The sequence below is a fragment of the Caulobacter sp. RHG1 genome (genome assembly GCF_013181195.1).
Classification (GTDB): Bacteria; Pseudomonadota; Alphaproteobacteria; order Caulobacterales; family Caulobacteraceae; genus Caulobacter.
The window spans coordinates 54,855-109,357 of sequence record NZ_SMZP01000001.1 but is presented as its reverse complement, the minus strand read 5'-3'; the positions used below and the strand labels follow the sequence as shown (position 1 = coordinate 109,357).

Sequence of the window (54,503 nt, the reverse complement as noted above, 5' to 3'; positions counted from 1 at the left end):
CTCCAGCGTCATCGCCTATAGCCGCAAGCGCGTGGTCGACTTCCGCATGGGCGGCGTCCTGGCCACAGGCGGGGCGATCGGTTCGTTCATCGGGGTCGAGGTGTTCCGCTGGCTACGCCTGATCGGCCAGGCGGACATGGCGGTGTCGGTCTCATACCTGCTGTTCCTGGGCGTGATTGGCGGGCTGATGCTGATGGAGTCGGTCGGCGCCATCCTGCGTCGCCGCAAGGGCCAGCCGCCCAAGCCCCGCCGCGAGCGCCGGCCCATGCTGCTGTACGCCCTGCCGTTCAAGGTCCGCTTCCCGCGCTCGCGTCTCTACATCAGCGTCATCCCGCCGGTGCTGCTGGGTGTGTTCGTCGGCATCCTGTCGGCGGTGATGGGCGTGGGCGGCGGCTTCATCCTGGTGCCGGCCATGATCTACCTGCTGCGCATGCCAGCCCCGGTGGTGGTGGGCACCAGCCTGTTCCAGATCGTCATCACCACCTCGCTGACCAGCGTGCTGCAGGCTGGCCGCAACCAGACCGTGGACATCGTGCTGGCCACCTTATTGCTGATCGGCGGGGTGATCGGCGCGCAGCTGGGCGCGCGGGCTTCGGGCCGCTTCCGCGCCGAGGAGCTGCGGGCGCTGCTGGCCTTGCTGGTTCTGGCCGTGGGCCTGCGCATGGGCGCGGACCTCTTCATCCATCCCGACGAGGCGTTCGTGCTGATGACGGGGACGGCGCGATGATCCCGCTGGTCGACGCGCCTCCCGCGCCCGCGGTGTCCGCGGCCCTGACCGACACCGAGATCCGGGTCAGCTCGGGCTTTCGCGGCGCGCGCATCGTGCTCTACGGGGCGGTGTTCGATCCCAAGGATCGGCCCAGCGACATCGTCGTCATCGTGCGCGGTCCCGACCAGCCGATCCGCATCGCGCGCAAGACCCAGGTCGCCGGCCTGTGGCTGAACAGTCGCCCCGTGGTGTTCGAGGGCGCGCCGGGCTTCTACCGCGTGGCCTCGACCCGTAAGCTGCAGGACATCGCCGGCTTCGCGCCGCTGCGCCATCTGGGCGCGGGGCTGGAGCACCTGACCATCGCCGCGCCGCTGGAGCGTCGGGTCGAGACCCGCTACGGCGTCCGCGACGTGGTCGTCAGCCGGCTGGGCGCCGACTATCTCGATTGGCGTCGCGCCGTGCTGCGCCTGAAGGAGAAGGCCGGCCTTTATGCCGCCGATCCGGGTGGGGTGCGCTTTGTCGACAAGGGCCTGTTCCGCGCTCAGCTGGACCTGCCCGCGGAGGCCCCGATCGGCCGCTACAGCGCCCGTATCGTGCTGTTCCAGGACGGCAAGCCCGTCTCGATCCGCGACCGGGAATTGATCGTGGAGAAGGCTGGGGTCGAGCGGGCCCTGTATGTCTTCTCCAAAGATCGTCCGTGGACCTATGGCGTGCTGTCGGTAATAGTCGCCCTGGGCGCAGGGTGGGTGGCTTCGGTCGCCTTCCGAAGGAGCTGAAGCATGAACGAGTCCGTGGACGAGCGGACGCCGGTGCCCCCGGCGGTCTGGGTGTTCGGCCTCTCGACCCTGGTGCCCTTCTTCATCGCGTCGTTCCTGTTCTGCTATGGCCCGATGGCGCTGCGGCACACGGCGCTGGTCGGCCTCCTGGCCTATTCGGCGGCCATGGTCTCGTACTTTGGCGGCGTGCGCTCAGGCCTCGAGATCGACAGCGTCAGTCCGCGCTGGTCGGTGCTGGGCCTGTCCCTGCTGTTTCCGCTGGCCGGTTTCGGCCTGCTGCTGGGCGAGCTGAAGTTCGAGCCCGCCTGGCAGTTGTCAGGCTTCCTCCTCGTGCTGCTGCTGCAATGGGTCTGGGACGTCACCGCCCACGAGGGCCCCGCCTGGCGCCCCCGTATGCGCACCCTCCTGACCGCCGGGGCGGCCATGTCCCTGGCGTTCTCGTTGGAACAGGCGCTGCACATGTAGCGCCTCGCGCGGCCGCTCAGTCTGGCCGCAGCGACTTCATCCCCACCGCATGAACTCGGCTTTGACCCAAGGCGCCCGCCAGCAGCGGACCTGCGAACAGATTCGAGAAGGCCTCGTCCAGGATGTTCAGGCCGCCCGTGAACGCCCCGAACGCTGGCAAGACCAGGCGCTGGCCGTCGGTGACGAAGCAGCGGCGGCGGGTGGTGGCCCGGCCGCTGGCGACCTTGGCGGCGGGATGCAGGTGCCCGGCGACCTCGCCCAGCTGAACGCCGGGCTCGGGCTCGTGACGCAAGGTCAGGCCCGCGATAGAGGCCTCGTCGATCACTTCGCCGGGCAGGACCTTGGGGCCGTCGGCGTCGTGGTTGCCCACCGCCCAGATCAACTCGCGGCCCCGGGCCAGGCCTTCCAGGCGTCGATGGTCGTCGGCGGCCAGCCGCGACTCGCCGGCCCCGTCGTGGAAGCTGTCGCCCAAGAAGATCAGCCGCTCGGGCTTCAGCAGATCCAGCTCGCGGTCCAGACGGTCCAGCGTCTCGCGGGTGTCGTAGGGCGGCAGCATCTGGCCAAAGCGCGCGGCGTAGCTGCTGCCCTTCTCGAAGTGCAGGTCGGCGACCACCAGGGTGCGCTCGCGTTCCAGCCACATCGCGCCCGACCAGCGCAGCATGACCTCGACATTGGCCAGGGCGATACGCAGGCCGCCGCAGGCGGAGGGGGTGAAGCGGGTCACGACATGGCCTCGGCGATCAGGTCTTCCTCGGCCTCGGCCAGGATCATCTCGCCGGCTGCGTCGCCCGGCGCGCGCTCGCGGCCGATCTCCAGCATGATCGGCACGGCGAAGGGGGATACGCGCTCCAGCGGCACATGACGGATACGCCCCTGCACGCGGGTCAGCATGTCGCCCAGGCGCGCGATGTCGAGCAGGCCGGTGGCCGCGTCGTGGCGAGCGCAGCGCAGCATCAGGTGGTCGGGTTGGTGTTTGCGCAGCACGTCGTAGATCAGGTCTGTCGAGAAGGTCACCTGCCGTCCGGACTTCTCGGCGCCAGGATGGCGACGCTCGATCAGGCCGGCGATCAAGGCGCAGTGCTTGAAAGCCCGCTTCATCATGAAGCTCTCGTCCAGCCAGACCTCCAGGTCGTCGCCCAGCATGTCCTGGGCGAACAGCTCGTCCAGATCGAGGCCGTCCATCGGTCGCAGCGACCAGACGTTCAGGGCGTAGTCGTTGCAGACGAAGCCCAGCGGTCCGACGCCCAGTCGATCCAGCCGTCGGGTCAGCAGCATGGCCAGGGTGGTGTGGGCTAGGCGCCCATCGAACGGATAGCAGACCAGGTGGAAGCGCTTGCCGCGCTGGAAGGTCTCCAGCAGCATCTCGCCCTCGTCCGGGATGGCCGAGCGCAGCTTCTGCCAGGCCAGCCATTCCTGCACGTCCGGGGGCAGGGCGGCCCACTCGCGCTCGTCGTGCATCATCTGGCGAACGCGACTGGCCAGATAGGTCGAGAGCGGGAACTTGGACCCGCCCCAACTGGGCATCTTCGGGTCGTCATTCGGCGCGGGGCTGACGAAGGCGTCGGCGCCCACCAGGCTGTTGTAGCGCCAGACCTGGCCGGCGAAGACGAAGGTGTCGCCCGGGGTCAGCTGTTCGAAATAGCCTTCCTCGGCCTCGCCGATCTTGCGGCCGCCCATTGGCCGCTTCCCGCCGCCGATCCGGATGTTGATCATGCCGGGCGTGACGATGACGCCGACGTTCATGCGGTGCTGCTGGCGGGCCTGGGCGTTTCGGGCGGTCCACAGGCCGTCCTGCGTTTGCACGATGCGGCGAAACTTGTCGTAGGTGCGCAAGGCGTAGCCGCCGGTCGAGACGAAATCGACGACGGTCTCGAAGTCTTCCCAGGACAGGTCCGAATAGGGCCCAGCCGAGCGGATCTCGTCATAGAGGTCGGTCAGCTTGAAGGGCTCGGAGCACGCGCAGCCCATGATGTGCTGAGCCAGGGTGTCCAGCGTGCCGACCCGAGCCGGCTCGCCGTCCAGATGGTTCTCCAGGATGGCGTCGGCGGCGGCGCGGCACTCCAGCATCTCGAAGCGGCTGGCGGGCACGAACAGGGCGCGGCTGGGCTCGTCCAGGCGGTGGTTGGCGCGGCCGATCCGCTGGACCATGCGCGAGGCCCCCTTGGGCGCGGCAAGCTGGATCACGAGGTCCACGTCCCCCCAGTCGATGCCCATGTCGAGGGTCGAGGTGCAGACGACCGCTCGCAGCTCGCCGCGGGCCATGGCCGCCTCGACCTTGCGCCGCTGTTCGGCAGACAGACTGCCGTGGTGCAGGGCGATCGGCAGGTCCGCCTCGTTCAGCTCCCACAGGCGCTGAAAGGCGAACTCGGCCTGGAAGCGGGTGTTGACGAAGATCAGCGCCGTCTGGGCCGACTTGATGATCTCGTAGACCTCGGCCATGGCGTGCTCGGCCGTGTGGCCGGCCCAGGGCACGCGGCCGCCGGACACCAGAACCTCGACGACCGGCTGCGCGCCGCCCGAGCCGAGGACGAGGTCGACGTCCTGCCCCGCGCCCAGCCAACGCCGCACGAGGTCTGGGTCATTGACCGTCGCGGACAGGCCTACGCGCCGCATCTCGGGTGCGAACTGCTGCAGTCGCGCCAAGCCGAGCGCCAGCAGATCGCCGCGCTTGCCCGGCCAGATGGCGTGGGCTTCGTCGATGATCACGCAGCGCAGATCGCTGAAATACTCGCGCGCGCCCTCCCAGGCGCAGAACAGGGCCAGCTGCTCGGGCGTGGTCAGCAGGATGTCCGGCGGTTTGATCCGTTGACGCGCCTTGCGGCTCTCGCCGGTGTCGCCGGTGCGGCTCTCGGCCACGATCGGCAGGCCCATCTCACGGATCGGCGTCAGCAGGTTGCGCTCGACGTCGACAGCCAGGGCCTTCAGCGGCGAGATGTAAAGGGTGTGGATCCCAGCCGGCGTGTTGCGCGGCGGGCGCTCGGCCAGCTCGATCAGGCTGGGCAGGAAGCCTGCCAGGGTCTTGCCGCCGCCGGTCGGGGCGATCAGCAGCGCGCCGCGTCCGGCCCGGGCCTTGTCCAGCATGGCCAGCTGATGCTCGCGCGGGCTCCAGCCACGGGCGGCGAACCACTCTTGGAACTTGGGAGGAAGGGCGTCAGCCGCGAACATTGACCGCGATATAGCATGTTCCCCTTCTGTTTCATCCGTCTTTTGAACCCGTAACGGGCGAGTCTGGTTGCGCGCAGCGAAGCTTGCGGTTGTCTGGCTTGACGAGGCGGCCAGCGACGTGACGATCGGGGCTCGATGGGGACCTGATGCGTATCGGTGCGCTGCTTGCCTTCTTGATCATGATGCTGTCGCCCGCCGACATGGCTCGGGCGCAGGACTTCCAGACCGAAACCGATTGCCAGGCCGTCCAGCACCGAGCCGAGCGGGGCGACGCCAAGGCCTATGTCGATCTGGCCTATTGCTACGTGCGCGCCGCGGGACGTGAACCGGATCAGGTCAAGGCTCTGATCTGGCTGCGCAAGGGCGTGGCCGCCGGCGAAACCGAGGCCATGGTCGAGTTGGGCAACGCCTATTTCCACGGCGCGGACGGCGTACCGGTCGACCGGCGTCAGGCGATGCGGCTGTATGCTCGCGCTGCGCAGGCGGGAGATCCGAACGGCATGCACAATCTGGCGGTCGTCTACGAAGGCGGTGGCGGAGTGCGCGAGAACGCCGCCCTGGTTCGCGCCTGGTACGCCCGCGCGGCCATGGCGGGGTCATCTCAGGGCGCCTTCGCCGCCGGCCGGGCCTATCTCAACGGTTATGGTGGGCGGATCGACACGGCGCGCGGCGTCCTGATGCTGCAGAGAGCGATCGAGATGGGCTCGGCCGAGGCGATGAACGCGATGGGGCGGCTCCACACCGCGGGCCGTGGCGTGCGTAAAGATCCTGACGCAGCCTTGCGGTTGTATGCGGGCGCGGCCGTGAACGATCTGCCGGAAGGCATGTCCAGTCTGGGCGCGGCCCACTATCGGGGCGCGGGCGTACCGATCGACTATGTCGAGGCGATCCGCTGGTTCCAGATGGCGGCCGAGCGCGGCGATCTGCGCGCGTGGCTGATGCTGGGCTTCATGTGCGAGATGGGGCGCGGCATGCGGGCCGACGCCGAGCTGGCCCTCGTCATGTATCGACGCGCGGTCGAAAGTCCGGATCCGGACATCCGCGGTCCGGCCCAGGCCGGGATCGACCGGCTGGACGGTCTGGATGACGACGAGTACGGCCCGATCGGCTGAAAAGCACCCGTTCCCATTCTGTTTCGCGGCCGTTTTTGCTAACAGACTCGTGTGACTGCATTCCCGCCGACTCTGGATCTGGCTCCGGCCCTGGTCGTCCTGCCCGGGCCGCGCGCCGGCGTGGCCGACGGCTCGGGCGAGGGGCGGCTGCTGCGCGCGCCGGACGCCCGCGACCTGTTCGAGCACCGCCCGGTGCTGGTGGCCCATGCGGCCATGACCGCCCGCCGTCTGAACCTTTCGCCGCCGGGGCGCGGGCCACGCCTGTTCGACGTGCTGGAGCTCTACGCTTTCGTCCGCCCGGCGACCTTCTGCGCGCCGTCGGCCGTGGGTCTCGCCATGGCGCTGGGCTTGGCCGAGCCGCGCGGCGCGGGCGAACAGGCCCAGAGCCTGCGCGAGAGCGCCGACGCCCTGCTGCGCGAGCTGGCTCTGACGCCCGTGCCGTCGCGCGAGGAGGCGCTGGCCGTCGCCGAGACCCTGGCCAAGGCCGGCTGGTCGTGGGGGCCTGCGGTGATCGGCGCGCTGCGCTCAGTCCCGGTCGGCAACCAGTTCCGAGGCTCTGGCCTGGACGTCTGGGCTCGCCTGGTCGAATGGGAGGATCAGGCCCCGCCGGGCGAAGCCGGCTCGCGGCCCATCGACCCCGAACGCGTCGAGCTGCGGCTGAACGAGCTGCTGCAGCGCTCAGGCCTGGAAGAGGTGCGCGAGGCCCAGGCGACCTTCGCCAGGGAGGCGTCCTTCGCCTTCCAGCCGCGCGAGCGCGAGGGCGAGCCGCGGATGATGCTGGCCGAGGCCGGCACCGGCGTCGGCAAGACCCTGGGCTATCTGGCCCCGGCTTCGCTGTGGGCAGAGGCCAACGGACCGTCGGTCTGGGTCAGCACCTATACCCGCGCCCTGCAGCGCCAGATCGAGCGCGAGAGCCGGTCGATCTATCCCGATCCCAAGGAACGCGCCAAGAAGGCCGTCGTCCGCAAGGGGCGTGAGAACTATCTGTGCCTGCTGAACTTTCAGGAACAGATCAACAGCGCCCAGCTGGGCAATGGCGACCTGATCGGCCTGGCCCTGACGGCGCGCTGGACCCGCGCGACGCGCGACGGCGACATGACCGGCGGAGACTTCCCGGCCTGGCTGCCGACCTTGTCCGCCGTCCCGCCCTCGGCCCAGGCCAGTCCGTCGAACCTGGTCGATCGGCGCGGCGAGTGCATCCATGCCGGCTGCCAGCACTATCGCATCTGCTACATCGAAAAGGCCGTGCGGGCGTCCAAGCGCGCCGACCTGGTCATCGCCAACCATGCCCTTGTCCTCACTCAAGCCGCCTTCGACGGCGCGCGCACGGCGCGGGGGCTGAAGGGCGACAACGAGACCACCAGTCTCAAGCGCATCGTCTTCGACGAGGGCCACCACCTGTTCGAGGCCGCCGACAGCGCCTTTTCCGCCGCCCTGTCGGGCGCGGAGGCCGCGGAGCTGCGCCGCTGGATCCGGGGTCCCGAGGGCCGTGGCCGCCGGGGCAGGGGGCTGGAGGCCCGTCTGCTGGACATCCTGGGCGACAAGGAAGGCGCGCGGCTGGCGATGACCCAGGCGATCCACGCCGCCGCCGCTCTGCCAGGCGAGGGCTGGTCGGGCCGGGTCGCGCCGCCGGACGGCCAGATCAATCCGATCGGCCCGATCGAAAACTTCCTGGTCGCGGTGATCGAGCAACTGCGCGCCCGCTCCAGCGAGCGGGGCGGCGCCGATCTGGGCCTGCAATGCGATGCGCGGCCAGCCATCGACCTGGTCCGCGAGCGCGCGCCCGAGGCCGCCCGCGCCCTGGCCTCACTGGAAGCGCCGCTGCTGGCCCTGGTCCGCGCCCTGGAAGACGTGCTGGACGAGGACGCCGAGCATCTGGGGACGTCCGAGCGCGCGCGGATCGAAGGCGCGCTGCGGGGCCTGGATCGCCGCGCCCGCATGACCCTGCCGGCCTGGCGCTCGATCCTGAAGGCGCTCGAGGAGGACGATGTCGATCCGAGCCAGGCCGATCCCGACTTCGTCGACTGGTTCGAGGCCACGTTCCTGTACGGCCGCGTCGTCGACGCCGCCTGTCGCCGCCACTGGGTGGACCCGACCGAGCCGCTGCGTGCGGCGGTGCTCTCGCCGGCTCACGGGGTCTTGGTGACCAGCGCCACCCTCGTTGATCCGGCCCTGGAGGATCCGTTCGCCCTAGCCGAGATGCGCACCGGCGCCGCGCGCCTGCCGACTGCGCCCAAGGTGCTGCGCCTGGCCTCGCCGTTCGACTACCAGAACAACGCCAAGGCCTATGTGGTCACGGACGTGAACAAGGAAGACCCGCGCCAGGTCTCGGCCGCGATGCGCGAGCTGTTTCTGGCCGCTGGGGGCGGGGGCCTTGGCCTGTTCACCGCCATCCGCCGCCTGAAGGCCGTGCATGAACGTATCGCCGCGCCGCTCGCTGACAACGGCCTGGCCCTCTACGCCCAGCATGTCGATCCGCTGGAGGTGGGTGCGCTGGTCGACATCTTCCGGGCCGAGGAGGACGCGTGCCTGCTGGGCACCGACGCCATCCGGGACGGCGTCGACGTGCCCGGGCGCAGCTTGCGCCTGCTGGTTTTCGACCGCGTGCCGTGGCCGCGTCCGGATGTGCTGCACAAGGCCCGGCGGTTGCGCTTTGGCGGCAAGGGCTATGACGACGCCGTGGCCCGCGCCCGCATCAGCCAGGCCTTCGGCCGGCTGATCCGCCGCGCCGACGACCGCGGCGTGTTCGTGATGCTGGACGCCGCCGCGCCGACGCGATTGTTCTCAAGCTTGCCCGAAGGCGTGCAGATCGAGCGGGTCAGCCTGGTTGAGGCCATCGAGGCGACGGCGGGTTTCCTGACCAAGAGCCAAGCTTCCGACACGGACTGACTCAAAGCCGTCGAAATTCTGCAATCGAGCGGTCCTATTAGTCGTCCAAAGGGAGGACGCTAGAGCGTGGCAGCCGAAAGTGTTTGCGGTTTCGGCGCCTGCCACGCTCCAGCTTAGAAGCAGAACGAGCCTGCTTATCCATTTCTGATGGCTTCCATCAGAAATGGGCAGGCTCTTCGCCCAGGAGCGTTCGAATGACCAAGCATGCCGACCTCGCGATCGACGAGGGCGCCACCCCGGCGCGCGCGCGTTCCGCCCGCGCCCTGGTCCAGGCCGTCCGCTGGCGCACCGGGCTGTCCCAGGCCGCCTTCGCCCGCACCTTCAATATCGACCTGACCTTGCTGGAAGACCTGGAGCAGGGCGAGGCGCGGCCGGACTCGGCCCTGAGCGCCTATCTGCGGGTGATCGACCATGCGCCGGAGGTGGTGCGGGCCGCTTTGGGCCGCGGGATGGTCTGACCGCAAAAGCGTCCGCAACCGCTTACCCGTCGTACCTGTTCCGATATCAGAGAATTCGGAGCCGACGACGATGCGAGCACTATTGGCCGGTCTCGGCCTGCTGCTGACGGCGACGAGCGCCAGCGCCTTCGACCTCAACGCCAAGGCCCAGGCGGCCCTGGCCAAGCGCGAGGCCTATACCGAGGTCTCGCCCGATCCAGACGGGATCTCCGGACATGTGCGGGCGGTGATCGACATCGCCGCGCCGCCGCAAAAGGTCTGGACGATGATCACCGACTGCGCGGTGGCCGGCCTGATGCTGACCAACCTGACCAGCTGCCGCGTGCTGTCGGGTGACCAGCGCAAGGGCTGGGACATCCGCGAGCACCTGACGCGCCGCAACCTGGTCTTCCCCGGCATGCGCATCGTCTTCCGCTCGGACTACGAGCCGATCAGCCGCATCAAGTTCAAGCTGGTGGAGGGCGACCTCAAGGTCGAGCAGGGCGAGTGGCGGCTGGAGCCCTTGAACGGCGGGCGCGGCACGCGGGTGTTCTACGAGAACCGTCTGGCGGTCGACTGGCCCGTCCCCAAGGCCCTGCTCCGCGAGGCGCTGCGCAAGGACACGCCGAAGGTCCTGATGAACCTCCGGCGCGCCAGCGAGTAGGGTAGTTTAAGCCGCGTCCACGAACTTGATCAGCGTGGCCATGTTGGCGATGAACGACGCCGTCGAGATGCCGATCGCCGGCTTCGGGTCGGGATAGGGCGAGGTGTCGTACTTGTCGCCGACCTTGGTCTCGGAGAAGTCGCCCGGCGTCGGCACAGCCGGGCCGTCGCCGATATAGGGCTGGCTGGTCGAGGTCAGGGGCGTGGGCCACCAGCCCTCGGCGTTCAGCTCGCTGGTCAGCTTGGCGACCTTGGCCAGGTCGGCGTCGACCGGCTTGGGGGCCGAGCTGGACAGATCGCCGCCGACCTTCAGGTCTTCAACCGACAGATCCTTGACCATGAAATACTTCGGCAGGGTGCGGCGTCCCTTCAGCGGCGAGTTCTTGCTGGCCTCTTCGGGCGGGGTCGCCTTCAGCTTCTCGTAGCGGGCGCGCAGGCCCTTCACGTCGACGCTGCGGAACGACGAGTAGTGGGTGACGGTCTTTTCGGGGTTCTCGTCGGTGTAGTAGCGGCCGTTGACGACGTTCGAGCCGGTGCGGTGCACGTACAGCGGCTTGCCGGTGCCGACCTGGATGAAGGTCGGGTAGCGCGCCTTGCCGGGGGCGACGTTGTCGGGCAGACGCACGCTGTCCAGCCAGTCCAGGGCCTCGGGAATGCGCGCCAGGTACTTCGCGTCGCCGGTCAGCTGATAGAAGGTCATCATCTGGGCCAGGTTGCTGGCCGTGGCGTGGGTGGCGAAGGCCTTGGGCTCGTAGGTGCGGGCCGCGGCGGGCTTCAGGTCATTGACCGTGTGCTGCAGGCCCCAGGCCGGCTGCGGCTGGGGCTGCTGGCAGGCGATGTAGCAGTCCATGGCGCGCCGGATCGGCTCCAGCACGCTCTCGTCGCCCAGCGCCTGGTAGACCATGATCAGGAACTCGATGTTCTCGCCGATCACGTCGTCGTTGAAGGTGATGTAGCCGGTGTAGTCGGCGTTACCGTGGTGGTGGAACTCGTCCTTCAGCGGGAAGCGCTGCGGCCAGCCTCCGACCGGATACTGGGCTTCCAGGACGAACTTCAGGGCCTTGTCGAGGGCGGCCTTGTACTTCGGATTCTTCTTCTCGACGTACATGCGCAGCATGAACTTGCAGACTTCGGCGGTGCCTTCGTCATCGAAGGTGCAGTTGCCGTAGTAGTGCTGGAATTCCTCCAGGCGCCAGCCGTTCTTGCCGATGGTGTCGTACCACTTCTTCAGCGAAGCCTCGCCGGCCATGTCGCCCAGATAGTTCCAGCCGCCGGCCGGGTTCTGGATGGCGATCAGGGCGTCGGCGGCCTTGCAGGCGGCGTCGTAGTAATATTCGTCCTGGGTGGCGTGATAGGCGTCCAGGAACAGGTGGCCGACCGTGCCGGTGCCGGGCGGCTGCACCCAGATCATGGTCGGGAAGGCTTCCATCTCGCCCCAGCGGCGCGAGAAGTCGGGCAGGTAGCTCCACACGTAGCCGCCCTTGTAGGCGGCCTTGTCGACCATGAAGCGCGAGGCCTTCTTCATCGTCTCGATGGCGCCAGCCTTGGTCGGCGCGGCCAGGGCCTTGAACGGCAGGCCGGCGGCGGCGAAGGCGGCGGCCGAGGACGCCATCAGGCGGCGGCGGGAAATCGGGCTGAGCGGCATGTGGAACTCCGTTGACGGGTCACAGCGCCGGCCGAAGGGAAGCCTCCATCGCGTGGATGGACTGGGTCGGTTTCCCCCTGGGGCCGGCGAGGGCCCCGTCGTCTTGTGGCGACGAACTGAGGCGCAGCTTGCTACCGGTGTCACCCTTTTGGCCACCCCTAATTTTGCTACCGGTAACATTTGAAGGGTGATCTGCGACGGCTGGTCGCGGGTCCAAGCTCAAGCTTTCGTTCAGCTTATTGAATTAAAAGGGTTTCGTATGAGGAGGCGCAGTGCGCGCCAGCCTGCGACAGGCCGCCGCGTTGTTTCCGGATCCCTGTTCGGCGAAACCCTCGTCATCGCTTTTGAGGCGACGCCGCCGCGCCGGTTCTGGCGCAGCCGACGCCGTCCTGTTGGGGAACAGGACGACGCCCCCGGATCCTAAGGATCCGGGGGCGTTTTCATTTCCGGATCAAACACATCGCTCGATGAACCGCGTGCGTCCAGCTGTCGCATGGCGGCTTCGTTCATCTCCTGTAAATGTTCGGCCCATGGTTAATCGCAACGATCATCTCAGCGAGGCCGAGCGCCTCGAACGTCAGGCCGAGATCGCCGACAGCGTCCATGCGCGCGCCGCTCTGCTGCGCATGGCCCAGGCCTCGCGAGGGACGGCGGCGCTGGTCGGGATGTTCGAAGCCTGCAGCGAAGAGACCGGGACCAGCCTGAGCTTCTAGGCCAGGCAGACCTCGACGCAGCGGCGGGCCAGTTCTTCCGTCGCGTCCAGCAGCGGGACCGACAGCGCGTCCTGCGACAGCACCAGCGGCACTTCGGTGCAGCCCGCCACCACGCTTTGTGCGCCCTTGCCGACCAGCCTGTGGGCGAGAGCGGCCATGGTCTCGCGTGAGGCGTTGCTGAGGTCGCCCTGCTTGATGCGATAGAGCAGGGCCATGAACTCGACCTGCTCGTGGTCGTCCAGCATCACCACCTCCAGACCCATGTGCGAGAAGCGGTCGCGGTAGAGGCCCAGCGCCAGGCCGGTGCCTAGCACGCCGACGATGCTCGCGCCCCCGGCCTTGGCCGCCAGACCCGCCGTCTCCAGCATGTCGACCAGGGGCAAGCCCGAGGCCTCGACGTCCCTGGCGTAGGCGTGAGCGGTGTTGCAGGCGATGGCCAGGACCTCCGCCCCGCCATTCCGCAGTCCCGCCGCCATCGCCGCCAGCACAGGGCCGGGGTCAGAGTCGCTGACGTTGCGGTCCGGGACCTTGGGATTGATGTCGACCAGCACTCGCAGGTGATCCTGCTCGCGCTTGACCGGCGTGGCCGCCTGCAGCTTGGCCAGGAAATCCAGCGTGGCGGCCGGGCCCATGCCGCCAAGGACGCCCAAGACCTTGCTCATTAGAGCGCGGGCTCCAGGACCGACTGGTAGCCGAACAGGCCCTGCGCGCCGCCGGTGTGCAGGAACACGACCCGCTCGCCCTTGAACGCACCCTTCCTGGCCTGGTCGATCAGGCCCTTCAGCGCCTTGCCCGAATAGACCGGGTCGAACAGCAGGCCCTCGGTCTGGGCGGCCAGGGTCAGGGCGTCGATCACGCCCTGGTCCACCAGGCCATAGCCCTCGCCGACATAGTCGCAGTCGGCCACGACCATCTCGCGCTTGACGCGGCCGGCCGCGCCGATGGTCTCGGCGGTGGCCACGGCCAGATTGAAGACGTTCTCTTCCTGCTTGGCCTTGGGCGCCCGGACGCCAAAGCCCAGGATCGGGATATCGACCGATAGGGCGGCGAAGCCCGCGACCAGGCCTGCATGGGTGCCGGCGCTGCCGGTGGCGGTGACGAAGCGGTCGATCTTCAGATCCATCTGGTCGGCCTGGACCACCAACTCGCGGGCGCAGTCGACATAGCCCAGGGCGCCGATGGTGTTGGAGCCGCCGCCGGGGATGACATAGGGCTTGCCGCCGCGCTGGCGCACGCTCTCGGCGGTGCTCTCGAGCTCGGCGACCATGTCCGTGCCGCCGGGCACGTAGCGGATGGCCGCGCCCATCAGCTTGTCGAGCAGGACGTTGCCGTTGCCCATGTAGTCGCTGGCCTTGGAGCCGGTGCGCTCTTCCAGGATCACCTCGGTCTTCAGGCCGAACCGCGCGCCGGCGGCGATGGTCTGGCGCACGTGGTTGGACTGCACCGCGCCTTGCGTCACCAGGGTGTCGGCGCCTTGGGCCAGGGCGTCGCCGAGCAGGAACTCTAGTTTGCGGGTCTTGTTGCCGCCGCCGGCCAGGCCCGTGCAGTCGTCGCGCTTGACCCACAGGTCGACGCCCAGCTCGGCGCCCAGGCGGGGCAGGGGCTCCAGCGGCGTCGGCAGGTGGGCGAAGCGGGCGCGGGGAAAGCGGGCGAGGTGCATGGCGGCGTGGCGTCCCTGATGGAGTCGACGCCTGTGTTAGCACGATGGGCGAAGTCCCAAAGGGGGAGTATGATCGCCCCAGAGGACCGGCGCCAAAAGACCGGCCTCACGGAGGAAGACATGACCAGAGCCCTATCGCTCGCCGCGATCTGCGCGGCGGCGCTTCTGACCCACGCCGGAGCCGCCGGCGCGACCAGCCAGATCATCGGAAACGGATCGACCCGCGAGTGCTCGGACGCCGCCACTGGCGGGCGATCCGACAGCCGCGCGGTCTTGGCCTGCACGGTGGCCCTGGAGCTGGAAACCCTGACCTTCCGCGATCGCGCCCGCACGCTTGTGAACCGCGGCGTGCTGCAGATGCGCCAGGGGCAATACGTCGCCGCCCGGGCCGACTTCGACCAGGCCTCGCGGATCGATCCGCAGATGGGCGAAGCCTATGTGAACCGCGGAGCGACCTATGTCGGCGAGGAGCGCTGGCGCGAGGGCGTCAGCGAGATCGACAAGGGCCTGTCGATGGGCGTCAAGGATCCCGAGCGCGCCTGGTACAACCGCGCCCTGGCGCACGAAGGGCTGGGCGATCTGACGGCGGCCTATCGCGACTATAGCCGTGCGGCCGAGCTGAAGCCGGACTGGGCGGCGCCGAAGACCGAACTCGCGCGTTTCACGGTCAAGCGGCCCTGAGGTAAGCTGGGCCGCGCGTGACCAGGAGTATCCGATGCGTGCGGCCCTTTTGCTTTCTGCCTGTTTTCTAGGTCTCGGCGCGGTCGCCCAGGCGCAGGATCTTCGCGATTCACGTGATCCGCTGGTCGCTCATGCGCTGCAGGACGCACAGCGCGCGCAGTCAGCGCGCGAGATCGAGGCCTCGAACGCCCAGGACCGGGCCCGGACGGCGGTTGTGCTGCGCGAACTCGACGCTCAGCGCGCCGGGGCGCCGACCCTGCGGCCGCTGACCGATCCGTCGACCGCCCGGATGAACCAGGATCTGGCCCAGCATTACGCCGAACGCGCACGGTCGGTAGACCAACTGGAGCGCCTGACGCAGGATGCGCTGGACGAAAGCAATGCGCGAATCCGGGCGATCAAGCCCGCCAGTGAACCGAACTAGAGGGCCAGGACACTCATGGAATGGGAAGGCGGTCGCCGGTCCGGCAACATCGAGGATCGGCGTGGTCTGGGGGCTGGCGGCATCGTCGGCGGCGGCGTCGGCGCGGTGGTGTTGGCGGCCATCGGCTATTTCGTGTTCGGCATCGATCCGCGCACGACGCTGGAAGCGACGCAAGGCCTGCAGCGGCCTGCTCAGCAGGAGGGCGCGCGGGGCCAGGTCAGTGACCGTGACGGCCAGTTCGTCGATGTGATCGAGACGTCCAACAAGGAGGTCTGGTCGCCGATCTTCGCCCGCGAAGGCGTCCAGTACCGCCAGCCCGCGGCTATCGTGCTCTACCAGCAGGCCACCGGCACCGGTTGCGGCACAGGCCAGTCGGCCATGGGGCCGTTCTATTGTCCGGCCGATCAGAAGGTCTATCTGGACCTGTCGTTCTGGCAGGAGCTTGAGACCCGCTTCGGCGCCCAGGGCGAGTTCGCCCGCGCCTATGTCATCAGCCACGAGATCGGCCACCACGTGCAGCACCTGCTGGGCGCCGACCAGCAGGCTCGCCGACTGGGCGCCAAGGGCGAGGAGAGCGGTTCGGTCCGCCTGGAGTTGCAGGCCGACTGCTATGCCGGCGTCTGGGCCGCCCATGCGGGCGAGACCTCGGGCGGCCAGATCGTCATCAACCGCGCCGACATCCAGGACGGCCTGGGCGCGGCGGCCGCCGTCGGCGACGACACGATCCAGAAGCGCAGCCAGGGCCAAGTCGTCCCCGACAGCTTCACCCACGGTTCCAGCGCCCAGCGGATGCGGTGGTTCACGCGGGGATATGAGCAGGGCGATCCCAGTGCGTGCGACACGTTCTCGGCGGCGCGGCTCTAGGCGCGGTTACTGCGCCGGCTAGCCGGCGGGCGTGGTGCGCTTGTTGACCATGTCACTGGCCGCCCGCCAGATCTGTTCCGCGAAGACGGCCCCTACAAAGCAGGCGAGGAGCAGGCCGGTGGGGCTGGTCCGCCCGCCCTCCGTGAAGATCTGAACCCCGGCCTTGCCGGCGAGAAACACGGTAAAGGCCGCGCCCAATCCCGAGACGAGCACCTTGGCGGGCGCGCCGGACACCACGTACTCGCGTTTGCCGTTTTCGATGCGCTCGACGACGAAATTGGTGCGGGCTTCAGAAGCGCGCCGTTCGAGCGCCGCCAAGGCGTTATCGGCGTCTATGGCGACCTTCTTGGCTTCCGCTTCCTCGGCCTGAATTTGCTCGAAGGCCACCCGCATAGCGTTCAGGGCGGTCACCGCGGTGGGGTTCGTCTGATCAACGGCCTTGTTGGCGTCGGTATAGACCTTTTCGGCGCTGAGCCTTTGCTCGCCTTTTTCGAGGAGGCGCGCGTGGGCGATTTCGCGGTTCAGTCGCGCCAGGACGAAATCGGCTTCGGCGACGGGCGTCTCGTCGGGCCGCCCCAACATCCTGATCGCCGCCCCGAACAGGCCAAAGCCGATCAGGCCCACGATCAGTACGGCGGAGTCGGAAAGGTCCGCCATCCAGCCATAGAGGACGTCGCTGATCTCGCCGCCCTGGCAGCTCAGGCAACCCGGGTCGTCCTTGGCGGCGGCCTTAGGAGCGTTGGCGCAAGTCTCGCTGCATACGACGGGCAGCGGCAGCGTCGGCAGGGCTTGGAGGGTGTTCACCGCCTTGTTGCATCGGATCTCGACGCTGGCCGCCAAGCTGGCCTGGATCACGCCTGTCGTCTTGTCGCCAAGACTGTTGTTGAGATCCATCGCACCGATGAAGCAGGCGCGGATGTGCGAGCGGGCTTTCAGGATTTCCGCGCGGTACTGTGCGGAAAGGGCGCTGACTTGGTCGGAGAACTGATCGGCGGTAGCGATCCGTTTGAAGCTGCCGGCCTGACGTACGGCCGCCGCCTCGTAACCCGCGCGCCAGGTCTCAAGCGCCAGGGCTGCGGCTCGGGCGCTGGTGAGCGCGTTCTCGGCGCTGGTCAGCGTCGTGGCGTAATCCGACGGGAAACTCGGGCGCGAGCCGGCCTCGCCGGAAGGCGGAGCGGTCAGGCTTAGACGCACCGTCTGAAGCTTCTTGGCGACATCGTCGAGACTGACCTGCGATCCGGGCGTCGCCTCCATCGCTTCGTTGCCGGCCTGACGAAGAAGGGCCTGTACGGCCGAGATCTCGGTCCCCTTCGAATCCAGGCCGAGCTTGAGCAGGGCGCCCAGCGAGAAGTAGGTCGCAGGCACCAAGATGGCCACGTACAGGCATAGGGCCAGCCACTTCGGATAGTTCATCAAGGATTGCCGGCGCGGCGTGGGCGATGCCTGGTCTCCCAGGACCTCGGCGCCGTCGTCCAGCATCGCGTCGTAGGACTGGACGAGGGCCCGGGCCAGGAGCAGGACCGTCGAAAATACGAAGAAGAACCAGATCCAGGCCGCACTGTCGGCCTTGGTGTTCAAGGTCGCCTTGTAGATCTGGGCCGAGAGCTCGTCGAAGAGTCGGGCGTTTGCCTTGTTGCCCTCGATGTTCACCAACGAACGCCGCTCAGCCGCATTCCTGGGGACTGTGTCGACGGCGTTGCTGGCTGCGGCGCCGATCTGGGGTGTTATGACCGTCGCTGTATAGACGGACGCCGCCATGGTCTTGGCCGTCGCCGAGATCGCTTCCGGAGAGGCCAGGGCCGCCAGCAGCAAAGCGAGAGCGACCGAGGCCGATCGTGCGCCCGGTTTCTGGGCCTCGGGCTGACCGATCAGGTCCTTGCAGAAATCGAAGACGACCATGACCACCAGCAGGATGCTGGTGGTCAGGAGAATCCACACGCCCAGCAGCCTCGCGCCGACGTCCCAGCCAAAGAAGGCCAGGATCGCGCCGATCGCCAGCAGCAGCGAGAGGAGCACGAAGCGCCATCGTTCGACGAGGCCATTCGCCAAGGCGTCGCCGATACGGCTGCTGACGGCTATGAAGCCATTGTCGCTCATTGCTGCCCCCCGGCGCATTCGCAGATCAATGTTCTCTAATTAACCTATTCCTGCATGCTTGGAAAGTTCTCGTTTGGGTTGCTTGTCGCGCCGCGCCCTTGACCTCTCCGCCAACCCGCCTAGTGTCCGGCCATTGTTCACCGGGGGGTCGCTTGCGCGGCTGAGATTGGGCTTTCGCCCTGACCCGTCGAACCTGATCCGGGTCATGCCGGCGAAGGGAGGGAACGCGGGTAGGGGCCGAAACTCCGTCCGTAAACCGACTTAGCGCGACACGTCCGGGTCTCCTTGAAGCTTGAGGAGCGCCCGAAATGAATATCCAGACCACCATCAAATCCGTGGCCGAAACCCTGTCGACCGGCCCTGTGCCCGGCTCGCGCAAGGTCTATCAGGCCGGCGAGCTGTTCCCCGACCTGCGCGTGCCGTTCCGCGAGGTCGCCGTCCACCCGTCGGCCAACGAGCCGCCGGTGACCATCTACGACCCGTCGGGCCCCTATACCGACCCCAGCGTGGCCATCGACATCGAGAAGGGCCTGCCGCGCTCGCGCGAAGCCTTCGTCGTGGCGCGCGGCGACGTCGAGATCGTCACCGATCCCCGCCAGGTGAAGCCCGAGGACAACGGCTTCGCCCAGGGCAAGCACCTGGCCCCCGAATTCCCCGACGCCAGCCGCAAGATCTATCGCAGCAAGCCCGGCAAGCTGGTCACCCAGCTGGAATACGCCCGCGCCGGGATCATCACGGCCGAGATGGAATATGTCGCCATCCGCGAGAACCTGCGCCGCGAGCAGAACGCCCCGTGCGTGCGCGATGGCGAGGACTTCGGCGCCTCGATCCCCGACTTCGTGACGCCCGAGTTCGTGCGCCAGGAAATCGCCCGCGGCCGCGCCATCATCCCGGCCAACATCAACCACGGCGAGCTGGAGCCGATGGCGATCGGCCGCAACTTCCTGGTCAAGATCAACGCCAACATCGGCAATTCGGCCGTGCTGGGCACCGTCGCCGACGAGGTCGACAAGCTGGTCTGGGCCACGCGCTGGGGCGCCGACACGGTCATGGACCTGTCGACCGGCCGCAACATCCACAACATCCGCGACTGGATCATCCGCAATTCCAGCGTCCCGATCGGCACGGTGCCGATCTACCAGGCGCTGGAGAAGGTCAACGGCGTGGCCGAGGACCTGAACTGGGAGGTCTTCCGCGACACCCTGATCGAGCAGTGCGAACAGGGCGTCGACTACTTCACCATCCATGCCGGCGTGCGCCTGCCGTTCGTGCCGATGACCGCCAAGCGCGTCACCGGCATCGTCTCGCGTGGCGGCTCGATCATGGCCAAGTGGTGCCTGGCGCACCACAAGGAGAACTTCCTCTACGAGCGCTTCGAGGACATCTGCGAGATCATGCGCGCGTATGACGTCTCGTTCTCGCTGGGCGACGGCCTGCGTCCGGGCTCGACCGCCGACGCCAATGACGAGGCCCAGTTCTCGGAACTGCGCACCCTGGGCGAGCTGACCAAGGTGGCTTGGAACCACGGCGTCCAGGTGATGATCGAGGGGCCGGGCCACGTGGCCATGCACAAGATCAAGGCCAACATGGACGAGCAGCTGAAGCACTGCCACGAGGCCCCCTTCTACACCCTCGGCCCGTTGACCACCGACATCGCGCCTGGCTACGACCACATCACCTCGGCGATCGGCGCGGCGATGATCGGCTGGTTCGGCACGGCGATGCTCTGCTATGTCACGCCCAAGGAGCACCTGGGCCTGCCGGACCGCGACGACGTGAAGACGGGCGTCATCACCTACAAGCTGGCCGCCCACGCCGCCGACCTCGCCAAGGGCCACCCGGGCGCGGCGATGTGGGACGACGCCATCAGCCGCGCGCGCTTCGAGTTCCGCTGGGAGGACCAGTTCAACCTGGGCCTGGACCCCGAGACCGCCCGCAAGTTCCACGATGAGACCCTGCCGAAGGAGGCGCACAAGACCGCTCACTTCTGCTCGATGTGCGGCCCCAAGTTCTGCTCGATGAAGATCAGCCACGAAGTCCGCGACTTCGCGGCGGGCCTGGCGCCCAACAGCGCCGAGTTGGGCATGGCCGAGATGAGCGAGAAGTTTAAGGAACAGGGCTCGGAGATCTATCTGAAGGCCGACTGACGGCTTTTTCACTGGCGCGGCGGGGGAGAGGGCTTCACCGTCGCGCCCATGAAACGCTTGAGTCTCCTGGCGGCCGTCGCCGTCCTCGCTATCGCCACGCCGGTGCTGGCCGAAAGCCCGTTCTGGCCAGTGCAGCCTAAGGGCGGTTTCGTGGCCGCCGAGCTGCGGGGGGCGTGGAAGGCGCGGGGCTATGGCTGGATCGTGCAGTTTGGGCCCGAGGGCGCGCAACTGTTCCAGACCGCCGGCGAGGCCTGCTATCCTGATCCGCGTCGCGAGCCGGACCCGGACGGCGTGCTGAGCCAGTGGCGCGCCGAAGGACAGGGCGTCGTGACTCTGACCGGCGATCCCGACGGCACGCGCTACCTGTTCGACAAGCTGCCGAACCTGCCCAACGCCTGCATCAGCGCCGCGGGCTGGACGCCCGACCGGATCGTGACCTTCGTCGCCGACACCTTCGCCGACTACTATCCGCGCTCGGCCGAGCGAAAGCTGGACTGGACGGCGCGCAAGACGGCCGCCCTGGCCGAGGTGAGCCCTGCCGCAACCGACGCCCAACTGTGGACGGCTCTGTCGGGCCTGCTGGCCGGCATCGACGATCCGCATGTCGAGCTGCACGGCGTGGTCGCCGGCTCCCAGCGTGACCTGGAACCGGGCGGTCCGGCGACCCTGGCCCGCGTGCTGGCGGCCGACCCGACCGGCGGCGAGAAGGCCTGGCTGGCCGCCTATCGCGAGGGGATCCTGTCCCAGGTGCTGGAAGGCCGTGGCCGCCAGACCGCCAATAACCGCGTGTTCTGGGGCCTGGCCGGCGACATCGGCTACATCAACATCGTCACCATGGGCGCCTTCGCCCGCAACGCCGCGCCGGATGATCCCCGGCCGCTGGATGTCGTACTGGACGAGGCCTTGGGCGCCTTTGCCGGCTCGAAGGCGGTGATCGTCGACATCAGCAACAACCGCGGCGGTTACGACACTATCAGCCAGCGGATCGCGGCCCGCTTCACCGATCAGCCGCGCGTGGCCTATTCCAAGGTCCCGGTCGGGGCCAAGGCGCCGCCGCAGCCGATCCGCATCGAGCCGGCCACCGGCGCGCGCTTCACTGGGCCGGTCTATCTGGTCACCAGCGACGTCACGGTCAGCGCCGGCGAGACCTTCACTCTGATGATGAAGGCCCTGCCTAACGTCACCCAGGTAGGCGGGACGACGCGCGGAGCGTTCTCGGATCAGCTGCCCAAGCCTCTGCCGAACGGCTGGGCGCTGGCCCTTCCGGCCGAGCTGTACAAGGGGCCCAAGGGCGAAGACCTGGAGGGCAGGGGGCTGGTCCCCAATGTCCCCTTGGCCGTGTTCCCGGACAACGACCTGTCGAACGGTCACGCCAAGGCCATCACCGGCCTGATCGCGAAAATTCGCGAGGGCAGTGTCGGAACGGCCGCTCCCTGAACGTCCTTGTCTTCGACAACGCCAACTCAAAGCGGAGGAAACGTCATGGCCTATGTCGATGGTTTCGTACTCGCGGTGCCGAAGGACAAACTGGACGCCTACAAGGCGATGGCCCGATTGGGGGCCGAGGTCTGGATGGAGCATGGCGCTCTGTCGTACGTCGAATGTATCGGCGACGATGTGCCCTATGGCGAGCTGACCTCGTTCCCGCGCGCCGTCCAGGCCAAGGACGACGAGGTCGTGGTGTTCTCGTGGATCACCTACAAGGACCGCGAGACCCGCGACGCGGTGAACGCCAAGGTGATGGCTGACGAGCGCCTGAAGGGCTCCATGCAGAACGCCCCGTTCGACGGCAAGCGCATGATCTACGGCGGCTTCCAGGCCTTCGAAGAGCGCTGACAGCTCCAGATTGTACCGGCCTCGCCCACGGTGAGGCTCCACTCTCGAACCGCGCGCCTGGCATCGGGCGCGCGGTTTTTGTTTCCGGGTCGCAACATCGTTTCCGCAGCAGCCGCGAAAAGCCGGCAATGTGGCCGGATTTCGTGAGCGTCGCCGTGATCTTGGCGAGAAGAGACACACCCGTGTGCGCTTTATGCCGCAAAAGCTTGGCCTTAATGCTCGGGGGCGTTGCAGCGCAGCTGCGAGGCTCTTAGTGAGCGTACTCGCGCAACCTCCGATTTTGTGGGCCGACATGACCCCTTCGACCATCCTGCTCTATGGAATGGCCGCCGCCGCTCTTGACCCTTCCGTCGCGCCTCCGGCGCTCGCGCCTGTGGCGGTCGTGGAAGGACAGGCCAAGGCCCGCGAGCAGGACGAGGCGCCCAATGAGGTCGACAGCCTGACCGTCGAGGCCGAGCGACGCGGCAAGGTCGATACGCCGATCGAACCGGACTTCGTCATGGACGAGGAGGCGATCCAGAGCCTGGGAGCCAGCAACCTTCTGGATGCCATCAACATCCTGGTGCCGCAGCTGCAGGGCACCCGGGGCCGCGACAGCGGTCCGCCGGTCATGCTGGTCAACGGCCGCCGCATCTCGGGCATGCAGGAGATGCAGGGCATCCCGCCCGAGGCCATCCAGCGGTTCGAGATCTATCCCGAGGAAGTCGCGCTCAGCCAGGGCTACAAGGCCGACCAGCGGGTGCTGAACATCATCCTCAAGAAGAACTTCAATTCGAAGATGGTGGAGGGGTTGGCCCGGATCGCCACCGACGGCGGGCGCACGATCTCGACGCTGCAGGGCAACCGCCTGAACATCAACGGCGACAAGCGCTGGAACGTCGACGTCTCGTTCCAGCACCAACCCAAGCTGCTGGAGACCGACCGCGACATCGTCCGCTCGCCGGGCGGCCAGCCCTTCGATCTGACCGGCAATATCGGTGGCGGGGCCGAGATCGATCCGGCTCTGTCGGCCCTGGCCGGCTCGACGGTGACCTTCGCCGGCGTACCGACTTCCGCCGCGGCGGGTCGTGCGGCCCTGGCCGACTTCGCGGGCTTGGCCGGCCGCTACAACACCGGCGACCTGACCGCCGCCCGCGGGCTGCTGCCGCAGTCGGAGAAGCTGACCCTGCGCGGGGCGCGTACCGGCAGCCTGGGCAAGCAGACCTTGCTGACGCTGAGCGGCAATCTCGAGGACACCCATACCGAGATGCTGCTGGGCTTGCCTGGCGTGACCTTCAGCCTGCCGGCGGGCAGCCCGTTCTCGCCGTTCTCCAATGCGGTGACCGGTTATCGCTTCATCAACGCCCCCAGCGCCCTGGCGCGGGAAAGCGACACCCTGCGGACCCAGCTGGCGATGGCCGCCAACGGCCGGCTGGGCTCCTGGCGCTGGGCCGCCAATGGCGACTTTGACCGTATCGTCAGCGACACCACCACGGGACGCGGCTTTGACGCCTCGGCCTTCCAGGCGGCGGTGGCGGCCGGCGATCCGACGGTCAACCCGTTCGGGGTGATCTCGCCCTCGCTCTACAAGGCCATGGCGCCCGACACCGCCCACTCGGTCTCGACCTCGGCCAGCGCCGACCTGCTGTTGAACGGGACCCTGTTCGAGGCCCCGGCCGGTCCCATCCAGTCGTCGTTCAAGCTGGGCGTGGACACCCGCGAACTGGACTCCAAGACCGTGCGCTCCGGCGTGACCACAACGCGCGGCGTCAGTCGCGACCGCCAGAGCGTGCAGGGCAATGTCACGGTGCCCCTGACCAGCGCCCGACGGAGCTTCCTGGCCAAGGCCGGCGATCTCTCGGCCAGCGCCAATTTCGAGTACGAGGAACTGTCGGACCTGGGTGGGCTGACCACGCTGGGCGGCAGCCTCAACTGGACCACCCCAGTCAAAGGCGTCAGCTTCCTGGCCAGCTACACCGATGAGCAGGGCGCGCCCAGCACCAACCAGATCAACGATCCGATCCTGGTGACGCCCAACATCGTGGTCTTCGATTTCAGCACCGGACAGAGCGCCCTGATCTCGCGCACGACCGGCGGCAACGCCAATCTGCGCAATGACAACCGCACGGTCTCCACGTTCAGCGCGACCTACAAGCCGTTCGAGCAGATCGACCTGTCCCTGCGCGCGACCTACACGCGGGCGCAGACCAAGAACATGATCGCGTCCTTCCCGGAGATCACGCCGGACCTGGAAAGGGCCTTCCCAGAGCGGTTCACGCGGGATGCGGCTGGCCGGCTGCTGGCGATCGACGCCCGGCCGGTCAATTTCGCCAGCGCCGAGAACGAGAACATCCGCTGGGGCCTGAACCTGTTCAAAGTGGTCGGCAAGCCGACCGCCGCGGCCCCCGGGCGTCCGGGCGGCCCTCCGGGCGGCCCTCCGGGTGGACCGGGTGGTCCTCCCGGCGGTGGTGGCGTGATGCGCTTCGGACCGCCTCCCGGCGCGCAAGGCGGTGGTGGCCCAGGTGGTCCCGGCGGTCCAGGGCCCAGCGTCATGCCCAAGCCCGGTCAGGGCATGATCCAGCTTTCGATCTATCACACCTGGCGACTCAGCGATGAGATCACCATCCGCAAGGGGCTGCCGACGCTGGATCAGTTGGACGGGGCGGCGATCAGCGCGCGCAACGGTCAGGCCCGCCACGAGGTGCAGGCCAATGGCGGCTACACACGCAACGGCATGGGCGTTCGTTTCAACGCAACCTGGCGCGGCTCCACCTGGGTGAACGGCGGCGCCGCCGGCGGCCAGACACTGTACTTCTCGGACCTGGCGACGGTCGGGGTGATGAGCTTCGCCAATCTCAACACGTCCAACAAGGCGCTGGTCGCCAAGTATCCGTGGTTGAAGAACGGCAACGTGTCGCTCAACTTCGAGAACATCTTCAACGCCAAGCAGACGGTCCGCGACCAAAGCGGCAATACGCCGCAAGCCTATCAGCGCGACTACCTGGATCCCTTGGGGCGCACGGTCCGGATCGGTTTCCGCAAGCTGATCTACTGAGGCGGAGGGGCGAACGCAGCGACAGCCGCAACGCGTCGTTAAGCAGTCGGGCGCAGCCTTCCGCCAACGGCCCCTGAAACAGGATGGGGCCGGATGGGAGGCTGTCATGGCGATCATGACTTCCAGTACGCGTCGGGTCGGCGATCATTTCGAGCCCAGCGACGTCGATCCGCAGGTTCAGCGCCGCCTGCGCGGCTATCTGGAACAGATCGACTACACCGCCTTCGCCTCGAACAAGGCCGTGCTGGGAGCCACGATCCCCCATGCCGACGCCGAGCGTTTCCAGCGTCTGGCGGTCGCCGCCGCCACCGCGCGCGGCCGCTGGGTCGCCGAAGCCGCGACCATGACCGAAGCGGCCGCTACCCTGACCGACGCCCAGGTCGCCCGCCTGGCCCATCTTCGCAGCGCCTATGAGGAGCTGTCGGCGGTCTACGAGGCCACCCGGCGGATGGTCGAGCGCGGCTACGTCGCCTATCGCACGCCACCGCAGGGGTAATTTACCCGGGTATTATTGACTTTATATTTCGTCCGGGTAAAAATCCGTCTCGAAGGAGACGATCATGTCCGAACGCAAGGCGCTGCTGCGCGCATACAAGGAACGCAAGGTCGAGCCCGGCGTCTATGCCGTGCGCTGCACGATCACCGGCGAAGCCTGGGTCGGCGCGACGCCCGACCTGGCGACCCGTCAGACGGGGATCTGGTTCACGCTGAAACTGGGCTCGCACCGCGAACCGTCGCTGCAGGCCGCCTGGAAGGCGCATGGCGAGGCGGCGTTCGTCTTCGAACCTGTCGAGGTGGTCGACACCGAAGGGCTGGACGCCTTCTCTCGTAACGGCAAGCTGAAGGATCGCCGCGACCATTGGGTTCAGGCCCTGAACGCGAAGGGGCTGAATTGATGGAGCGCTATGTCGTCTTCCGCGGCCATGACCGCATCGCCGCCGGCTCGCAGCTGGAGGCCGCCCTGGCCGCCCAAGCGCTTGTCGGTGAGGCAGGGGTGCTGATCTTCGGTCCCGACGGTCGCTCGATCGATTTCGATCTCAGCGGCGACACCGTCGATCTTGTCCGTCGTCTGTCGCCGGCCGAGGAGGCGCCACGCGGGCGAGGGCGGCCCAAGCTGGGCGTGACGGCTCGCGAGGTCACGCTGTTGCCGCGCCACTGGGACTGGCTGGCGGCCCAGCCGGGCGGGGCGTCGGTGGCGCTGCGCAAGCTGGTCGAGGCTGCGCGCAAGGCCAGCGAGGGGCCCGACCGCATCCGCACCGCGCGCGAAGCGGCCTATCGCTTCGCCTCAGCCATCGGCGGGGATCTCTGGGGCTTCGAGGACGCCATGCGGGCGCTGTTCGCCGGCGACGACGCGGCGTTCGAGGCGCGTATCGAGACCTGGCCGGTCGATGTGGCCGGTCAGCTTAGGACCTATGCGGCCGATGCCTTCGGGCCCGATCAGCCTTCAGACTTGGCCAGTACGTCCTGAAGCACCGCCTTGTAGGCGGCATCGAACCGGGTGCGGTCGCTGTCCGGCTTGCCGGGCCACAGTGGGCGCAGGGCGGCGGTGCGGGCGGCGGTGTCGCGTAACCAGGCCGGATCAGCTTTGGCGAGACGCGCCAGGCGAGTCTCGACCTCGGCCTTCGGGCGGTTGTCATAGGCCAGCAGCGAAAGCAGCGCCCACAGAGCCTGTTCGTCTGGATTGGGCTTGGCGCCGCCCGGCATGCGGTGGGCGGTCCAGCGGATGGCGTCGACGATCTGCGCCCGGAAACGCGGGTCGTCCCAGGTGCTGGGCGTGTGGCCCAGGCTGGTCGAAAACAGCCGACCCTTGCCGATCTCACGCGCCCAGGTGATTGGGATGAACCACGGTCGCTTCAGGACGGTGTCGGTGAAGTCGAGGGCCTGCAGCGCCCGGACCTTGGCGGGGTCGTAGTCGGCGAACTGGTAGATTTCCTCGGCATAGGCGAACCGCGCCGGCCAGGCCTTGGTCGTGGGATGAATGCCGCCCAGCGCCTGGATCGTGACAGGCGTGCCCTGCGTCCAGGGATGGCCGGCGAACTTGCCGTTGATGAAGGCGGTGTAGGTCTGGCCCGGGCCGTCATAGGGCCAGGCGGTGTCGGTGGCGCTGTGCAGGCCCACAAACCCGCCCTTGCCGCTCTCGACCCATGACTGGATGGCGGCCCAGGCCTGCGGCGCGATCGGTAGGGCGCCGGTCGTGTAGAAGGCCAGGACGTCGATGTCCTTCAGCTTTTCGGGCGTGATCGTGCGGGCGTCCTGGGTCGACTCGACGGTGAAGGCGCCCGACTTGGCGGCGATCTCGGCCAGGACGCGCTCCGACTGGGTCGGGCCGTTGCTGTTCTTGGGGCGCGTGACCGGCGCGTGGCGGAAGCCGACCGACTGGTCGAGATACAGCACCCGGATCTTGTCGGCCGCGAACGCCGGGGAGGAGAGGGCGAAGAGAACGGCCGCGAGCGCGAGGAAGCGGCCCATGTCAGCCAGCCTTTGGCTGCAGCAGGTCCCAGCGGTTGCCCGACAGGTCCTCGAACACCGCCACCGTGCCATAGGGCTCGAAGCGCGGCGCTTCCAGGAACCGCACGCCGGCGGCGGTCATGCGGGCGAAGTCGCCGGCGAAGTCGTCGGTGTGCAGGAACAGCCAGACCCGGCCACCGCCCTGGTTGCCGATCGCCTGGGCCTGCGCGTCGACCGCGCGGGCCAGCAGGAAGTCGGTCCCTTCGGTTCCGGGCGAGACCACGACCCAGCGCTTGTCGCCGCCCATGTCGGTGTCTTCGACCAGGGAGAAGCCCAGCTTGCCGACATAGAAGGCGATGGCCTCGTCGTAGTCGGCGACCAGCAGGGACACGAGGGCGACTCGGCGGGCCATTGGCGACTCCATTAGACGAGGCGATTGGATACCATGCGTCAGGCCGATGTCAGCGCGCGGGCGTTAGGACAGCGGCTTCACGAACGGGAGAACGCCATGAACCGCCCCCTCATCCTGACGTCTTCTGCGGCTATCGCCGCCGTATTGGCCCTGGCGCCGCTGGCTTTCGCCGACGCCCCCAAGACCAAGATCACCCAGGTCGCGCCCAAGGATCTGCCCGCCGCCGTGGTCAAGGTCGTGAAGGCCGCCGCCCCGACAATGACGATCAAGGAAGCCGAGTTGAAGGAGCGGGAAGACCGCCGATACTACGATGTCGAGGGGACCATGCCCGATGGCTCGGAGATCGAGTTCGACCTGCTGGAGAAGAACGGCGGCTGGGAGATCGTCGAGACACAGCGCGACATCGCCTGGGCCTCCGCGCCAAAACCGGTGCGCGACGCCGCGGCCGCCTCGGGCAAGAAGATCACGCCGGTGCGGGTGATCGAGAGCGCCCAGAACGACGGCATGGTGATCTACGAGCTGTTTGCGGCGGGTAAGCCCGAAGAGCCCTCGATGGAGGTCAGCCTCAAGGACGGCCAGGTCAAGGTTCTGGAAGAGGTCTGGCCGCACTGAGGCGCTGGTAGCGGGGGCCTAGCCCCCGTTGTACCCGCCAATGATCGGCAGGATCTCGCCGGTGATGTAGCTGGACGTCTGCGGCGAGGCCAAAAACACATAGGCTGGGGCGATCTCCTCCGGCTGAGCGGGTCGGCCCATCGGGGTCTTGCCGCCGAACTGGGCGACCTGCTTGGCCAGCTTGTCGGCCGGGTTCAGCGGCGTCCAGACCGGCCCTGGGGCCACGGCGTTCACTCTGATGCCGCGCTCGATCAGGTGCGTGGCCAGCGAGCGGGTGAAGGCGTGGATGCCGCCCTTGGTCAGGGAGTAGTCCAGCAGGTCCTTGTTGCCCAGCAGGCCGGTGACCGAGCCGGTATTGATGATCGAGCCGCCCCGGGGCAGGTGCTTCACCGCCGCCTTGGCCATATGGAAATAGCCATAGAGATTGGTGCGCAGCGTTCGGTCGAAGTGCTCTTCGGTCAGGTCCTCGAAGTCCAGCACGTGTTCCTGGAAGGCGGCGTTGTTGACCAGCACGTCTAGGCGGCCGAACGCTTCCAGGGTCTTGGCCACCGCGTCCTTGGCGTAGGCGGAGTCGGCCACGTCGCCGGGCAGCAGGATGGCGCGCTTGCCCTCCTTTTCGACGGCAGCCTTTGTTTCCTGCGCGTCCTTGTCTTCCGAGAGATAGGCGATGGCCACATCCGCGCCCTCGCGGGCGAACAGCACGGCCACGGCCCGGCCGATGCCGCTGTCGGCGCCGGTGATCAGGGCGACCTTGCCCTCCAGCTTGCCCGAGCCCTTGTAGAACGGCGCGTCATACATCGGAGCCGGATCGAGGGCGTATTCGTCGCCGGGCTTGGTTTGGTGTTGCTCGGGGAAGGGCGGAGCTGGGTAGGGGCGGGCGCCGGCCTGCATGGCTTCCTTGTCGTCCTCGTCAGGCTGGAAGGAGCGCTCTTCCTTGGCGTCCAGCGGCGCTTGGATGTCGCGATAGGCCTGGGCGATGCGGTCGGCGGCGGCTTCGTGCTGCGGGGTGTCGGTGTCGGCCATGACTTGCTCCTGCGCTGAGCCCCGTAAACCACTCGCGTCCGCCGATGTTCCAAGCCTTGCTGAAAGCGGGTTGCCCGAAAATCGGGCATGGGTCAGGTTGCCCGCCCTTTGTCCGAGGCATGATCATGCGGCGCGGCCCGATCACCACCGACCTGATCGAGCTGCTGCGCCTGTCGGGGCCGGTCGTGCTGTCGCGCCTGGGCATCATGATCATGGGCCTGACCGACGCCATCGTGGTGGGCCACTTCTCGGCGCGCGAGCTGGGCTTCCACGCCATGGCCTGGGCGCCGTCGTCGATCTTCATCACCATGAATGTCGGTCTGCTGGTCGGGATTCAGGTCATGACCGCCCGCGCGGTTGGGGCGGGCCGACGGAACGAGACCGGCGCGGTGCTGCGGCGGGGCCTCAGCTACAGCGCCTGGCTGGGCCTGGGCTCGGGCGCGCTGCTGGCGCTGTTCGGGCCGCTGTTCCTGAGCAGCCTGGGCCTCAAGGACGGCCTGGCGGAAGGCGCGGCCATCCCGATGATCGTCTTCTCGCTGTCGCTGCCGGTCTACGCCGTCTCGGTGGCCCTGACCTTCTGGCTGGAGGGCTTGGCCAAGCCCGGGCCCGGCGCGGTGTTCATGTGGCTGGCCAATATCGTCAACCTGGCCGCCAACCTGGTGCTGGTGCCCGGAACCTTCGGCCTGCCGGCCCTGGGCGCGACGGGCGGAGCCTGGTCGACCTTCATCGCCCGCAGCGCGCTGCTGCTGGCCCTGGCCATCTATGTGCTGCGCATGAAGGAGGCCCGCGCGCTGGGCGTCTTCGACAAGCCCGCTCGCGACCGCCCCGCCGAGATCGAGCAGCGCCGCATCGGCTACGGCGCGGGCGCATCCAACTTCTTCGAGGTCTCGGCCTTCGCCGGCATGAACCTGGTGGCCGGCTGGATCGGCGGCCTGGCCGTCGCCGCCTGGGCGGTGGTGCTGAACGTGGCCGCCGTGATCTTCATGATCCCGCTGGGCATCGCCTCGGCCACCGCCGTGCAGGTGGGACGGGCTTACGGGGCGCGCGACCCGGCGGGCATGAAGCGCGCCGGCTGGATCGCCTTCGCCGTCACCGGCGTCGTCGGCCTGGCCGCGGCCCTGCTGCTGTATCCGCTGAAGAGCTGGGTGGCCGTGGCCTACACCACCGATCCGGCGGCGCTGGAGCTGATCCTGCCGGCCCTTGTGCTGACCTGTCTGTTCCTGGCTCCGGACGCCGTGCAGGTGGTCGCCGCCCAGGCCCTGCGCGCAAGGGGCGAAGTCTGGGTCCCGACCATCACCCACCTGATCAGCTACGCCTTCGTCATGGGTCCGCTGGCCTGGTGGCTGGCCATCCCGCGCGGCATGGGCCTGAACGGGGTGGTGATTTCGGTGATCGTCACCAGCTTCCTGGCGATGGGGTTCCTGCTGGCGCGGTTCAGGATGCTGGACGCGCGCGATCGCAAGCTGGCGGAGGAGGGGGCCTAGGCCCCCAGGATCCAGCCTTCTTCGGTCTCCGCCGCCGTTAGCGCATCCTCCGCCAAGCCCTTCGGCGCCGCGAAGGCCGCGCCAAGCTTGCCGGCTTCGTCCAGCTTGGCGAAGTGTTCGGCCAGGCTGCGCACCTGGGCCAGGTCCTTGACCTCGCCGGGGGCGGGGACGGGCTTGATCAGCGACGGATAGACCTCGGCCACCACGGTGGCGACGCCGTCCAGATCGGCCTCGGTCAGGCTCTTGAAGCCCGTCTCGAACGGCCACACCCGCAGTGTGTCGCCGCGGGCGTCCTTCAGGCGGCGCACGGCCGGGATACCCATGATCGCCTGACCGCCGACCGAGCCGTTGTAATAGAGCTTCCAGATCGCGTGCGCGCCCTTGGCGGCCTGATCGGCGTAGCGGAACTCGGGCAGGTCGCCCTCGCCATGATCGCGCGTGCGCTTGGGCTGCAGGGTCGTCAGGGCGTCCTTGGGCGGACAGCCCCAGAACGGGAATGGCCCGCCGGTCAGGCGTCGGTTGATCTCCGAGCCGACGCCGAAGCGGTTGTTGGTGTTGTCGGCCTTGTCCTTGACCATCTTGGCCAGTTGATCCCAGACCGCGCGCCAGGGCGTCTCGCCGGGCAGGGCCAGGGCCTGCGACAGCCCGCGGGGGAAGCCCAGCGGGAAGTCGAAGCCGACCAGGGCCCGCTCGCCGCGCTTCTTCAGGTCGTCCAGGATCGCCGCCAGCCGGGTCTCGGCTTCGGCGCGGGTGGCCGGGTTGAAGCTCTCGAAGGTCAGGCGGAAGCGGACGTCGCGCTTGAGCACGCCGATCCAGATGGAGTCCGCGCCCGTGGTCGGCTTGGCCGCCGCGCTCCAGTCGACGATCACATAGGCGCTGAACAGACGCGACAAGACGGCGCTCCGCTTCGGATTGAACGAAGCGCGCTTCTACCTCCCCAAGCCGGGTACGACCAGCCCGGGGAAGGTTAAATCAGGCGGCGTCGCGGACCTCGTCCGACGGACCGATCGGGCGGCCGTGACGGGCGAACCAGCGGATCGGCGGCTCGCACGAGGCTCCCAGGGCCGCGCGGACGATGGCCGGCGGGCGGCGCTCTTCCGGGGTCATGAACAGGCCGTTGGCCTTGACCTTCAGGCCGGCGATCTTGTTGGCGCCCAGCATGGTCAGCGGCACAGCCAAAACGAGACCCATCAGGATCGGGATGGTGGCGGTGAACAGGTCCGGCGTGAACCAGAACATGCCGGCCAGGACCAGGCCCGTGGCGCTGATCCAGCCCATGGCGGCCGAGGCCTCCTTGAAGCTGACCTTGTCGGCGTCGCGGCGCTGGGTGGCCCAGCCGCCGACCTTGCCGGCCATGATCTCGATGATCGCCCGGGTCTGGGTGAACATCAGCATCGGAGCGACCAGGGCCGAGAGCAGCATCTCGACGGCCAGACCGGCGGCGACGCGGCGTTTGCCGCCGAAGCCCTTGGTCTCGGCCTTGCGCGAGAACACCAGGATCGAGCCCAGGATCTTGGGGCCGAACAGCAGCACGAAGGTGATGATCATGGCCCAGGCGGTGGCCTGGATCTCGCGCCAGTCGATCAGGGCATGCGCGGCCGCTTGCAGGTCGGCCATGGTGAAGGCCGCCTTCTTCAGCTCGGGCATCAGGGCGCGCGAGGTGACGCCGGCCGACAGGGCGATGAACCACAGCGGCGACAGGACGTAGCTGAGCACGCCGATCACCAGGTGCATGCGGCTCATCAGGTGCAGGCCGGGCAGGGCGATCAGCGGCAGGTGCTGGACGTTGCCGCGGCACCAGCGACGGTCGCGGGTGGCGAAGTCCAGCAGGTTCGAGGGGCTCTCCTCGTACGAGCCTTCCAGATAGGGGGCCAGGTGGACGCTCCAGCCGCCGCGGCGCAGCAGGGCGCTTTCCAGGGCGTCGTGGCTCATCACCTCGCCGCCGAACGGCTTGGGGCCGCCCAGCGAGGGCAGGCCGCAGGTCTCGGCGAAGGCGCGCGTGCGGACGATGGCGTTGTGGCCCCAGAACGAGCTCTCGGTGCCCGACCACCAGGCCAGGCCGGTCCAGGCGACGCGGCCGTACAGGCGGGTGGCGAACTGCAGGGTGCGGGCGAAGATCGTCTGGGCGTTGACGATCATCGGCATGGTCTGGATCAGACCGGCGCCGGGGTGACGCTCCATGGCGTCGGCCAGGCGGACCATGGCGTCGCCGGTCATCAGGCTGTCGGCGTCCAGGACCAGCATGTGCTCGTAGGCGCTGCCCCAGCGGCGCACCCAGTCGGCGACGTTGCCGGCCTTGCGGCCCGTGTTTTCCTTGCGGACGCGATAGAAGACGTGGCTGTGGGCTTCGCGGCGGAAGCGGGCGAAGCAGGCCTGCTCGGCCAGGGCCACCTGGGCGTCGCGGGTGTCGCTGAGGACGAAGATGTCGAAGTGGCGGCTCATGCCCGTCTCGGCGATCGAGGCGTCCATGGCGCGCAGGCGGGCGAAGACGGCGGCGGCGTCCTCGTTGTGCACGGGCATCAGGATGGCGGTGCGCGTGTGCAGCTTGGGCGTCGGGGTCTCGCTGTCGATGCCCAGTGGATCCTTGGGCTTGCCCAGCAGGATCGCGAAGCCGGCGACGGCCGTGCAGAACCACAGCGACAAAGCCAGGAACAGCGGGGCCAGCAACACCAGCACCACGCCCTCCAGGCGGGTGACGCCGCCCAGCGCGATGGTGTCGAAGGTGGCCTTCCAGCCGGCGAAGCCCATGACCAGGGTGGCGGCGGCGATGATCCAGCGGCGCAGGCGCATGTTGACGCCCAGCGCCGTGGCGCGGCGCGGGCCGCCTTGCCAGAAGCCCAGCGGCTGGACCGGCATGGCCAGCGGCGCCTCGGCCGGGATTTCCAGCGTCTGCGGGCGAACGACCTGATCGAGGGTGACGCTCGTGGAGGAGCGTACGTCGAAGAGGGCGGAACGATCGCTCATATCGTCAGATCTCGGACTTTTCCGGCGGGCCGGGCTCTCTCCGTACGCTTCGGCGTCCCGAGCCTCTTTCCGCCCCGCCGCGCGTCCGCTAGGGAACGGCCGTAGGGTTTCGTGACAGCTGCATGACGGTCGAAAGCCGGCGTGGAGATCCGCCGGGTTATTCTAGAGTAAAACTTCGATCACAAATTCGCTACCGGAAATCACGCGGATTTCGCAGTTGCGAGAAAAAACCTGGGGAATGCGCCGCGCGAGCGGCGCTCGCCGATTTGGGGAAGTGCGGTAAGTCTATGAAAACGCGTGGGTTCGTCTTGGCGCTGGCGTTGATAAGCTTGGCCGCATGCGACAAAGCTGAGCAGCAGGCGACATCACGTCCAGGCGCCGCCGAGGCTCCGATCTCCACGGAATCGCTGCCCGCCTACGACGCTCAAGGTGTGATTTCGAGCCTGGAAGGTCAGGTTCTCACGCTGGATCATGATGGTTCGGTCGCGGCGGGGCTGAAGGCGGGTCGCAACCGGTTCACCGTCTATGCCGATGTGCTGGCGGAAGCGCCGATCACGCCGGGCTCGCGGGTGAAGTTCCAGTTCAAGCAGACGCCGAGGGGCCTCGAGGTGTCGAAGCTCGAGGCCCGGGACTAGGCGACTATCCCAGCTTCACCAGCATCTTCCCCATGTTCTCACCCGAGAACAGCTTGATGAACGCGTCCGGCGCGCGCTCGACGCCGTCTTCGACCGTTTCCTTCCAGGTGATCTTGCCGGCCTTGATCCACTCGCCGATGTCCTTGGCGAACTGCGGATAGAGGTCGTAGTGGTTGGAGACGATAAAGCCTTCCAGCCGCAGGCTCTTGCCGACTGCCAGGATGATGTTGGACGGCCCCTCGGCCTTACCGGTCTCGTTATATTGCGAGATCATCCCGCACAGGGCGAAGCGGGCGAACGGGCGGGCCGAGTTGATGGCGGCTTCCAGGTGCACGCCGCCGACATTCTCGAAATAGACGTCGATGCCCTTGGGGGCGACCTTGGCCAGTTCGGCGACGACGTCGGGCGTGGCCTTGTAGTCGATGACGTGGTCGACGCCGATCGACTTCAGGAACGCGACCTTCTCCGGACCGCCGGCCGAGCCGATGACGGTGTGGCCCTTCAGCTTGGCGATCTGGCAGACGATCGAGCCGACCGCGCCGGCGGCGGCCGAGACGAACACCACGTCGCCGTCCTTCAGCGCCGCGATCTTCAGCAGGCCGACATAGGCGGTCATGCCGGGCATGCCGGCCACGCCCAGGAACGCCTGGGGCGGGACGCCTTGCGTGTCGACCTTGGTGATCGCGCCCATGCCGGCGGCGGCCAGCGCCTTGGGGTTGGCGTTGAAGGCTTCGCGCCAGCCGAACATCGAGTTGACGACGTCGCCCGGCTTGAAGTCCGGATCGTTGGAGGTGACGACCTCGCCGATCGCGCCGCCTTGCAGGGCCTGACCGATCTGGAACGGCGGCACATAGCTGGGGCGATCATACATGCGGCCGCGCATATAGGGGTCGACCGACATCCACAGGTTCTTGACCTGCACCTCGCCATCGCCCGGCGCGGGCAGTTCGACGGTGGCCAGGTCGAAGTCCGTGGTCTTGGGAACGCCCACGGGACGGCTCTTCAGGCGAATTTCGCGCGAGGTGGTCATGGTAGTCCTCCCAAGCTCTGGATGAGCGTTGCTAATTTAAACGGATGTTTAGCGCGTCCTTACGCAGGGCTCCAGTGCTTCTAAGCGACGGCGAAGCGCGGTAGACACCCGGCCATGACCCAGACTCTTAAAGCGGGCGTCGTCGGCGCCGGAGTGTTCGGCGGCTATCACGCCAAGAAGTACGCCGAGCTGGAGGGCGTGACGCTGACGGCGGTGTTCGACATCGACCTGTCGCGCGCCGAGGCGCTGGCCCAGCCGCTGGGCGCCCAGGGCTTCGACGACATGGCCGCCTTCCTGTCCGCCGTCGATGTGGTCACGGTCGCCACGCCCGCCGTCCACCACGCAGGCGCGGCGCTCGCCGCGCTGAAGGCGGGCAAGCCGGTCTATTCCGAAAAGCCCCTGGCCGTGACGCCGGGCGACGCCGACAAGATGGTCGTGGCGGCCGCCGAGCGCGGGCTGCCGCTGGCCTGCGGCCACCAGGAGCGCGTCGTTTTCCAGGCCATGGGCCTGCTGGATATCCCCGAACAGCCGCTGCGACTGGAAGCCGTGCGCCGTGGCACGCCCTCGGATCGTAATCTCGACGTCTCGGTCGTGCTGGACCTGATGATCCACGACATCGACCTGGCGCTGGCCCTTTGCGACGGCGAACCCGTGGCGGTGGAAGGCGAGGGGGGGATGACCCGCTCGACCTCGCTGGACTGGGTCAAGGCGGAAGCCACGTTCGACAACGGCTTCACCGCCGTGTTCGACAGCTCGCGCGTGGCCGAGGCCCGCGAGCGAACCATGAAGGTCGTCTACCCCTCGGGCGAGGTCGAGATCGACTTCCTGGCCCGCACCTTCCGCAACACCACGCCGTTCGCGCTGATCGAAAACTTCACCGAGACCCCGGCCGGCAAGGACCCGCTGGGCCTGTCGGTGGCGGGCTTCCTGAAGGCGGTCCGAGGCGATGCCCCGCGTCCAGTCGTCACCGGCGTGGAGGCCGCCGCGGCGCTCGACCTGGCGCTGGCGGTGGAGTGGGCGGCGGGGGCTTAAGCCTTAGTCGTCGAAAGGCAGCTCGTCCTGGTCTGCCGCGGTTTCGCGGCGGGCCTTGGAGACCGGCTTGTAGCTGGGCTCGGGCTCAGGCGGCGCCAGGACCATATCGTCTTCGTCGTCCCCCTCGTCGTCCCAAGGCGGATTGTCGAACATGTCGGGCTCGATCGGAGCCGCGACTGCCGCAGCGGCTGGCGCTGCCCCGGGGCGGGCCATGGGACGTGGCGGCGCAGCGGTGCGCGGAACGTCGTCGAAGGACGAGCGGCGGGGGATCGGCGGCGGGCCTTCGGGCAGGGGAGTCGGCGCGCGGACCTCGTCTTCCTCGTCGTCGAAAGGCTCCGGTTCGACCGCCCGAACCGGCGCGGCGACCACGGTTTCCTTGGCCGGCGCGCGCGGCGGCAGCGGACGGCGGACGATGGCCTCGCAGCGCGCCAGCCAGCGGTTGGCCTCCTGCACCAGCTCGGCCGGCGAGCGGCTTTCGCGGCGCTGGGCGTCGCCTGGGGCCCAAAGCTCCAGCGCGAAATCGGGATGGCGCGGATCGTCGAAGATCAGGCGCAGGGTCACGGTCTCGGCCTGAGGCGAGACGTGATCGATGGCCCGCCGGCCCTCGCCGCGGAACACTCGGCCCAGCACCTGGCCGTCAACCAGAAGCTCGGCGCCCATCAGTTCGTCCAGGCGGTAAACCAGGCACCAGGCGCCGCGATCCCAGGCCACGGCCAAGAGGTTCGTGGAGAACGAGAAGCCCGCGCCGCGGCCGCGACCGCGGGCCAGGATCAGGCCCTCGGGATCGCTCTTCAGCACATGACGAAGCGCCCGGCGGATCCGCCGGTCCTCATCGCCGTACCAGATGGCCAGGCTGCCCAGGAATGTCACCGCCGAGCCGGCGATGGCCACGAACAGCAAAAGACGCGCGAGCTCGCTCATAGTGGAGGGAAGCTAGCGAGAGTCCCGATTCTTCGAAAGCGGGCGGTCAGTCCCGAAAGTGACCGACCACCGGCACGTGGTCGGAGGGCTTTTCCTTGTCGCGCTCGTCGCGGTGGATGACCACGGTCTCCAGCCGGTCGGCGGCCTGGGGCGAGCACAGCAGGTGGTCGATGCGGATGCCGAGGTTCCGGGGCCAGGCGCCGGCCTGGTAGTCCCAGAAGGTGTAGCCGCCCGGCGCGCCGTCGACCTGCATATAGGCGTCGGCGAAACCCAGGTTCTTCAAGGCCCGGAACGCGCCGCGGCTTTCGGGCTGATAGAGGGCGTCGCCCAGCCAGGCCTCGGGATTGGCCACGTCTTCGGCTTCGGGGATGACGTTGTAGTCGCCCAGAATGACCAAGGGCTCCTCGAAGGCCAGCAGGCCTTGGGCGTGGGCGTGCAGGCGACGCATCCAGGCCAGCTTGTAGTCGAACTTCTCGGTGCCCAGTGGATTGCCGTTGGGCAGATAGATGCCGACCACGCGGAACGGGACCGGCGCGCCGATCACCGCCTCGACATAGCGCGACTGCTCGTCGACCTCGTCTTCGTGCAGGAGGGGCAGGCCCTTGCGAACGTCCTCGAGCGGGAACTTCGACAGCAGAGCCACGCCGTTATAGGTCTTCTGGCCATGGACCACGACGTTGTAGCCCAGGCGCTCGAAGGCCTCGGTCGGGAACTTCTCGTCGACGCACTTGATCTCCTGCAGCACGGCGACGTCGGGGGCCTCCGATTCGAACCACGCCAGGACGCCTTCCAGGCGAGCGTTGATCGAATTGACGTTCCAGGTGGCTATACGCATTGACGGCTCCAGAGTGCGGCGGGAGGCTAGGGCGTATGATCAAGGCAAGCAAACGAACGATCGACCGGAAACAGCTGGCCTTGATGGTGCTGGCGACGGGCGCTTGCGTGGGCTTGGCGGTGTTGGGCGGCATCCTGGCGATCTTCACGCCGCTGGTTTTCGATCGCTCCGGCAATCTGATGAACCCGATCGCCTGGCTGGGCTTCGTGTTCGCCGCCTCGTTCTGGGTGGTGTGCCTTCTGGCGCCGCTGGCCGGCTGGATCCTGTGGCGCAAGGGGGATCAACCGCTGGCCTGGGCCGCCATGGCCGCGCCGCTGGCCTGGGGCGCGCTGGCCCTGACCTTCCTGCAGTTCGTCCCCACCTAGCGGCTTGACCCTGTAGTCGCTTCAGGGTGCAGGCTGACCTCGTTCGATGAGGTGAAGGCATGGCCAACTGCTGCGGCGACGATCTCTGCAAGACCGACCAGCCCCCGGCGGGGCGCTGGCGGCTGGCCCTGTGGCTGGCTCTGGCCATCAACGCCGGCATGTTCGCGGTCGAGGGCGCGGCGGGGCTGCTGTCGGGTTCGGCGGCGCTGCAGGCTGACTCGCTCGACTTTCTGGGTGACGCGGCCAACTACGGCATCAGCCTGGGCGTTGCGGGCATGGCGCTGACCTGGCGGGCGCGGGCGGCAATGCTGAAGGGCGCGACCATGCTGCTGTTCGGCGGCTGGGTCGCAGGCATGACCCTGTGGGGCGTCTGGCGCGGCGAGACGCCAGAGGCGCCGGTCATGGGCGTCATTGGCCTCGCGGCGCTGATCGCCAACGCCGTGACGGCGGTGATGCTGTTCAGGTTTCGCAATGGCGACGCCAATATGCGTTCGGTTTGGATCTGCTCGCGCAACGACGCGATCGGCAATGTGGCGGTGATGCTGGCGGCGGCGGGTGTGCTGGGGACCGGCACGCGCTGGCCGGACCTGGCGGTCGCCGCCGTGATGGCCGGCCTGGCCCTGCAAGGCGGCTGGCAGATCGTGCGCCAAGCGCGCGCCGAGCTGAAGACCGCCAAGGCTCCGCCGCCGGTCTTCAAGGTCGAGGCGCGTCGACGGGAACCGGCATGACCCACGCCATCGGAGACCTGTCCCGCGCCACCCAGACCAAGGTCGAGACCATCCGTTACTACGAGCGCATCGGCCTGCTGACCGCGCCGCCGCGCACCGAAGGCAACTATCGGGCCTATGACGACGAGGCGCTGAACCGGCTGTCGTTCATCCGCCGCGCTCGCGACCTGGGCTTTTCACTGGAGCAGGTGCGCGAGCTATTGGCGCTGTCAGACGACAAGACCCAGTCCTGCGCGACCGTCGACGACTTGGCCCGCGCTCGGCTCGAAGATGTCGAGCGCAAGATCGCCGACCTGGAGGCGCTGCGGCGTGAGCTGTCGTCGCTGCTGACCCAGTGCCGCCACGGCGTGGTGTCGGACTGCCGGATTCTCGAAGCGCTTGGGCCTAGATCGAGAAGCTGACGCCGCAGCCGCAGCTGGATTTGGCGTTGGGGTTGCGGACCCGGAACTCGGCGCCGGCCAGTTCGTCGACGAAATCGATCTCCGACCCCTTCAGCAGGGCCAGGGAGACGACGTCGACCAAGGCTACCGCGTCGTCGCGCTCGACCTTCAGGTCGTCGTCCTCGACGGTGTCGACCAGGTCGAAACGGTACTGGAAGCCTGAGCAGCCGCCGCCGTCGACGGCGACGCGCAGCATCAGGCTGCGGCCCTCGTTTTGCGAGATGGCCTTGATCCGCCGTGCGGCGTTTTCGGAAAGCGTTAAGTCTAACTGGGTCATGGCTGTGGAAAAGTCACCTTCAGCCTATATGAGGGTGACGCGCCCCTTAAGGAAGGGGCCAAATCGTCCAAAGCGACCAAAGGCGGTTCATGTCCCAGGCCCCGTACTTCGTCCCCCGCGCGCCCTATGCCGAAGACCCCTCCAAGTCCAAGGGGCGTCGGTTCGTGGAGGATGAGAGCCGCAGCCGCACCCCGTTCGCCCGCGATCGCGACCGTATCATCCATACCTCGGCCTTCCGTCGCTTGAAGGAAAAGACCCAGGTCTTCGTGGCCCACGAGGGCGACAATTTCCGCACCCGCCTGACCCATTCGCTGGAAGTGGCGCAGGTGGCGCGCTCGTTGGCGACCGCCCTGGGTCTGGACAGCGACCTGGCCGAGACCATCGCCCTGGGCCATGACCTGGGCCACCCGCCGTTCGGCCACGCCGGCGAGGACGAGCTGGAAATCCAGATGCGCCCCTATGGCGGCTTCGACCACAACGTCCAGACGTTTCGGGTCGTGACCGAGCTGGAGCACCGCTATCCGGATTTTCTGGGCCTCAACCTGACCTGGGAGACCCTGGAAGGGATCATCAAGCACAACGGCCCGGTGACCAACAAGTTGGGCAAGCCCTCCTGGAAGGCCATCCAGAAGTATGACGACGAGTATCGCCTGGGTCTGGGCACCTGGGCGTCGGCCGAAGCGCAGGTAGCGGCCCTGGCCGACGACATCGCCTACAACAACCACGACGTCGACGACGGCGTCACCGCGGGCCTGTTCACCCTGGACGAGCTGATGGACGTGCCGCTGATCGGTCCGATCCTGGCGGCCGTGAAGAGCGAGCGACCCGACCTTGACGCTCGCCTGACCCACCTCGAAGCCGTACGCCGCATGATCGGCGCCATGGTCGACGACGTGATGGGCGAGACCCTGCAGCGCGCCGCCGCGACCGGCGTCGCCTCGGCCGACGACGTGCGCGGCCTGGACCACGCCCTGGTCGCCTTCTCGCCCGACATGGCCGAGGATCTGGCGCGCTTGCGCGCCTTCCTGCACGAGCGGATGTACCGTCACTGGCGGGTCAATCGCACGCGCAGCCAGGCCCGCCGTATTCTCGGCGAAATGTTCACGCTATTCCTGCGGGAGCCGGAGGTCTTGCCGACCGTCTGGTTCGCCAAGTCGCAGAACCGCGACGAAGCTGGCCGGGCCCGCGTGGTCTGCGACTATATCGCGGGCATGACCGACCGCTTCGCGATAGAAGAGCACCGCAAGCTGTTCCATCTCGACGTCTGGAATTAGGGCCTGACGGCTTCTCCAAAGACTCGGAACGGGGACGCGAGCGGCGGCTCGTCCGCCACCTGAGAGGGGCGGGCGCTTCTGGGACGCGCCGACGTTGGGTAACCTAGGGTCGCGCGCGTCTGATTCGAGCGTCCTCCCGAACAACCGATGCGCCGAGTTTTTGGAGCCTATCTGAGATGTCCGATCCGCACCGCGGGGCCTATACGCCGCCCACCGACGCGCCGCTGTCGTTCGACGCGCGTCAGCCCGTGCGCGGGTCGCGCCCGCTGCCGATGACCCTGATCATCAGCGCCGTGGTGCTGGTCACCCTGGTCGTGGCGGTGGTCATGATCTATCGCGGCGGCATCCGCGGTCCCAACGATGCGCCTCAGGCCGTGGGCTCGGAAGTCGCGCAGATGAAGACCCCGCCGCCGGCCGCCGCCCAGCCGCAGGATCCGGCCGCCGGCCTGCAGATCTACCACAACGAGGAGCCGCAGCCGTCGGCCACCTTCGCCGCGCCGCCCGAGGCGCCGGTCGCCCGTCCGGCCGTTCCCCTGAACACCGCCCCGGTGCAGACCGCCGCCCTGCCGGCCGCCAAGCCCGCCCCGACCGCGACCCAGCCGGCGACGCCGGCTGCTCGCCCGGCTCCGACCATCGAGTCCCTGGCCACCGCCGCCGCCCAGAAGCCCGCGCCGCCTAAGCCTGTCCAGGTCGCCGCCGCGACCCCGGCGCCGGCCGCGCCCAAGCCCGCCGCCGTCTCGACCGGTCCGGCCTCGGTGCAGATCGGCGCGCTGTCCTCGCCGGCTCTGGCTGACCGCGCCTGGAGCGAAGCCACCCGCCTGGCCCCCGGTCTGGCGTCGGGCAAGGGCAAGAAGGTCGAAGCGATCGACCGGAACGGCACCACGCTCTACCGCACCTCGGTGACGGGCTTCGCCAGCCGTGACGCCGCCAAGGCCTTCTGCGACGCGATCTCGGCTTCCGGTAAATCCTGCTTCGTCAAATGAGCTTGCTGATGGGCGCTTCCTCTTCCGCCGCCATTCTCGGCTGCGCCGGGACCACGCTGACGGCCGAGGAGGTCGCCTTCTTCAAGGATGTGAAGCCGTGGGGCTTCATCCTGTTCAAGCGCAACATCGCCGACCCCAACCAAGTGCGGGCGCTGACCGCGGCCCTGCGCGACACGGTCGGGCGTCCCGACGCGCCGATCCTGATCGACCAGGAGGGCGGCCGCGTCGCTCGCCTGCAGGCGCCGCACTGGCGGATCTATCCTCCGGGCCGCGCGTATGGCGAGCTGGTGGCCAACGACCCGCTGGTGGCCCGGGAGATCACCCGCCTGGGCGCACGCCTGATCGCCCACGACCTGACTTCGATGGGCGTCAATGTCGACTGCGTGCCGGTCTTGGACGTGCCTGATCCCAAGGGCCACGAGATCATCGGCGACCGCGCCTATGGCGACACCCCCGAGCAGGTGGCGACCCTGGGCCGCGCGGCGGCCGAGGGCCTGCTGGCCGGCGGCGTGCTGCCGATCATCAAGCACATCCCCGGCCACGGCCGCGCCATGAGCGACAGCCACCTGGAGCTGCCGGTCGTGAAGGCCAAGCTGGCCGAGCTGGACGCCCGCGACTTCGCGCCGTTCCGCGTGCTGTCCGACATGCCGATGGCGATGACCGCCCACGTCGTCTACACGGCCATCGACCGTAGCCGCCCGGCGACGACATCGAAGAAGGCGATCAAGAAAATCATCCGCGAATCCATCGGCTTCGACGGACTTCTGATGAGCGACGACCTGTCGATGAAGGCGCTGACCGGCGACTTCAAGCAGCGCGCCAAGGACAGCCTGTCAGCCGGCTGCGACGTCGTCCTGCACTGCAACGGCGACATGGCCGAGATGAAGGGCGTGATGTCGGGCGTCGGCAAGATGGGCAAGGAGGCGCGTCGTCGGGCTCAGGCCGTCATGGGCCGCCTGGTCAAGGTTCCGGAACCCTTCGATGTGGCCGAGGCCCGCGCCCGCTTCGATGCGGCGTTCGACGGCCGGTACGCTTGAACACGGGCTTCCAGCCCACCTTCGACTTTGCGGCCGCCGATGCGGCGGCCGAAGACGGCGCGGCCCTGGTCATCGACATCGACGGCTATGAAGGCCCGCTGCACGTCCTGCTGGCCCTGGCGCGCAGCCAGAAGGTCGACCTGCTGCAGCTGTCGATCACTCGCCTGGCCGAGCAGTATCTCTCTTTCGTCCAGCAGGCTCGCCGCGTGCGGTTCTCGCTGGCGGCCGACTATCTCGTCATGGCCGCCTGGCTGGCCTATCTGAAATCCCGTCTGCTGCTGCCCAAGCCCGAGCGCGCCAAGGCCGAAGAGCCGCCGGCCGAGGAGATGGCCGCTCAGCTGGCCTTCCGCCTGGCCAAGCTGGACGTCATGCGCAAGGCCGTCGAGGCGCTGAAGGAGCGGCCGATCCTGGCCCGCGACGTCTTCATGCGCGGTGACCCGGAGGCGGTGAAGATCGTCTCCTCGACCCGGCTGGAGGGCGACCTCTACGGCCTGATGAGCGCCTACATCACCCAGCGCAAGAAAGAGCACAGCCGCCACTACGCGCCGCGCCCGCCCACGGCCTACCCGCTGGAAGACGCCCGCGACCGACTGCGCAGCCTGTTGCCCAAGATGGACGACTGGACGGTGCTGGCCACGGTCGCCCCGATCGAGAAGGCGCTGGAGGACGAGGATGGCCCGACGCCGGCCTCCTACCTGGCCTCGACGTTGTCGGCCTCGCTGGAACTGGTGAAGGAAGGCATCCTGGAGGCCCGCCAGATGGGCGCGTTCGAGGACATCTACTTGCGCACCCGGGCTGAGCCGCTGGAAATCACCGAATGACCGCCGTCCTCGACCCGCTCTTCGTCGAACGCTGCATCGAGGCGCTGCTGTTCGCGGCGGCCGAGCCGCTGAGCGACGTCGACCTGGCCAAGCGTCTGCCGGAGGGCGCGGACGTCCGCGCAGCCATAGCCGGCCTGATGGCGCGCTACGAGGGCCGGGGGATCGAACTGGCCTGCGTGGCCGGGCGCTGGCGGTTCCAGACCGCCCACGACCTGTCGTTCCTGATGACGGAGGAGCGCGAAGAGCCGCGCCGCCTGTCCAAGGCCGCCCAGGAAACCCTGGCCATCGTCGCCTATCACCAGCCGGTGACCCGGGCCGAGATAGAGGCCGTGCGCGGTGTTCAGGCCAGTCGCGGCACCTTGGACGTCCTGCTGGAGCTGGGTCTGATCCGGATGCGGGGGCGGCGGCGCACTCCGGGCCGGCCGGTGACGTTCGGGACGACGGATGCGTTCCTGGAGCACTACGGCTTGGCGCATCTCAGCGACCTGCCGGGAATCGCCGAGATGAAGGCGGCGGGCCTGCTGGAAATGAACCTGCCGCCCGGCTTCACCGTGCCCGATCCGCTGGGCCTACGGATCGAGGAAGAGGACGCACTGGACCTGGAAGACGGCGAGGCGCCGGAATTCGCCCAGGACTTCCTGGGCGAGCCTGAGAAAGCCGAGCCCTAGGCCAGGATATCCGCCACCAGCCCCGTCTTGCTCTTGCCGTCGGGATCGCTTTGGACCTGCTCCTTGATCATGTCCTTCAGCTTCTGCTCGATGGCCTTGCGCTTCTCGGGCTCCATCGCCTTCAGCTCTTCCTCGGTGACGCCCAGCTTGGCCAGCATGGCCGCCCGCATCTTCTCTGCGGGGGTCATGGCGGCGTATTTCAGGAACTCGTCCTTCGCCGAGGTCTCACCGATCGGCGACGACGGGCTGGCCGACAGGCCGCTATAGGCGCCGGCATAGGCCGAGGAACCGATGGAGGAGATAGACATGCGCGCACTCGCGAGGTGAGGGTGCGACATCGTGCGCAAGGACCGTGCCGCAGCTCGATCTCAAGCTTTACAGAGTCTTATCGCGCGAACCTGTCAGGCAAGAGGCGAAAAGCGGTCAACTTGGCCGAGCAGAATTTGCCGACTAGCTTGGCTTTAGGGCCTCCGCAGAGGGCTGTGACGTAAATGGCTGATCCGCCACGCTTGGCTCTGCCCCAAGGGCAAGCCTATATTCGGCGAAGAGATTGTAACGACACGCCACAGGGGCTAAAGCGCCGCTGTCGCAAGGAGCACCGTCGTCATGGGTAGCATGAGTTGGATTCACTGGGTGATCGTCATCGCGATCGTCGCCCTGTTGTTCGGTGGCCGCGGCAAGCTGTCGAGCGTCATGGGTGACGCCGCCAAGGGCATCAAGGCGTTCAAGGACGGCCTGAAGGACGACACCAGCACCGAAGTCGCCGACAACAAGTCCAAGGGCGCGCTGCCGCGCACCGAGGCCGAGGCCGAAGAACTCCGCAAGTCGTAAGGCTTTCGATGACGCGCGCGGGGAGGGGTTTCTCGCGCGCGACGATCCATTTATCGCGCGGAACCCTTAAGTCCCGCTGCTCTAAGGCGCGTCCATGCTTCCTGATATCGGCGGCACCGAACTTCTCGTCATCGCCGCCGTGGCCCTGATCGTCGTCGGGCCCAAGGACTTGCCCGTCCTGCTGCGCAAGCTGGGTCAGTTCGTCGGCAAGATGAGAGGCATGGCTTCGGAATTCCGCGCCAGCTTCGACGAGATGGCCCGGCAGTCCGAACTCGAGGAGCTGCGCCGCGAGGTGCAGGCCATGCGCGAGGGCCAGTACGCCAATCCGGTCAAGGAGGCGGCCGACGCCGCCAAGGACGCCCACGTCGATCAGGTGTTCGCCGACATCGACGCCTCGCTGTCCAGCGGCGCGACCCAGATGCATCCCTACGCCGGCGCCGAGATCCACAATCCGGCCCTGACCACCGACAACGCGGTCGCGGAGCCCGTCGAGGCCGCCAAGCCCAAGCGCGCCCCGCGCAAGAAGGCTGTCGCCGAGCCGGCCGCCGCCAAGGCCGTGAAGGCTCCGGCCAAGAAGGCCGCGCCTGCCAAGAAGGCGCCGGCCGCTAAAGCTGTCGCCGCTCCGGCCGCCAAGGCTCCGCGCAAGCGCGCCGCCAAGGCCGGCGACTCCACCGCTTCGGACATCGCCTCGTGAACGACAAGACCATCGGATACGACCACGAGGACGAGATCGAGGCCTCGCGCGCCCCGCTCCTGGAGCACCTCGTCGAGCTGCGCACCCGCCTGATCATCTGCGTCGGCGCGATCGCCGTGGCCTTCGGCGTCTGCTTCGCCTTCGTGAAGCCGATCTTTCTGTTCCTGGTGCGGCCCTTCACCGTGGCCGAGGGCCTTAAGGCCATGCAGGACACGGGCGCCTCGCACGGCCACTTCGACTTGTTTCTGGCCCTGATCGGCATCAAGGCGGTGCCGGCCAGCGCGATGAAGGAGATCACGCTGCAGGCCACCGCGCCGCTGGAGCAGTTCTTCACCAACATCAAGCTGGCGGCGTTCGCCGGCATCGTGGTGGCGTTCCCGATCATCGCCTGGCAGCTGTACCGCTTCGTCGCGCCGGGCCTGTACAAGAAGGAGCGCAACGCGTTCCTGCCGTTCCTGATCGCCTCGCCGGTGCTGTTCCTGCTGGGCGCGGCGCTGGTCTATTACGTCATGCTGCCGTTCGTGCTGTGGTTCTCGCTGAGCCAGCAGATCAATGGCGACGGGGTCAAGGTCGTGCTGCAGACCCGGGTGTCGGAGTACCTGACCCTGGTCACGACCCTGCTGCTGGCCTTCGGCCTCAGCTTCCAGCTGCCGGTGGTGCTGTCGCTGGGCGGTCTGGCCGGCCTGGTGACGTCGAACATGCTGCGCACGGGCCGCCGCTACGCCATCGTCGCGGTCTTCGTGCTGGCGGCGGTCGTCACCCCGCCGGATCCGATCAGCCAGATCACGCTCGCCGTGCCGCTGTGTCTGCTCTACGAGGTGTCGATCTGGTGCGTGTGGCTGATCGAGCGTCGCCGCAAGCGCGAGGAAGACGAGGACGAAGCCGGGACGGACATCGTCGCCGTCTGACACAAAAAGGCCCCCGCGATCGTCTCGCGGGGGCCTTCTTCGTTTCGGAGCAGGGCCGGTTAGGCGGCGTCGCCGACGCGGGCCTGCAGCTGGGCCTTGGCGTTGCGGACCGTGTCGGCGACGCAGGCCTGATAGCTGATCACCGTGGCGCGCTGGCCGGCCTTGCAGACGGTCTGGGCGGCGGTGCGGATCTCGGCATGGAGCTGGTCGCGGGTCTTGCCCTTCACGGCGATGCGGACGACCGAGACGCTGCGCGCGGGCACGCCGCCGGCCTGGCGGGCGCGGTGGATCTGGGCCAGCTGGCGACGGGCGTTCAGGATCGCGCCGTCGACGCAGGCGGTGTCGTACTGGCCGCAGACGGAGTCAGCGGCGGTCTTGATCTCGCTCTGGACCTGGGTAGCGCTCTTGCCGGTGACCGAGACGCGGACTTCCGAGGTGGCGGCGGCAGCGGGGGCGGCGAGGATGGTGGCGGTCGCCAGGGCGGCGATGGCGGCGAGGGTCTTCATGGTCTCGAAATTCCTGGGATGGCCCCCGAACGGAGCCGCTAAAAAGGAAACGCGTACTGGTTAGGGCGCGGCTTTTGCGCGCTGTGGATTAAGTCCGTGTGACAAAGCGCCACTAATTTCCGTTAGTAATTAGGCCGTTCATGCGATTTTGGGTTTGATGTGGGGCAATCTCGTCCTGTTTGTGGCTGGTTTATCGAAAACAACGTTCTCGTTCGGTGTGTTTAGCGCAATGTGCACTGCAGCAAGCGGCCGCTAGTCCGGATCACGAAGCCGTGGAGACGCCGCGCGCCGATCCGGAAAGCTTGGCGCCCCCGCCGACGCGCCTTAGAGAGAGCGTTTCTCCAGACTCTCCGAGCTAGCGTCCGATGCACGACATCAAGGCCATCCGCGACAATCCCGAAGCCTTTGACTTGGTCTGGTCGGCCAAGGGCCGGTCGGGCGCGGCCGCTGAAGCCGTCAAGCTGGACGCCCAGCTGCGCGCAGCTCAGACCGCCCTGCAGGAAGCCCAGGCCAAGCGCAACGAGAGCTCCAAGCTGATCGGACAGGCCAAGGCCAAGAAGGACGAGGCTGAAGCCGCGCGTCTGATGGCCGAGGTCGAGAGCCTGAAGACGATCATGACGACCGCCTCGGAAGAGGAGCACTTGGTCGGCGCCAAGCTGAAGGACCTGCTGTCCAGCCTGCCCAACATCCCGGCTCCGGACGTGCCGCACGGCGAGGACGAGGCGGGCAATGTCGAGGAGCGCCGCTGGGGCGACGCGTCCAAGCTGCCGGCGGGCCGCCTGAACGCGCCCAAGGACCACGTCGACCTGGGCGCGGCCCTGGGCGGCATGGACTTCGAGGCCGCCGCCCGCATGAGCGGCGCGCGCTTTGTGGTCCTCAAGAAAGAGATCGCCCGCCTCGAGCGCGCCATCGGCCAGTTCATGCTGGACCTGCAGACGGTCGAGCACGGCTACATCGAGGTTTCGCCGCCGCTGCTGGTCAAGAGCGATGCGCTTTACGGCACCGGCCAGCTGCCGAAGTTCGCCGAAGATCTGTTCCACACCGAAGACGACCGCTGGCTGATCCCCACCGCCGAGGTCTCGCTGACCAATATCGTGCGCGAGCAGATCACCGCCGAAGAAGAACTGCCGCTGCGCCTGACCGCGCTGACGCCATCGTTCCGCGCCGAGGCCGGTTCGGCCGGCCGCGACACCCGCGGCATGATCCGCCAGCACCAGTTCTACAAGGTCGAGCTGGTCTCGATCACCACGCCCGACCAGTCGGACGCCGAGCATCAGCGCATGGTCGAGTGCGCCGAGGCCGTGCTGAAGAAGCTGGAGCTGCCCTTCCGCACCATGCTGCTGTGCACCGGCGACATGGGCTTTGGCGCCAGGAAGACCTACGACCTGGAAGTCTGGCTGCCGTCGCAGGGCATGTATCGCGAGATCAGCTCCTGCTCGAACTGCGGCGACTTCCAGGCCCGCCGCATGGACGCCCGCTACCGCAAGACCGGCGAGAAGGGCGGCCACTTCGTGCACACCCTGAACGGCTCGGGCTTGGCCGTCGGTCGCACCCTGGTGGCCGTGCTGGAGAATTACCAGGACGAGGCCGGCCGCATCCACATCCCCGCCGCGCTGCAGCCCTATATGGGCGGCGTCACGCACATCGGGGGCGCTGCGTGAGGATCCTCCTCACCAACGACGACGGCATCCACGCTCCGGGCCTGGTCGCCCTGGAGAAGATCGCCCGCACCCTGACCGACGACGTCTGGATCTGCGCGCCGGAGTACGAGCAGTCGGGGGCCAGCCGGGCGCTGACCCTGTCGGACCCGATCCGCGTGCGGAAGCTGGACGACCGCCGCTTCGCCGTCGAGGGCACGCCGACCGACTGCGTGATGATGGCCGTGCAGCAGCTGATCGACGGTCCCGCGCCGGATCTGGTGCTGTCGGGCGTCAATCGCGGCCAGAACATCGCCGAGGACGTCACCCTGTCGGGCACGGTCGCCGGCGCCATCGAGGGCATGGCCCACGGCATTCCGTCGATCGCTCTCTCGCAGGCCATGACCTACTGGCACGACGAGATTGTCGCCCACTGGGAGACGGCCGAGCACTTCGGTCCGGGCATCGTCCAGCGCCTACTGGAGATCGGCTGGGCCAAGGACGTGGTCATGAACGTCAACTTCCCGGCCTTGCCGCCGGAAGAGGTGACGGCGGTCGAAGTGACCCGCCAGGGCTTCCGGGACGGCATGCTGCGCAACATGGAAAAGCGCACCGACCTGCGCGGCCGCGACTACTACTGGATGGGATTCTCGGCCAAGGCCTCCGCGCCCGCCGACGGCACCGATCTGAAGGCCGTCCATGAGGGCCGCATCTCGGTCACGCCGCTGCACATCGACCTGACGCACCATGAGACCGTCCACGCGTTGAAGGGCGTGCTGGGCGGGGCGCCGCCGAAGGTGAAGGCTCAGGACGCATGAGCGGACGCACAAGCAAGGCCGCGGAGAACGCCAAGGCCGACCTGCCGCGCCTGATGCAGGCCCTGCGCGACCAGGGGGTGACCGATCCCCTGGTGCTGAAGGCCATCGAGACCACGCCGCGCGATCTGTTCACGCCGGATCTCTTCAAGGAGCGCTCGTGGGAGGATTCGGCCCTACCGATCGCCTGCGGCCAGACGATCAGCCAGCCCTATATCGTCGGCCTGATGACCCAGGCCCTGACGATCGAGCCGCGCTGCCGGGTGCTGGAGATCGGCACCGGCTCGGGCTACCAGACCACGATCCTCAGCAAGGTCTCGCGCCTGGTCTATACGATCGAGCGCTACCGGACATTGATGAAGGAGGCCGAAGGCCGCTTCAACACGCTGGGCCTGACCAATGTCATCACCAAATTCGGTGACGGCGGCGAAGGTTGGGCCGAGCAAGCGCCGTTTGACCGCATTATGGTCACGGCTGCAGCGGAAGATGATCCCAAGCGGCTGCTTTCGCAGCTGAAACCCAATGGCGTGCTGGTCGCGCCGGTGGGGAAGGGGCCAGTACAGAGCCTTCGCCGTTATGCCGGCGACGGCAAAGGGGGCTTCCGGGTCGAGATCCTTTGCGACGTGCGTTTCGTGCCTTTGCTGGCCGGCGTCGCCAAGGATCAATGAGGGTTGGGGAGGCCTAGGCTTCTCCGGGTGTTAGCGATTGATTTACCCTGACGGAGCCCTCTGACGGTTCCGGCAGGAAAGGAGACGTCATGAGGCAGTTGTGGACGCAAGCGGCGGTGGTCGCCCTGACGGCTGGAACGCTCTCCGCCTGCGCGACCAGCGCACCGCAGTACCCGTCGCGCGAAGGTGAGGCCCCGGCACCGACCCGCACCGCGCCGACGCCGAACTTCCCGATCACTCAGCCGCCGGTCTCGACGGCCCCGAGCGAGCCCAGCGACGCCGGCGCGACCCTGCCGCCGCCGACCCCGCCGGTGCAGAGCCAGCCGATCGCCCCGGTGAATCGCTCGGACCTGCCGCCGCCGCCGGCCGCCCAGACGCCCTACCAGGCGCCTGCGCCGCGTCCTGTTGCGGTCCCGCCGCGCACCGTGGTCACCACCACCGTCACCGGTCCCGTCGTCAACGTCCCCGGCAAACCGCAGGTGCGGACCGTCGAGTCCGGCGACGCCCTGGACGCCATCGCCCGCGGCATGGGCTCGACCCGCGCCGAACTGGTCAAGCTGAACGACCTCAAGGCGCCGTACAGCCTGAAGCTGGGCCAGAAGATCAAGGGCCCGGCCAAGGACGACCAGAAGGCCTATGTCGTCCAGACCGGCGACACCATGTTCTCGATCGCCAAGCGCTTCAGCGTCACCGCCGCGGCCCTGGCCGAGGAAAACGATCTGTCGTCGAACGCGGCGATCAAGAAGGGCCAGAAGCTGATCCTGCCGGACAGCTACAAGGACAAGGGCCCGATCAAGACGACCCAGGTGATCCCGGGCACGCCCGCGCCGGTTCCCAGCACCACCCTGGCCGGCGCCGCGCCCGCGCCGTCGCGTCCGACCTATCAGCCCGAGCCGGCCGCTCCGCAACCGACCACTGTCAGCAGCACGACCACCACGACCAGCGTCACCGGCTCGGTGGTCACCGTCGCCGGTCCGCGCCAGACCTATACGGTCAAGTCGGGCGACACCCTGACCGCCATCGCCAAGCGCTTCGACATGAGCGTCAAGGAGCTGGCCGACGACAACGACCTGGACAGCGCCAAGCCGTTGAAGCTGGGCGCCAAGATCAAGGGCCCGGCGACGTCGGCCAAGGCCTATGTGGTCGGCAGCGGTGATACGCTGGCCAATGTCGGCAAGCGCTTCAGCGTCACCGCCAAGGACCTGGCCGACGAGAACGACATCCGCGTTAACGCTTCGCTGCGCAACGGCCAGCGTCTGCGTCTGCCTGACGGCTACCGCGACAAGGGCCCGATCAAGACCACCACGACGGTGACCCGTCCCGCGCCGACCCCGGCGGCGCCGACCACCACCTACGCCCGCGCCGAGACGCCGGCGCCGGCTCCCGCCCCGACGCCGACGCCTTCCGCGCCGATCCCGTACACGGCCGTGCGCCCCAACGCGCCGGTCGTCGCCCAGCCCGTGACGCCGCCGCCCGCGGCCTCGCGTCCGATCATCGAAAGCAGCGCCGCGCCGACCGAGGCCGAGATCATCGCTTCGGGCAAGGGCCGGTTCGCCTGGCCGGTGCGCGGCGAGATCATCTCCAGCTTCGGTGTGAAGGGCACGGGTCAGCGCAACGACGGCCTGGACATTCGCGCCGCCCAAGGCACGCCGGTCGTGGCCGCCGCTGACGGCGAAGTGGCCTATGCGGGCAATCAGGTTCCGGCCTTCGGCAACCTCGTCCTGGTCAAGCACGCGGACGGCTGGGTGACTGCCTACGCCCATCTGTCCAGCACCGCCGTCAAGATGCGCCAGCAGGTGCGCCAGGGTGAACAACTAGGCGCGGTGGGTCAGACGGGCGGCGCCAGTGAGCCCAAGCTGCACTTCGAGATGCGCTACGCCCCCACCGCCAAGGACAAGGCCAAGCCGGTCGATCCCAGCCTGGTGCTGCCGCGTTAAGCCGCGCGCGATCGCTGAACTTCAGACGGCCCGCTTCGAAAGAGGCGGGCCGTTCTGCTGTCCACAGGAATCCTCATTGCGGGTAACCTTTTGCGCGCCAGGCCCGGCCTAGGGTCATGCCGATATAGCGGGGAGCGGCCATGGCTTGGCGAACTTTGGGTTTGGCGACGGCGCTATCGTTTGGGCTGGTCGCGTGCGGCGACAGCGCCGCCAAGGTCGAGAGCGGTGCGGGGCTTGCGGCCGTCGAGACGCCCGGCGCGCCGCAGGATCGTCCCTTTGCGATCGAAAACAGCGCGGTCATCCCGATCCGCGCCAAGGCCAGCGGCCGCGACTACGAGATCTTCGTCAAGACGCCGCCGGGCTACGACAAGCCGCAGAACGCCGGCCGACGCTATCCGGTGATCTACCTGACCGACGGTCCGTACACCTTCCAGGTGGCGTCGGGGATTTCACGCGTGCCGTTCAGCCAGGGTCTGTTCGACGAGTTCGTCATCGTCGGCCTGTCGTGGGCCAAGGGCGACCCGCCGGCCGACAGCCGCCGGCGCGACCTGACGCCGTGGCGTGACCCTGAGATCAAGGGCGAGACCGGTGGCGGTCCGGCCCACTTCGCGTTCCTGAAGGACGAGGTCATGCCGCTGGTCGAGCGGCGCTATCGGCTCGACCCGGCGCAACGCACCCTGGCGGGCCAGTCCTATGGCGCGATCTTCGGCCTGTGGGTGCTGTTCCACGCGCCCGAGACCTTCCAGAACTACATCCTGACCAGCCCGTCGATCTGGTACGCCGACAGGCAGGCGCTGAAGGACGAGGCCGACTACGCCGCCGCCCACAAGGACCTGAAGGCGACGCTCTACATGGCCACGGGCTCGCGCGAGCACCCCGGCGCTGGCGGCTGTCCCGGCTGTGAGCACGACATGGTCGCCGACCAGGCTCTGCTGGCGACGTCCTTGAAATCCCGCAACTACCCAGGCCTCCGCGTGCGCACCAGCCTGGTCGAGGACGGCTTCCACGAGACCACCTTCCCGGTCGGCCTGATGCGCGGGATGCAGGGGCTGTATCTGAAGGACTAGCTCGGCAGCTTCACGCCCAGCTCACCCGCCAGATCGCGGACGAACTGCCAGGCCACGCGGCCCGATCGGCCGCCGCGTTGGGTCGACCACTGCAGGGCGCGACGGTCCAGGTTCGGGGCTTCAAGCCCGAACTG

The 54,503-nt window shown here is 68.0% G+C and carries 56 protein-coding genes and 1 riboswitch (2 of these 57 cut by a window edge); of the genes, 38 read left to right on the top strand and 18 right to left on the bottom strand.

Annotated features, from left to right (window positions below; translation table 11 throughout):
* The 3 genes in view from E1H18_RS00570 to E1H18_RS00560 are tightly spaced (at most 3 nt apart) and all read left to right on the top strand, a layout consistent with a single transcriptional unit that may run on beyond the window.
* Positions 1-727, top strand: partial view of a sulfite exporter TauE/SafE family protein gene (locus tag E1H18_RS00570; RefSeq protein WP_172262692.1) — the 3' portion only. It extends 197 nt beyond the left edge of the window; 727 of the gene's 924 nt are visible here — the last part of the coding sequence; the start codon falls outside the window, past its left edge; the stop codon is at positions 725-727.
* Positions 724-1,485 carry a TIGR02186 family protein gene (locus tag E1H18_RS00565; RefSeq protein WP_172262690.1) on the top strand — a complete coding sequence of 254 codons (762 nt, stop codon included), beginning with the start codon at positions 724-726 and terminating at the stop codon, positions 1,483-1,485. The genes E1H18_RS00570 and E1H18_RS00565 overlap by 4 nt, the downstream gene beginning before the upstream one ends.
* A 3-nt stretch (positions 1,486-1,488) precedes the next feature.
* Positions 1,489-1,950, top strand: coding sequence for a DUF3429 domain-containing protein (locus tag E1H18_RS00560; protein WP_172262688.1), 462 nt, complete (start codon positions 1,489-1,491; stop codon positions 1,948-1,950).
* 16 nt (positions 1,951-1,966) lie between these two features.
* Here the strand turns inward: E1H18_RS00560 and pdeM are convergent, their stop codons facing one another.
* Both pdeM and E1H18_RS00550 read right to left on the bottom strand, forming a co-directional pair.
* Positions 1,967-2,674, bottom strand: a complete 708-nt coding sequence (pdeM, locus tag E1H18_RS00555; RefSeq protein ID WP_172262686.1) for a ligase-associated DNA damage response endonuclease PdeM — start codon at positions 2,672-2,674, stop codon at positions 1,967-1,969.
* Positions 2,671-5,115 carry a ligase-associated DNA damage response DEXH box helicase gene (locus E1H18_RS00550; protein ID WP_172262684.1) on the bottom strand — a complete coding sequence of 815 codons (2,445 nt, stop codon included), beginning with the start codon at positions 5,113-5,115 and terminating at the stop codon, positions 2,671-2,673. Before E1H18_RS00550 ends, pdeM begins: the two co-directional genes overlap by 4 nt.
* A gap of 146 nt (positions 5,116-5,261) precedes the next feature.
* Between E1H18_RS00550 and E1H18_RS00545 the strand changes: the two genes are divergently transcribed.
* The 4 genes from E1H18_RS00545 to E1H18_RS00530 all read left to right on the top strand — a co-directional run bounded on the left by E1H18_RS00545 (position 5,262) and on the right by E1H18_RS00530 (position 10,217).
* Complete coding sequence (locus tag E1H18_RS00545) at positions 5,262-6,227, top strand: tetratricopeptide repeat protein (RefSeq protein WP_241735850.1); 966 nt, start codon at positions 5,262-5,264, stop codon at positions 6,225-6,227.
* A gap of 51 nt (positions 6,228-6,278) precedes the next feature.
* Positions 6,279-9,116 (top strand): ATP-dependent DNA helicase, encoded by a 2,838-nt coding sequence (locus tag E1H18_RS00540; RefSeq protein ID WP_172262682.1) that lies wholly within the window; start codon positions 6,279-6,281, stop codon positions 9,114-9,116.
* A 194-nt stretch (positions 9,117-9,310) separates the two neighbouring features.
* A complete protein-coding gene (locus E1H18_RS00535; RefSeq protein WP_172262680.1) occupies positions 9,311-9,574 on the top strand; it encodes a DNA-binding transcriptional regulator in 264 nt (87 codons plus the stop codon).
* A 70-nt stretch (positions 9,575-9,644) separates the two neighbouring features.
* Positions 9,645-10,217: an SRPBCC family protein gene (locus tag E1H18_RS00530; RefSeq protein ID WP_172262678.1), complete on the top strand. Its 573-nt coding sequence runs from the start codon at positions 9,645-9,647 to the stop codon at positions 10,215-10,217.
* A gap of 6 nt (positions 10,218-10,223) precedes the next feature.
* Here the strand turns inward: E1H18_RS00530 and E1H18_RS00525 are convergent, their stop codons facing one another.
* The gene (locus E1H18_RS00525) at positions 10,224-11,861 is read right to left on the bottom strand and encodes a pectate lyase (RefSeq protein WP_172262676.1); all 1,638 of its coding nucleotides are present in this window, start codon (positions 11,859-11,861) and stop codon (positions 10,224-10,226) included.
* 530 nt (positions 11,862-12,391) lie between these two features.
* On the opposite strand from E1H18_RS00525, the gene E1H18_RS00520 reads away from it, so the two are divergent.
* Entirely contained in the window at positions 12,392-12,574 is a 183-nt protein-coding gene (locus E1H18_RS00520) for a hypothetical protein (protein ID WP_172262674.1), read from the top strand.
* On the opposite strand, the gene E1H18_RS00515 is transcribed toward E1H18_RS00520, so the two are convergent.
* Complete coding sequence (locus tag E1H18_RS00515; RefSeq protein WP_172262672.1) at positions 12,571-13,236, bottom strand: aspartate/glutamate racemase family protein; 666 nt, start codon at positions 13,234-13,236, stop codon at positions 12,571-12,573. The two genes, E1H18_RS00520 and E1H18_RS00515, sit on opposite strands and share 4 nt — an antisense overlap.
* On the bottom strand, positions 13,236-14,234 hold the full coding sequence (locus tag E1H18_RS00510; RefSeq protein ID WP_172262670.1) for a D-cysteine desulfhydrase: 999 nt from the start codon (positions 14,232-14,234) through the stop codon (positions 13,236-13,238). The genes E1H18_RS00515 and E1H18_RS00510 overlap by 1 nt, the downstream gene beginning before the upstream one ends.
* 120 nt (positions 14,235-14,354) lie before the next feature.
* Between E1H18_RS00510 and E1H18_RS00505 the strand changes: the two genes are divergently transcribed.
* The 3 genes from E1H18_RS00505 to E1H18_RS00495 are packed head-to-tail and all read left to right on the top strand — an operon-like array spanning position 14,355 to position 16,203.
* Entirely contained in the window at positions 14,355-14,915 is a 561-nt protein-coding gene (locus E1H18_RS00505; RefSeq protein WP_172262668.1) for a tetratricopeptide repeat protein, read from the top strand.
* A 34-nt stretch (positions 14,916-14,949) separates the two neighbouring features.
* Positions 14,950-15,339 carry a hypothetical protein gene (locus E1H18_RS00500; protein ID WP_172262666.1) on the top strand — a complete coding sequence of 130 codons (390 nt, stop codon included), beginning with the start codon at positions 14,950-14,952 and terminating at the stop codon, positions 15,337-15,339.
* A gap of 15 nt (positions 15,340-15,354) precedes the next feature.
* Complete coding sequence (locus tag E1H18_RS00495; RefSeq protein WP_172262664.1) at positions 15,355-16,203, top strand: neutral zinc metallopeptidase; 849 nt, start codon at positions 15,355-15,357, stop codon at positions 16,201-16,203.
* Between the two features lie 18 nt (positions 16,204-16,221).
* On the opposite strand, the gene E1H18_RS00490 is transcribed toward E1H18_RS00495, so the two are convergent.
* A complete protein-coding gene (locus E1H18_RS00490) occupies positions 16,222-18,300 on the bottom strand; it encodes a hypothetical protein (RefSeq protein WP_172262662.1) in 2,079 nt (692 codons plus the stop codon).
* Between the two features lie 131 nt (positions 18,301-18,431).
* A riboswitch (TPP riboswitch) is annotated at positions 18,432-18,537 on the top strand.
* Positions 18,538-18,608: 71 nt separating this feature from the next.
* Between E1H18_RS00490 and thiC the strand changes: the two genes are divergently transcribed.
* From thiC to E1H18_RS00455, 7 genes are all read left to right on the top strand, one after another.
* Positions 18,609-20,447 (top strand): phosphomethylpyrimidine synthase ThiC, encoded by a 1,839-nt coding sequence (gene thiC, locus E1H18_RS00485; protein ID WP_172262660.1) that lies wholly within the window; start codon positions 18,609-18,611, stop codon positions 20,445-20,447.
* A 48-nt stretch (positions 20,448-20,495) separates the two neighbouring features.
* Complete coding sequence (locus tag E1H18_RS00480) at positions 20,496-21,884, top strand: S41 family peptidase (protein WP_172262658.1); 1,389 nt, start codon at positions 20,496-20,498, stop codon at positions 21,882-21,884.
* 45 nt (positions 21,885-21,929) lie between these two features.
* A complete protein-coding gene (locus tag E1H18_RS00475; protein ID WP_172262656.1) occupies positions 21,930-22,283 on the top strand; it encodes a DUF1428 domain-containing protein in 354 nt (117 codons plus the stop codon).
* A 292-nt stretch (positions 22,284-22,575) separates the two neighbouring features.
* Positions 22,576-25,317, top strand: coding sequence for a Plug domain-containing protein (locus tag E1H18_RS00470; RefSeq protein WP_172262654.1), 2,742 nt, complete (start codon positions 22,576-22,578; stop codon positions 25,315-25,317).
* A 106-nt stretch (positions 25,318-25,423) separates the two neighbouring features.
* Entirely contained in the window at positions 25,424-25,813 is a 390-nt protein-coding gene (locus E1H18_RS00465; protein WP_172262652.1) for a hypothetical protein, read from the top strand.
* Between the two features lie 64 nt (positions 25,814-25,877).
* Positions 25,878-26,213 carry a GIY-YIG nuclease family protein gene (locus E1H18_RS00460; RefSeq protein ID WP_172262650.1) on the top strand — a complete coding sequence of 112 codons (336 nt, stop codon included), beginning with the start codon at positions 25,878-25,880 and terminating at the stop codon, positions 26,211-26,213.
* Entirely contained in the window at positions 26,210-26,785 is a 576-nt protein-coding gene (locus E1H18_RS00455) for a DUF2239 family protein (RefSeq protein WP_370526381.1), read from the top strand. Before E1H18_RS00460 ends, E1H18_RS00455 begins: the two co-directional genes overlap by 4 nt.
* On the opposite strand, the gene E1H18_RS00450 is transcribed toward E1H18_RS00455, so the two are convergent.
* The gene (locus tag E1H18_RS00450) at positions 26,755-27,786 is read right to left on the bottom strand and encodes a ThuA domain-containing protein (protein WP_172262646.1); all 1,032 of its coding nucleotides are present in this window, start codon (positions 27,784-27,786) and stop codon (positions 26,755-26,757) included. The two genes, E1H18_RS00455 and E1H18_RS00450, sit on opposite strands and share 31 nt — an antisense overlap.
* Position 27,787: 1 nt before the next feature.
* Positions 27,788-28,177, bottom strand: a complete 390-nt coding sequence (locus tag E1H18_RS00445) for a VOC family protein (RefSeq protein ID WP_172262644.1) — start codon at positions 28,175-28,177, stop codon at positions 27,788-27,790.
* Between the two features lie 96 nt (positions 28,178-28,273).
* Between E1H18_RS00445 and E1H18_RS00440 the strand changes: the two genes are divergently transcribed.
* Entirely contained in the window at positions 28,274-28,789 is a 516-nt protein-coding gene (locus tag E1H18_RS00440; RefSeq protein WP_172262642.1) for a PepSY domain-containing protein, read from the top strand.
* Between the two features lie 18 nt (positions 28,790-28,807).
* On the opposite strand, the gene E1H18_RS00435 is transcribed toward E1H18_RS00440, so the two are convergent.
* Positions 28,808-29,812, bottom strand: coding sequence for an SDR family oxidoreductase (locus tag E1H18_RS00435; protein WP_172262640.1), 1,005 nt, complete (start codon positions 29,810-29,812; stop codon positions 28,808-28,810).
* 119 nt (positions 29,813-29,931) lie between these two features.
* Between E1H18_RS00435 and E1H18_RS00430 the strand changes: the two genes are divergently transcribed.
* Entirely contained in the window at positions 29,932-31,296 is a 1,365-nt protein-coding gene (locus E1H18_RS00430) for an MATE family efflux transporter (protein ID WP_172262638.1), read from the top strand.
* Here the strand turns inward: E1H18_RS00430 and E1H18_RS00425 are convergent.
* A complete protein-coding gene (locus tag E1H18_RS00425) occupies positions 31,293-32,189 on the bottom strand; it encodes a cobalamin biosynthesis protein CbiG (RefSeq protein ID WP_172262636.1) in 897 nt (298 codons plus the stop codon). The genes E1H18_RS00430 and E1H18_RS00425 overlap by 4 nt on opposite strands.
* 79 nt (positions 32,190-32,268) lie before the next feature.
* Positions 32,269-34,260: a glucans biosynthesis glucosyltransferase MdoH gene (mdoH, locus tag E1H18_RS00420; RefSeq protein WP_172262634.1), complete on the bottom strand. Its 1,992-nt coding sequence runs from the start codon at positions 34,258-34,260 to the stop codon at positions 32,269-32,271.
* 122 nt (positions 34,261-34,382) lie between these two features.
* Between mdoH and E1H18_RS00415 the strand changes: the two genes are divergently transcribed.
* The gene (locus E1H18_RS00415; protein WP_241735848.1) at positions 34,383-34,895 is read left to right on the top strand and encodes a copper-binding protein; all 513 of its coding nucleotides are present in this window, start codon (positions 34,383-34,385) and stop codon (positions 34,893-34,895) included.
* A gap of 4 nt (positions 34,896-34,899) precedes the next feature.
* Here E1H18_RS00415 and E1H18_RS00410 read toward each other — a convergent pair whose 3' ends face one another.
* Positions 34,900-35,925, bottom strand: coding sequence for an NADP-dependent oxidoreductase (locus E1H18_RS00410; RefSeq protein WP_172262632.1), 1,026 nt, complete (start codon positions 35,923-35,925; stop codon positions 34,900-34,902).
* Between the two features lie 114 nt (positions 35,926-36,039).
* Here E1H18_RS00410 and E1H18_RS00405 point away from each other — a divergent pair, with 114 nt between their 5' ends.
* Positions 36,040-36,957: a Gfo/Idh/MocA family protein gene (locus E1H18_RS00405; protein WP_172262630.1), complete on the top strand. Its 918-nt coding sequence runs from the start codon at positions 36,040-36,042 to the stop codon at positions 36,955-36,957.
* Between the two features lie 3 nt (positions 36,958-36,960).
* Here the strand turns inward: E1H18_RS00405 and E1H18_RS00400 are convergent, their stop codons facing one another.
* The gene (locus tag E1H18_RS00400) at positions 36,961-37,878 is read right to left on the bottom strand and encodes a hypothetical protein (RefSeq protein WP_172262628.1); all 918 of its coding nucleotides are present in this window, start codon (positions 37,876-37,878) and stop codon (positions 36,961-36,963) included.
* Between the two features lie 46 nt (positions 37,879-37,924).
* Positions 37,925-38,713, bottom strand: coding sequence for an exodeoxyribonuclease III (gene xth / locus E1H18_RS00395; protein ID WP_172262626.1), 789 nt, complete (start codon positions 38,711-38,713; stop codon positions 37,925-37,927).
* Here xth and E1H18_RS00390 point away from each other — a divergent pair.
* The 3 genes from E1H18_RS00390 to E1H18_RS00380 are packed head-to-tail and all read left to right on the top strand — an operon-like array spanning position 38,713 to position 40,207.
* Positions 38,713-39,078: a hypothetical protein gene (locus E1H18_RS00390; RefSeq protein WP_172262624.1), complete on the top strand. Its 366-nt coding sequence runs from the start codon at positions 38,713-38,715 to the stop codon at positions 39,076-39,078. The genes xth and E1H18_RS00390 overlap by 1 nt on opposite strands.
* Before the next feature lie 59 nt (positions 39,079-39,137).
* Positions 39,138-39,806 (top strand): cation transporter, encoded by a 669-nt coding sequence (locus E1H18_RS00385; RefSeq protein WP_172262622.1) that lies wholly within the window; start codon positions 39,138-39,140, stop codon positions 39,804-39,806.
* The gene (locus E1H18_RS00380; protein WP_172262620.1) at positions 39,803-40,207 is read left to right on the top strand and encodes a helix-turn-helix domain-containing protein; all 405 of its coding nucleotides are present in this window, start codon (positions 39,803-39,805) and stop codon (positions 40,205-40,207) included. The genes E1H18_RS00385 and E1H18_RS00380 overlap by 4 nt, the downstream gene beginning before the upstream one ends.
* Here the strand turns inward: E1H18_RS00380 and erpA are convergent.
* Entirely contained in the window at positions 40,191-40,523 is a 333-nt protein-coding gene (erpA, locus tag E1H18_RS00375) for an iron-sulfur cluster insertion protein ErpA (RefSeq protein WP_172262618.1), read from the bottom strand. The genes E1H18_RS00380 and erpA overlap by 17 nt on opposite strands.
* Before the next feature lie 89 nt (positions 40,524-40,612).
* Here erpA and E1H18_RS00370 point away from each other — a divergent pair, with 89 nt between their 5' ends.
* The 5 genes from E1H18_RS00370 to scpB all read left to right on the top strand — a co-directional run bounded on the left by E1H18_RS00370 (position 40,613) and on the right by scpB (position 45,306).
* Positions 40,613-41,797: a deoxyguanosinetriphosphate triphosphohydrolase gene (locus E1H18_RS00370; protein WP_172262616.1), complete on the top strand. Its 1,185-nt coding sequence runs from the start codon at positions 40,613-40,615 to the stop codon at positions 41,795-41,797.
* Positions 41,798-41,973: 176 nt separating this feature from the next.
* Entirely contained in the window at positions 41,974-42,780 is an 807-nt protein-coding gene (locus E1H18_RS00365) for an SPOR domain-containing protein (protein WP_172262614.1), read from the top strand.
* A complete protein-coding gene (gene nagZ, locus E1H18_RS00360; protein WP_172262612.1) occupies positions 42,777-43,817 on the top strand; it encodes a beta-N-acetylhexosaminidase in 1,041 nt (346 codons plus the stop codon). The genes E1H18_RS00365 and nagZ overlap by 4 nt, the downstream gene beginning before the upstream one ends.
* Positions 43,814-44,638, top strand: coding sequence for a ScpA family protein (locus E1H18_RS00355; protein WP_172262610.1), 825 nt, complete (start codon positions 43,814-43,816; stop codon positions 44,636-44,638). The genes nagZ and E1H18_RS00355 overlap by 4 nt, the downstream gene beginning before the upstream one ends.
* Positions 44,635-45,306: an SMC-Scp complex subunit ScpB gene (gene scpB, locus E1H18_RS00350; RefSeq protein ID WP_172262608.1), complete on the top strand. Its 672-nt coding sequence runs from the start codon at positions 44,635-44,637 to the stop codon at positions 45,304-45,306. The genes E1H18_RS00355 and scpB overlap by 4 nt, the downstream gene beginning before the upstream one ends.
* Here scpB and E1H18_RS00345 read toward each other — a convergent pair.
* The gene (locus E1H18_RS00345; RefSeq protein ID WP_172262606.1) at positions 45,303-45,614 is read right to left on the bottom strand and encodes a hypothetical protein; all 312 of its coding nucleotides are present in this window, start codon (positions 45,612-45,614) and stop codon (positions 45,303-45,305) included. The two genes, scpB and E1H18_RS00345, sit on opposite strands and share 4 nt — an antisense overlap.
* A gap of 298 nt (positions 45,615-45,912) precedes the next feature.
* On the opposite strand from E1H18_RS00345, the gene E1H18_RS00340 reads away from it, so the two are divergent.
* The 3 genes from E1H18_RS00340 (at position 45,913) to tatC (ending at position 47,739) form a co-directional block, all read left to right on the top strand.
* The gene (locus tag E1H18_RS00340; protein WP_172262604.1) at positions 45,913-46,137 is read left to right on the top strand and encodes a twin-arginine translocase TatA/TatE family subunit; all 225 of its coding nucleotides are present in this window, start codon (positions 45,913-45,915) and stop codon (positions 46,135-46,137) included.
* A gap of 94 nt (positions 46,138-46,231) precedes the next feature.
* Positions 46,232-46,831, top strand: a complete 600-nt coding sequence (tatB, locus tag E1H18_RS00335) for a Sec-independent protein translocase protein TatB (protein ID WP_172262602.1) — start codon at positions 46,232-46,234, stop codon at positions 46,829-46,831.
* Positions 46,828-47,739 carry a twin-arginine translocase subunit TatC gene (tatC, locus tag E1H18_RS00330; RefSeq protein WP_172262600.1) on the top strand — a complete coding sequence of 304 codons (912 nt, stop codon included), beginning with the start codon at positions 46,828-46,830 and terminating at the stop codon, positions 47,737-47,739. The genes tatB and tatC overlap by 4 nt, the downstream gene beginning before the upstream one ends.
* 59 nt (positions 47,740-47,798) lie before the next feature.
* Here tatC and E1H18_RS00325 read toward each other — a convergent pair whose 3' ends face one another.
* Complete coding sequence (locus E1H18_RS00325; RefSeq protein WP_172262598.1) at positions 47,799-48,245, bottom strand: UrcA family protein; 447 nt, start codon at positions 48,243-48,245, stop codon at positions 47,799-47,801.
* A 365-nt stretch (positions 48,246-48,610) separates the two neighbouring features.
* Here E1H18_RS00325 and serS point away from each other — a divergent pair, with 365 nt between their 5' ends.
* From serS to E1H18_RS00300, 5 genes are all read left to right on the top strand, one after another.
* Positions 48,611-49,906 carry a serine--tRNA ligase gene (serS, locus tag E1H18_RS00320; RefSeq protein WP_172262596.1) on the top strand — a complete coding sequence of 432 codons (1,296 nt, stop codon included), beginning with the start codon at positions 48,611-48,613 and terminating at the stop codon, positions 49,904-49,906.
* Entirely contained in the window at positions 49,903-50,700 is a 798-nt protein-coding gene (gene surE / locus E1H18_RS00315; protein WP_172262594.1) for a 5'/3'-nucleotidase SurE, read from the top strand. Before serS ends, surE begins: the two co-directional genes overlap by 4 nt.
* Entirely contained in the window at positions 50,697-51,365 is a 669-nt protein-coding gene (locus tag E1H18_RS00310) for a protein-L-isoaspartate(D-aspartate) O-methyltransferase (protein WP_172262592.1), read from the top strand. The genes surE and E1H18_RS00310 overlap by 4 nt, the downstream gene beginning before the upstream one ends.
* A gap of 89 nt (positions 51,366-51,454) precedes the next feature.
* Positions 51,455-53,302, top strand: a complete 1,848-nt coding sequence (locus E1H18_RS00305; RefSeq protein WP_172262590.1) for a LysM peptidoglycan-binding domain-containing protein — start codon at positions 51,455-51,457, stop codon at positions 53,300-53,302.
* Between the two features lie 140 nt (positions 53,303-53,442).
* Complete coding sequence (locus E1H18_RS00300) at positions 53,443-54,369, top strand: alpha/beta hydrolase (RefSeq protein ID WP_172262588.1); 927 nt, start codon at positions 53,443-53,445, stop codon at positions 54,367-54,369.
* Here E1H18_RS00300 and E1H18_RS00295 read toward each other — a convergent pair.
* A protein-coding gene (locus E1H18_RS00295; RefSeq protein WP_172262586.1) for an ATP-binding protein crosses the window boundary here: on the bottom strand, positions 54,366-54,503 show its final stretch. The gene runs 702 nt beyond the window's last position; only the last 138 of its 840 coding nucleotides appear in the window; its start codon lies off the right edge, out of view; it ends in the stop codon at positions 54,366-54,368. The two genes, E1H18_RS00300 and E1H18_RS00295, sit on opposite strands and share 4 nt — an antisense overlap.

What these genes read in the sequence shown, in the direction of transcription:
- E1H18_RS00370 (WP_172262616.1), top strand. Translation starts at nt 40,613, where the DNA reads ATGTCCCAGGCCCCGTACTTCGTCCCCCGCGCGCCCTATGCCGAAGAC.
- E1H18_RS00325 (WP_172262598.1), bottom strand. Translation starts at nt 48,245, where the DNA reads ATGAAGACCCTCGCCGCCATCGCCGCCCTGGCGACCGCCACCATCCTC.
- E1H18_RS00345 (WP_172262606.1), bottom strand. Translation starts at nt 45,614, where the DNA reads ATGTCTATCTCCTCCATCGGTTCCTCGGCCTATGCCGGCGCCTATAGC.
- E1H18_RS00495 (WP_172262664.1), top strand. Translation starts at nt 15,355, where the DNA reads ATGGAATGGGAAGGCGGTCGCCGGTCCGGCAACATCGAGGATCGGCGT.
- E1H18_RS00525 (WP_172262676.1), bottom strand. Translation starts at nt 11,861, where the DNA reads ATGCCGCTCAGCCCGATTTCCCGCCGCCGCCTGATGGCGTCCTCGGCC.
- E1H18_RS00300 (WP_172262588.1), top strand. Translation starts at nt 53,443, where the DNA reads ATGGCTTGGCGAACTTTGGGTTTGGCGACGGCGCTATCGTTTGGGCTG.
- E1H18_RS00365 (WP_172262614.1), top strand. Translation starts at nt 41,974, where the DNA reads ATGTCCGATCCGCACCGCGGGGCCTATACGCCGCCCACCGACGCGCCG.
- E1H18_RS00510 (WP_172262670.1), bottom strand. Translation starts at nt 14,234, where the DNA reads ATGCACCTCGCCCGCTTTCCCCGCGCCCGCTTCGCCCACCTGCCGACG.
- E1H18_RS00340 (WP_172262604.1), top strand. Translation starts at nt 45,913, where the DNA reads ATGGGTAGCATGAGTTGGATTCACTGGGTGATCGTCATCGCGATCGTC.
- E1H18_RS00445 (WP_172262644.1), bottom strand. Translation starts at nt 28,177, where the DNA reads ATGGCCCGCCGAGTCGCCCTCGTGTCCCTGCTGGTCGCCGACTACGAC.
- E1H18_RS00465 (WP_172262652.1), top strand. Translation starts at nt 25,424, where the DNA reads ATGGCGATCATGACTTCCAGTACGCGTCGGGTCGGCGATCATTTCGAG.
- serS (WP_172262596.1), top strand. Translation starts at nt 48,611, where the DNA reads ATGCACGACATCAAGGCCATCCGCGACAATCCCGAAGCCTTTGACTTG.
- E1H18_RS00410 (WP_172262632.1), bottom strand. Translation starts at nt 35,925, where the DNA reads ATGACCACCTCGCGCGAAATTCGCCTGAAGAGCCGTCCCGTGGGCGTT.
- E1H18_RS00520 (WP_172262674.1), top strand. Translation starts at nt 12,392, where the DNA reads ATGGTTAATCGCAACGATCATCTCAGCGAGGCCGAGCGCCTCGAACGT.
- E1H18_RS00515 (WP_172262672.1), bottom strand. Translation starts at nt 13,236, where the DNA reads ATGAGCAAGGTCTTGGGCGTCCTTGGCGGCATGGGCCCGGCCGCCACG.
- E1H18_RS00475 (WP_172262656.1), top strand. Translation starts at nt 21,930, where the DNA reads ATGGCCTATGTCGATGGTTTCGTACTCGCGGTGCCGAAGGACAAACTG.
- E1H18_RS00530 (WP_172262678.1), top strand. Translation starts at nt 9,645, where the DNA reads ATGCGAGCACTATTGGCCGGTCTCGGCCTGCTGCTGACGGCGACGAGC.
- xth (WP_172262626.1), bottom strand. Translation starts at nt 38,713, where the DNA reads ATGCGTATAGCCACCTGGAACGTCAATTCGATCAACGCTCGCCTGGAA.
- E1H18_RS00560 (WP_172262688.1), top strand. Translation starts at nt 1,489, where the DNA reads ATGAACGAGTCCGTGGACGAGCGGACGCCGGTGCCCCCGGCGGTCTGG.
- scpB (WP_172262608.1), top strand. Translation starts at nt 44,635, where the DNA reads ATGACCGCCGTCCTCGACCCGCTCTTCGTCGAACGCTGCATCGAGGCG.
- E1H18_RS00435 (WP_172262640.1), bottom strand. Translation starts at nt 29,812, where the DNA reads ATGGCCGACACCGACACCCCGCAGCACGAAGCCGCCGCCGACCGCATC.
- tatB (WP_172262602.1), top strand. Translation starts at nt 46,232, where the DNA reads ATGCTTCCTGATATCGGCGGCACCGAACTTCTCGTCATCGCCGCCGTG.
- E1H18_RS00490 (WP_172262662.1), bottom strand. Translation starts at nt 18,300, where the DNA reads ATGAGCGACAATGGCTTCATAGCCGTCAGCAGCCGTATCGGCGACGCC.
- E1H18_RS00380 (WP_172262620.1), top strand. Translation starts at nt 39,803, where the DNA reads ATGACCCACGCCATCGGAGACCTGTCCCGCGCCACCCAGACCAAGGTC.
- E1H18_RS00505 (WP_172262668.1), top strand. Translation starts at nt 14,355, where the DNA reads ATGACCAGAGCCCTATCGCTCGCCGCGATCTGCGCGGCGGCGCTTCTG.
- E1H18_RS00545 (WP_241735850.1), top strand. Translation starts at nt 5,262, where the DNA reads ATGCGTATCGGTGCGCTGCTTGCCTTCTTGATCATGATGCTGTCGCCC.
- erpA (WP_172262618.1), bottom strand. Translation starts at nt 40,523, where the DNA reads ATGACCCAGTTAGACTTAACGCTTTCCGAAAACGCCGCACGGCGGATC.
- thiC (WP_172262660.1), top strand. Translation starts at nt 18,609, where the DNA reads ATGAATATCCAGACCACCATCAAATCCGTGGCCGAAACCCTGTCGACC.
- E1H18_RS00565 (WP_172262690.1), top strand. Translation starts at nt 724, where the DNA reads ATGATCCCGCTGGTCGACGCGCCTCCCGCGCCCGCGGTGTCCGCGGCC.
- E1H18_RS00310 (WP_172262592.1), top strand. Translation starts at nt 50,697, where the DNA reads ATGAGCGGACGCACAAGCAAGGCCGCGGAGAACGCCAAGGCCGACCTG.
- E1H18_RS00450 (WP_172262646.1), bottom strand. Translation starts at nt 27,786, where the DNA reads ATGGGCCGCTTCCTCGCGCTCGCGGCCGTTCTCTTCGCCCTCTCCTCC.
- E1H18_RS00535 (WP_172262680.1), top strand. Translation starts at nt 9,311, where the DNA reads ATGACCAAGCATGCCGACCTCGCGATCGACGAGGGCGCCACCCCGGCG.
- E1H18_RS00480 (WP_172262658.1), top strand. Translation starts at nt 20,496, where the DNA reads ATGAAACGCTTGAGTCTCCTGGCGGCCGTCGCCGTCCTCGCTATCGCC.
- E1H18_RS00405 (WP_172262630.1), top strand. Translation starts at nt 36,040, where the DNA reads ATGACCCAGACTCTTAAAGCGGGCGTCGTCGGCGCCGGAGTGTTCGGC.
- E1H18_RS00460 (WP_172262650.1), top strand. Translation starts at nt 25,878, where the DNA reads ATGTCCGAACGCAAGGCGCTGCTGCGCGCATACAAGGAACGCAAGGTC.
- E1H18_RS00400 (WP_172262628.1), bottom strand. Translation starts at nt 37,878, where the DNA reads ATGAGCGAGCTCGCGCGTCTTTTGCTGTTCGTGGCCATCGCCGGCTCG.
- E1H18_RS00415 (WP_241735848.1), top strand. Translation starts at nt 34,383, where the DNA reads ATGACGGTCGAAAGCCGGCGTGGAGATCCGCCGGGTTATTCTAGAGTA.
- nagZ (WP_172262612.1), top strand. Translation starts at nt 42,777, where the DNA reads ATGAGCTTGCTGATGGGCGCTTCCTCTTCCGCCGCCATTCTCGGCTGC.
- E1H18_RS00500 (WP_172262666.1), top strand. Translation starts at nt 14,950, where the DNA reads ATGCGTGCGGCCCTTTTGCTTTCTGCCTGTTTTCTAGGTCTCGGCGCG.
- E1H18_RS00430 (WP_172262638.1), top strand. Translation starts at nt 29,932, where the DNA reads ATGATCATGCGGCGCGGCCCGATCACCACCGACCTGATCGAGCTGCTG.
- E1H18_RS00440 (WP_172262642.1), top strand. Translation starts at nt 28,274, where the DNA reads ATGAACCGCCCCCTCATCCTGACGTCTTCTGCGGCTATCGCCGCCGTA.
- E1H18_RS00470 (WP_172262654.1), top strand. Translation starts at nt 22,576, where the DNA reads ATGACCCCTTCGACCATCCTGCTCTATGGAATGGCCGCCGCCGCTCTT.
- E1H18_RS00550 (WP_172262684.1), bottom strand. Translation starts at nt 5,115, where the DNA reads ATGTTCGCGGCTGACGCCCTTCCTCCCAAGTTCCAAGAGTGGTTCGCC.
- mdoH (WP_172262634.1), bottom strand. Translation starts at nt 34,260, where the DNA reads ATGAGCGATCGTTCCGCCCTCTTCGACGTACGCTCCTCCACGAGCGTC.
- E1H18_RS00385 (WP_172262622.1), top strand. Translation starts at nt 39,138, where the DNA reads ATGGCCAACTGCTGCGGCGACGATCTCTGCAAGACCGACCAGCCCCCG.
- E1H18_RS00305 (WP_172262590.1), top strand. Translation starts at nt 51,455, where the DNA reads ATGAGGCAGTTGTGGACGCAAGCGGCGGTGGTCGCCCTGACGGCTGGA.